The organism is Flavobacteriaceae bacterium HL-DH10 (genome assembly GCA_031826515.1).
Lineage (GTDB): Bacteria > Bacteroidota > Bacteroidia > Flavobacteriales > Flavobacteriaceae > Thalassobellus > Thalassobellus suaedae.
Genome location: CP134536.1, coordinates 433015 through 490685 on the forward strand (window position 1 = coordinate 433015; position 57671 = coordinate 490685).

Sequence of the window (57671 nt, forward strand, 5' to 3'; positions counted from 1 at the left end):
TGTTTCATTTGTGCCATCCCAGTGTGCCGAAACAAAACCTGTTTTTGTTTCTAAAATGGTTTTAAATTCTTCAAAAGTATCCACTTCTGTAATGTGTGTATTTCTAAAATCTAACGCTTTTTTAAATAATGAGTCTTGTATTTCTGTCATTAAACCTTCCACTTTATCAATTAAAGCATCTAATGCTACGACTTCTTTTGTTAAAGTATCTCTTCTTGCTAACTCTACAGTACCGTTTTCTAAATCTCTTGCCCCTATGGCAATTCTTAAAGGCACACCTTGTAACTCATGCTGTGCAAATTTTGCTCCTGGCCTAAACGTATCTCTATTATCAAACTTAACAGATATATTTTTAGCTCTTAAATCTTTCATAATGCCATTTACAACTTCTGTAATAGCATTAAGTTGCTCTTCATTTTTATAAATAGGAATAATCACCACTTGATTTGGCGCTAAATTAGGAGGTAACACCAATCCATGGTCATCACTATGCGTCATAATTAAAGCCCCCATTAAACGTGTTGAAACACCCCATGATGTAGCCCAAACATAATCTTGTTTCCCCTCTTTATTAGCAAACTTAACATCAAATGCTTTTGCAAAATTTTGACCAAGAAAATGCGAAGTTCCCGCTTGTAATGCTTTTCCATCTTGCATTAAAGCTTCAATACAAAATGTTTCATCGGCACCCGCAAAACGTTCACTTTCAGTTTTAACACCTTGTACTACTGGAATTGCCATGAAATTTTCAACAAAAGTAGCATATACATTATTCATTAACTTAGCCTCTGCGATAGCTTCTGCTTTTGTTGCATGTGCCGTATGACCTTCTTGCCATAAAAACTCTGCAGTACGTAAAAACAAACGTGTTCGCATTTCCCAACGCACTACATTTGCCCATTGGTTAATTAATAAAGGTAAGTCTCTATAAGATTGAATCCATCCTCTATATGTGTTCCAAATAATAGCTTCACTTGTTGGACGAACAATTAACTCTTCCTCTAGTTTAGCTTCTGGATCTACTCTTAATTTACCTGGCTTATCTGGATCATTTTGCAATCTATAATGTGTTACAATAGCACATTCCTTAGCAAAACCTTCTGCATTTTTTTCTTCAGCTTCAAATAAGCTTTTAGGTACAAATAATGGAAAATAGGCATTTTCATGTCCTGTTTCTTTAAACATTCTATCTAATTCTGCTTGCATTTTTTCCCAAATTGCATAGCCATATGGCTTAATTACCATACACCCTCTAACGGCTGAATTCTCTGCTAGTCCTGCCTTTACAACCAATTCGTTATACCATTTTGAATAACCTTCTGCCCTACTGGTAAGTTTTTTGCTCATATAAATGTTTTGGCACAAATATTGTGACTATGTTAAATATAAAAATAGTTCAGCAAAACTAACTATTTTTGTTATGTCCAACAATTAAATTCTACAGATATGCAACATATTAACTACATAAAACGAAAAATGCCATTCCTAGCAGCAATTACTTTGCTCCTTGGTTTATCATCATGTGGTTCATACCAATACGTAGGTGTAGATAATGATGGTATTTATGGAGACAATACTGTTAGAGTAATCCAACAAGAGACTGCAGTTGTAGAAGTACCTAACGAAAACAACAATAGCTACTATAAAGACTATTTTAGAAACAAATCCTTAGAAGCGGACTTTATGATTTCTAATAATGAGGTCTTTACAGATATAGATAGCTATGAAGGCAATAATTATATAGAAAATGATTCTTTAGTTGACACCAATGACTACCAAGGTTATGCTGGCTGGGGACAAGACAGCAATAGCGTTACTATAAATTACATAGACAACGGTTGGAATAACTGGGGTTGGAATGGTGGATTTGGCTACGGTTGGAATAATTGGGGCTGGGGATATAACGGCTGGAACAACTGGGGCTATTTTGGTTCTGCTTGGTATCACCCTTATTATGGTAGTTATTATAATAACTGGGCATATAACCCTTACCGATATGGTTATGGTTATGGCTATCCATACAGAACTTATGGATACAACAATTATGGATACTACTATGGAAACAGCAGATACTACAGAGCACGAAACACGTCATACAGTGCTAGTAGAAGAGGCAGTTACTATGCAAATAACTCAAGAAATTCTAATAATTTAAATACAACTACTAGACGAAGTAGCATTGCGAATACTCAGAACAGAACAGCTACTTCAAAATATAATACATCTAGAAGAAGTAGTACATCTAGTATTGCAAGTAGAAATAGAGCACAATCTACAATAAACGGCAATACAGTAAGAAGAAGTAATGGTACGGCCACAAGAAATTATAGTCCAAGAACTCAATCTGGTAATACAACTATGAGAAGAAGCTCTTCGGTAAGAACGCCTTCGTCAAATTCAACCTCAAGATCTACATCTTCTACAACAAGAAGAAGTTCTAACGCAAGGTATACACCATCTAGAAGTAATTCGAGTTACTCTCCTAGTAGAAATAATTCTTCATCTTCTTCAAGAAGTTCTAGCTATACACCAAGCAGAAGCAGTAGTTCATCAAGCTCAAGTTCTGCATCAAGATCTTCAAGTAGCAGCAGTTCTAGTGGAAGCTCAAGAAGTTCAAGTTCATCAAGCGGAGGAAGACGTCGCTAATCTTATATTTAAAAAACACTTGAAACATCCATAAAACTAAATCTTAACACATAAAGAAATGACTAAATGGATGCTACTTTTGACATTAAAAAAATAATAAACACATACACATGAAAAAGTTAAATTTACTATTCATAGGCTTGCTTTCTATGTCCGCAATACACGCTCAAGATATTAGTGATGCACTACGTTATTCGCAAGATGAAATTCAAGGAACTGCTCGTTTTAGAGCCTTAAGCGGGGCATTTGGTGCGTTAGGAGGGGATATGAGTGCTGTTAGCTTAAACCCCGCTGGTTCTGCTGTATTTAGTCAAAGTCATGCGTCTTTTACCCTATCAAATGTAGACACTGAAAATAGTACGCAGTACTTTAATGGATTAAACATATCGAACAATTCTAATTTCGATATCAATCAAGGAGGTGCTTCTTTTGTTTTTGCTAGTAATAATAATTCACCTTGGAGAAAGTTTACTGTTGGAGTTGCTTATGAAAGAACTAATAATCATGATGATAACTGGAGAGCCGTTGGTACAAATACAAACAATCAATCTATCGACTTCTACTTTTTAAATTATGCTAACGGTGTAAGATTAGGAGACATCTCTTTAATTGGTGATGAATATATAGAAGAAGCCTACCAAGATATAGGAAATGTTTTTGGTTTTCAACACCAACAAGCCTTTTTAGGGTATCAAGCATTTATACTTGAACCTGATTTGGATGATGATGATAACACAACTTATTCTTCAAATTTAGGAGATGGCACTTTTCAACATGATTACTCTTATCTGTCTACAGGTTATAATGGCAAAGTATCATTTAACGTAGCAGCTCAATATGAAGATAATTTATATTTAGGATTGAATTTAAATTCACATTTTATAGACTACCAACGTTCAACATTTCTTTCAGAGGATAACAACAACGCTAACTCATTAATTAATTTCATTGACTTTGGAAATACACTATCTACTACAGGGAGCGGATTTTCATTTCAATTAGGTGGTATTATAAAATTGAGTCCAGAGTTTAGAGTGGGAGTAACTTACGATTCACCTACTTGGTATACGATTGAAGAAGAAACGACTCAATCAATAAATTCTAATTTAGCCGATACTGATATTGGATTTATTTCAGATATCGTAAATATTTATCCGCAATACAAATTACAAACACCTGCAAAATTAACGGGAAGCTTAGCGTATATCTTTGGAAAACAAGGCTTATTAAGTTTTGATTATTCTACAAAAGATTATAGTGCCACTAAATTCAAACCAGAAAACGATTATACAGATTTGAATAGCGACATTGCAAATGTATTAACTACAGCATCAACCTACAGATTTGGTGGCGAATATAAAGTGAAACAATTTAGTTTTAGAGGCGGTTATCGCTTTGAAGAAAGTCCGTATAAAGATGGTGTAACTGTTGGCGACTTAACAGGTTACTCTCTGGGTGTAGGCTTTAATTTTGGCAACACAAAACTAGACATTACTTATGATCAGTCTGAACGCTCATTTGCAACTCCCCTATATAATGTTGGGTTAATTGATACTGCAAATATTGATAGAATAAACTCAAACTTAACGCTATCATTAAGTTTCAATATTTAAGAAAGAATAGTGTGCTAATATGTTTTAAAAAAAGCTTGAACTTAAATCGTTCAAGCTTTTTAATTTAAATGTAATTTATTTAGTTTATCACAGACAAACACATTACAATTAATTGTTTGATAAGATAAAACATAAGAAAACGGAATTACTTATCTTTGCAGACTAAAAAACAAGATTTTTTGATAGATGAAATAAGCCTAAACTAAAATTTTATTAAAGAACAATAAAAGGCGAATTACATTAAATATCTAACACCATTAAAAATTGCTGATGAAAATTGACAATAACATAGAAGAATATGACTCTTTAGGAGAAGACCATATTGGAACTTCATCAAATACCCCGCTTCGAATGGATGCTTTTAAGCTTTCTAATGAAGAAAAAATAGACATCATTAAAGACGATGTACGTCATATTATGGAAACCTTAGGACTCGATTTAACTGACGACAGTTTAAATGGTACGCCTAATCGTGTAGCAAAAATGTTTGTTAACGAGATTTTTGGAGGTTTAAATCCTAAGAGAAAACCAAAGGCTTCAACGTTCGACAATAAATATAAATATGGCGAAATGCTTGTTGAAAAAAACATTACGGTTTACTCAACTTGCGAACACCATTTATTACCAATTGTAGGTAAAGCACATGTTGCTTACATATCTAATGGTACTGTAGTTGGTTTATCTAAAATGAATCGTGTTGTTGATTATTTTGCGAAACGTCCACAAGTTCAAGAACGTTTAACTATTCAAATAGTAAAAGAATTACAAGAGGTTTTAAATACACAAGATGTTGCTTGTGTAATTGATGCTAAACATTTGTGTGTGAATTCTAGAGGTATTAGAGATATTGAAAGTAGTACAGTAACTTCAGAATTTGGTGGGAAATTTAAAGAAGAAACCACCCGTAGAGAGTTTTTAGACTACATCAAGTTAGACACTAAGTTTTAAACACTTGCTGGTAAGTCGTTAATTTGTTTTTTTGTTAAGCTGAAAAACCAATCCATATGTATATTTATTCGTTTGAAAAATTAGAAGTATGGAAAGAATCTATTAAGCTTGCCACAATTATTTACAATTGCACAAAAGAATTTCCAAATGAAGAAAAATTTGGCTTGATTTCTCAAATGAGAAGATGTTCTATTTCTATATCTTCTAATATTGCCGAGGGAACAGCTAGACATACGAATAAAGATAAAGCTCATTTTATGGCTATTGCATATGGTTCAACATTGGAGCTTTTAAATCAAACTATTATTTCAAAAGAGTTAGGATTTATTTCCGATGAAAAATATAAAATTATTAGATTTGAAATTGAATCTATAACGAATAAAATTAACGGGTTACGAAATCATTTTATAAAGACCTAATAGCTTAACAAGCTTCGACTTTACAACTATGCAACTTTACAACAACCAAAAGATAAAAATATACAATTCTCTTACAGGAACTAAAGAAACCTTTAAACCTATTAACGAAGGCTATATTGGTATGTACGTTTGTGGACCAACTGTTTATAGCCATGTACATTTAGGAAATGTTAGAACCTTCATGTCTTTTGATATGATTTTCCGTTATTTAAAACATTTAGGGTATAAGGTACGCTATGTTAGAAATATAACAGATGCGGGACATTTAGAAAACGATGCAGATGCTGGTGAAGACAAAATAACAAAAAAAGCTCGTTTAGAACAAATTGAACCTATGGAAGTGGTGCAACGCTACACTGTAGATTTTCATAACATTTTAAATACTTTCAATTTTTTACCACCTAGCATTGAACCTACAGCTACAGGTCATATTATTGAACAAATTGAATTGATAGAAACCATCATTAAAAATGGTTTTGCATACGAAGTAAACGGTTCTGTTTATTTTGATGTACACAAATTTAACGAAACCAACGATTACGGTATTCTTAGCAAGCGTAAGCTTGAGGATTTAATACACAACACCCGTGAATTAGACGGACAGAGTGACAAAAAGAATCCGCAAGATTTTGCCCTTTGGAAAAAAGCCGAACCACAACATATTATGCGTTGGCCTTCACCTTGGAGTGATGGTTTTCCTGGTTGGCATTTAGAATGTACAGCCATGAGCACAAAGTACCTAGGTGAACAATTTGATATTCATGGTGGAGGAATGGACTTAAAATTTCCGCATCACGAATGTGAAATTGCTCAAAATAAAGCTGCCAAAGGAAAAAATCCTGTAAATTACTGGATGCATGCTAATATGCTTGAGCTAAATGGGCAACGCATGTCTAAAACTACAGGAAACACAGTAAATCCTGATGAATTACTATCTGGAAATAACAAATTCTTTAGTAAAGCTTATGCACCAAGTGTCATTCGTTTTTTTATTGCACAATCGTCTTACCGAAGTGTATTAGATTTAACTAATGATGGTTTACTCGCCAGCGAAAAAGGATTTTACAGACTTATGGATGGCGTTAATTTACTAGATAGCTTAAAAGCTTCTGAAACGTCTTCTATTGATATTCCTGCATGGAAACAGAAATGTTATGATGCCATGAACGACGATTTTAATTCGCCTATTTTAATTGCACATTTATTTGAAGCTGTTAAATATATTAACCAAGTAAAAGACGGTAGCGAAACATTATCTGCTGAAGATTTAGTTCTTTTAAAAGATACTGTGAATAGTTTTGTTTTTGACATTCTAGGGTTAGAAAACGTTACTAAAAAAGATTCTGGCAGTGATAAACTTTCTGGAGCAGTTGATATTTTAATTAAATTAAGACAAGAGGCTAGAGCGAATAAAGATTTTGCCTTATCTGATAAAATCCGTGACGAATTAGCAGCTACTGGCATTCAGCTAAAAGATGGTAAAGAAGGTACTACTTTTTCGACTAATTAGTTACTTTATGATTTCTAGGAAGTAGGAATCCATTATAAGTCTGAATTAAAATTAAACAGATTTCCTCCTTCGAAGGAATAAAAAAATGTTAAAAAAACTACTTATAGCACCGTTTTTGTTTTTGATAAAAGTGTATCAAACATTGATATCGCCTTTAACACCTGCATCATGTAGATTTCAACCCACTTGCTCCCATTATAGCAAAGACGCTTTACAAAAACATGGGTTATTCAGAGGTGGTTGGTTAGCTATAAAACGTATTTTTAGTTGTCACCCTTGGGGCGGCTCTGGTTACGATCCAGTTCCTTAAAACAAAATTGACTACAAACCAGCCTCAATCAAACCTAATAGCCTTTACTGGAGATATTTTAGTAATAATATATGATGGCACTAAAAGCATCATTAAACATAAAACAAGCGTTCCTAAATTCAAAGCAAACACATAACCAAAACTTATATAAACAGGAGCTTCGGTAACATAATACACACTAGGGTCTAACGGAAATAACTTAAAGTATTTTTGAGCAAATAGTAAACCTAAGCCTAAAATATTCCCCCATAACAATCCTAAAAAAATAAGGTAAGACGCATTATATAAAAACAGCTTTCTAATACTCCAATTATTACTCCCTAAAGCTTTTAATATGCCTATCATTTGCGTGCGCTCTAGTATTAAAACAAGTAATGCCGTTATCATATTTATTCCTGCAACCAAAATCATAATACCAATAATACCATAAATATTTTTGTCAAATATTTTTATCCATTCAAAAATGGAAGCATATTTATCACTTACTATTTGCGTATTAAAAGTAGATGGTGTGTTTTTGTATATTTCTATGCCTTTTGTTTGCAACGCATCAAAATCATCAATAAACACTTCAAAGTTCCCTATTTGATCTTCTTTCCATTTATTAATACGCTGAATATGACGAATATTTCCAATTAAAAATTGTTTATCTAAATCTTCAAAACCCGAATTATATATACCAACAATATTAAAAGTGATGATATTAGGTAATTTTTCTGTATCCGTTTTTAAAAATACCATTTGGAAGGTATCATCAACTTTAAAACCTAATCGATTAGCTAAATATTGAGATATTAAAACCTCTTCGCTCCATTTTTTCTCAAAAGTTGGCAACCTACCTTCTATTAAAAACTCTTTAAAATATTTCCAATCATAATCGGTTCCTACTCCTTTTAAAATAGCACCTTCAAAATCAGTTTCAGTGCGAATAACACCAAATTTTGCAGCTACAGCCTGAATATGACTTATACCTTCAACCGATTTAAACTCTGGATAAAACTCTTGATTTTTAGATATCGGGAATACACTTTCTTCCGAGTTATTACTATCGTAATTAGAAATAAGAACATCGCCATTAAACGCCACTACTTTTTCACGTATTTTTTGCTGCAAACCAATACCGGTTGCAATAGCAATCATCATAACCACAATACCAATGGCAATTGCTGCAATACCAATTTTTATTATTGGTGCCGATATGCTACTTTTATACGCTTTACTACCAATAATGCGTTTAGCTATAAAAAACTCGTAATTCAATTTATATAATGAGGTTTAATGTTGTCAAAAATACAGTTTTATTATTTGTTTTAGTAATGATTTCTTGTGCAAACTTGTCGAAATCTGAAGCTAAAAATCTGAAGTCTGAAATTATTAAACAGAATGAAGTTCTCAATAAAATTGAAAATGACAGTACAATCATAGTTGGCGCAAATCAAATGGAGTCCTATTTACCTTTACTAAAAGGAAAACGGGTTGGTATTGTAGCGAATCAAACTTCCGTAATATTTAAACATAATCCTACGTCTTCTCTCGAACCTAGCAATGACGCATATTCGCATTTAGTTGATTCACTAGTATTATTAAACATTGATATAAAAACAGTCTTTGCTCCAGAACATGGCTTTAGAGGAACTGCTGATGCTGGCGAACATGTAAAAGATGGTATAGATACTAAAACCAATTTACCTATAGTGTCACTTTACGGAAAAAACAAAAAACCATCACCCGGACAACTTAAAAACATAGACATCATCATTTTTGATATTCAAGATGTAGGCGCTCGATTTTACACTTATATTTCATCATTACATTATGTTATGGAAGCTTCTGCTGAAGCAAGAATTCCTGTAATTATTCTTGATAGACCAAACCCTAACGGACATTATATTGATGGTCCTATTTTAGAAATGGAACATACAAGTTTTGTTGGAATGCATCCTATTCCTGTCGTGCATGGTATGACTATTGGCGAATATGCTAAAATGATTAATGGTGAAAAATGGTTAGCAAACGGCATACAATGTGAATTGAACGTGATTCCTTTAAAAAACTATAATCATAGTGTTAGTTATAGTTTACCAATATATCCGTCTCCTAATTTACCAAACGATAAATCTATTAACCTATATCCTAGCTTATGCTTTTTTGAAGGCACCAATGTGAGTGTGGGAAGAGGTACAAAGTTTCCTTTTCAAATTTTTGGAAGTCCGTTTTTGAATCCTAAATTATATGATTTTGAATTTACTCCTGAACCTAATTTCGGATCAAAATATCCAAAACATCAAGATAAATTATGCCACGGTAAAAATTTAATATTAACAGAAAACCTAAAGATTTTAAATTTAAAATGGCTTATTGAAGCGTATAATAACACAGAAAATAAGGCTGAATTTTTCAATACATTCTTCACTAAATTAGCAGGCACAAAAAAACTACAACAACAAATTGAAGCTGGTTTAAATGAAGAACAAATAAAAGCAACATGGCAAGAAGGATTAAAAAACTTCAAAAAAACAAAAGCTAAATATTTAATTTACAAATAGACTTTTAAACTTTAATACGTTTTTTCATTTCCTCAACTATATTAAAAGCAGCAGGACAAATAGCTACATTTTTTAATGTTAAGTTTGAAATTTGCTGAAACTTTTTTCTATCAGTGTGAGGAAATTCTCTGCAAGCTTTTGGTCGAACATCATAAATAGAACAATAATTATCGGCTCCTAAAAATGTACAAGGCACACTTTGCAATACATAATCGTTTTCTTCATCAATACGCAAATACTGACTAATAAATTGCTGTGTTTTCATTCTGAAATGTTTTGCAATTCTATCTACGTCTTTATCGGTAAATAAAGGCCCTGTAGTTTTGCAACAGTTGGCACATTTTAAACAATCGGTGCGCTCAAACTCTTCTTCATGCAAGTCTTCCATCACATAATCTAAATTTTTAGGCGGTTTCTTTTTTAGCTTCGCGAAGAATTTTTTGTTTTCGTTATGCTTATCTTTGGCGAGCTTTGGAAGATTATTTATAATGTCTTGCATGGTGCAAAAATAGAACTTTTCATGATTCTTTTTATTATTTCACAAAGTTTCACAGAGAATTTCGCAGAGTTCCTCTGAGTATAAATAGTTTTAATTTATTAATACAACATGAATTTTACTGTTATATAAAAATTGACACGTATTATACTCTGTATCTCTCCGTGTAAACTCAGTTTTACTCTGCGTAAAATAAAATTTAAATTTATGAGATTTCCGCCTTTGTGGAAATGAAAAAATAGCATTACTAATGAAAGACCTTTTCGGAAACGCCTTATTAGATTATCAAAACGGACATTATACCGAAGATATTATTACATCTACCAGTATTTCTGATGACGATGCATTACCGCTCCCCTATTTGTTTCGTGATTTTAAAGACATGCCCAAATTGGAACAGCAAGCGTTGAAATTAACAAAAGGCAGTATTTTAGATGTTGGCTGTGGCTCAGGAAGTCACAGTTTGTTTTTGCAAGAAAAAGGATTTCAAATTAATGCCATTGATATTTCGAAAGGCGCTATTGAAGTAGCGAAACAACGTGGTGTTTTAAATGCTGAAGTGAAAAATATTTTAGATGAAACTGAAACTTTTGACACTGTTTTATTACTAATGAATGGCACAGGGATTTTTCAAGAATTAACCCAAGTTTCAAAATACTTAACGCATTTAAAAAGTCTGCTAAACCCTAACGGACAAATTTTAATGGATTCATCTGATATTAAATACATGTATGAAGATGAAGATGGTGGTTATTGGATGGATACCAACGCTTCTTACTACGGTGAACTTGATTACTTCCTTTCATACAAAAACGAAAAAGAAACGCCCATGAAATGGTTGTATTTAGATTTTAATACTTTAAAACTAGCCTGTGAAACGGTTGGTTTACAATGTGAGTTGGTTATGGAAGGTGAGCATTTTGATTATTTGGCTCGATTAAGTTAAACTCTCATTCCTGCGAAAGCAAGAATCTTATAAATTGAAACTTATTTTCTTTAATGCAGATTCCCGCCTACGCAGGAATAACAAATTTAGATTACAAACCTATAATGTCCAATAATCTTAAAACTAAATAAGCAATCTTCTAAAACTTGACCGCCGCCAATATTATGGACAATTAAATATCGCTTGCCGTCATTTGATTTCTTATTAACCACAAAACCAATATGAGTTATGGCGCCACCTAAATTCCAACAAACAACATCCCCTGGTTTATAATCATTCGGATTTTTAGTGATTAGCTTCTCTGCTCCTTGTCGTTTAAAATAAGTCATTAAATTAGGTACACGTCTGTGGTCAATATTCTTATCGGTTGATTTCAATCCCCATATTTTTGGATACAAATTAAAATACGCTTTCATATCTTGATGTACTTCCTTTTGCAAATCAACACCTAATTTTCTAAAAGCTCTAATCACCACATCTGTACAAACACCTTTACTAGAAGGCACATCGCCGTTTGGATAATCAATTGAAAAATAACTGGGATCGTAAGTAACCTTTTGTTTTGTCAATTCTAAAGCAGCATCATAAAGTGTTAATTGTTCAGTAATATTTTGAGCTTCAATAAAACTGAAACAAAAAACAAAGAAAATGAAAAGAAGTTTTTGCATAAAATGATAAACAGATTCCTGCCTTCGCAGGAATTAAAAATCAAACTTAAAAGTAGCACCCGCTAAAAACTGAATACTTTGCACTGGAAAATTTTGCCAGCGTTGGTAACCTTCATTAGCAATATTATTCGCTTTTGCAAATACAGAAATTTGATCGTTAATATGATAACCAACATGTGCATTGGCATCAAAATAACTTTCCAAAGTTACAGTAAAGGGCGTTGTAGCAATAGATGGATCATTTAAAAAGAATTGATCTTTTCGTTCTCCCACATAAAACAAATTAGCACCAGCAAACCAATGTTCATCGATTTGATAATCTAAAAACAGAGACCCTTTTACATCTGGTAAGTTCCAAGCTTCAGCTTCATCATCGGTAGAATAACTAAAATATTCTGCCTTTATACCTAATTTAAAATTTCGATTTACATCTACATTTATTTCTCCTGCGAAACCAAAAGTATCTACATCGTCATATACAATTCCAAATGAATTCCCATAAGTATAATTTTCATCTGTAGTTGTAATATCGTTATTTCTAAATAACGCTTTATTTCTATCAGCAATGTAACGCCCGCTAACATTATAACTCATGTTGCTAGACAACTTTCCTTTTAAACCTACATAAGCATTATATAATTGATCGGTTGGTGTTATACCCATTTCTGGATTACTTTCTGTACTTCCTAAAGTTGGAGACACAAACTGGTTTTCAGCAGCAAAACCATAATAAGAATTCTGAATTAAATCACCTTGAATACCTCCATAAACGATTAACACATCGTTAACCAATCTGTAAGTAGCCGTAACATTTGGATATATATAAAACTTGCTCTCACCAGATTCGTTATCGTTTAAATAATATGTAGAAACCCCAAGATTAATGGTTAAATCATCTTCTTTCATTTGGTAAGTTGGCGATATTCCTATTTGAAAATTACCATAATTTAGTTCCTCATTGGTATAATAATTTCTATCAAAGGTTCCGCCTAAATAATCTAATTTTATATCAGTTGATACCTCTTCGTCATTTATAGGAACATCTACTGTTGCTTTTGCAATAAATCTATTTTCGCCAGAACCTTGGTTATCTCCAAAACGTCTAAAAAAGAAACTTCCGGAGTTAATATATGTATCTTCAAAACTAATATCGCCACCAAAATGTGCATTAAAAAAGGAATGATCGACTTCAATGTTATCTGTTTGGGCTTGCGGAATTATTGATTGCGGTACACCATACCAATTATACATTTGATGCTGAAATCCTGCTTCTACATTCCACGCCAAATCTCTTAATCGCGACGCATAATTCACATTAATTTTTGAATTTGAAAAATTATCATCAAAAGACAAACCTTCAATCCCACCAGCAGATGAATGGTGACTTAAGTATCCACCAACACTTTCGTTTCTGCTAATAGCATGATTTAAGTACACTTCGCCTAAAATAGTAGTATAGCTTCCAACACCTAAAGTAGCGTAATTATCATATAACTTTATCGGCTTTGCTTTTTCAATAACTGCCGCTTTTCCTTTTGCAGGTGTAAATGTGGATGCTACTGGAAACGAAAATATATTATATTTAATTTCTTTTTTAGTTTCTGTTGTTTCATCTTCTAAAGACGGAATTTCTTTTACTTTAAAAGCATCTGAAATTGTTGGAGTATAAGGTTTAACTACATCTATAACACCTGTATTAATGGTGTCGTTTTCTCTGTTTTGTGAAAAACCAGTGGTTACACTTAATGTAATTACTACTAATAATATATTTTTTATGTGCTTTCGCATACTTTTATTTATTTTTTTAATTGATTGACTTCTTTGTCATTCCCGCGAAGGTGGGAATCCACATTATACTAATTTAATTTTCATTTTATGAGATTCCTGCCTTCGCAGGAATGACAATTTAACTCGAACTAACAACCTAATTCCCTTCGGTTTGAATAGATGAATTTGTTTTAGCCTCTTCCGTTTTTATTATGCTTAATTCTTGTTTGGCTTCTTCAACAACATCATCAAATTCTTTGAAATTTTCAATAACACTTTCTAAAATATAAGTGGCTTGAAAAGCATCATTTAAAGCATAAAAATTCTTTGCCATTAACACCAACCCTTTAGCACTATAATACTTATATCCAGAATAATCTTTAGCTAGTTTTTGCACAGATTTATTTGATGCTTCATGCTTACCTTCCTTATTTTTAAAATAGGCATTGTAGTATAGAGCTTCAGCTGCTGTTTCTCCAGTAGCTACTTTTTCAACTTCTGCAAAAGCGACTTTTGCTCTGTCTTCATTTCCTGTTTTTATGGCAGAACGTGCTATAATAATGTGCGCATCGCTTTTAATTTTATTATCAATTTTTGAATTTCTTAATACTTTTTCTGCATAAGAAACTGCTGCATCATAATTTTCTAATTGATAATTTGCTTTCATTAAATTAGATTGTGCAAATACCACATTTTGAGGAAAACTTGCTTCTTCTTCTAACATTTGCAATAAAGGAATAGCCGTATTCCAATTTTTAGATTCCAAATAAAACTGAGATAAACGTGATAATGCTTCCTCAGAATATTCACTTCTTGAAGCATCTACAACATACTTATAATGTGGCGCAGCGTTTTCTAATAAGTCCTTTTTATAATACAATTGTGCTACATAAAAATGAGCCTGTAAAGCATGAATACCTTTAGGAAACTCATTTAAATAACCATTAAATTGCTTAATAGCCTTATCTGTATTATTATCTAAATATTGTTTTTCGGCAGCTTCGTATGTGGCATTATCTAAATCGGCATCGGTAACTTCAACATAATCTAAAGTTCGTACCCAAGTTGCATAATCATCTACACGACCTAAATCGATATAAATTAAACGTGCTGTAGAAACGGCTTGAACCGCCTCTGGAGTTCCTGGATAATCGCTTGCTACTTTTTTGAATTTCGTTAACGCACCCTCGTTTTCGCTTCCGTTATAATAAACCAATCCTTGACGCAATAACGCTTTAGGCACGAAAGAGCTCATTCTGTACTCACTACTTAAACGATTATAAACCTGCATAGCTTTATCTGTTTTGTTAGCTTTTACATAAGAATTCCCTAACTCATACATAGCATCATCTCGCAGTTTAGATTTTGGGTATTTTAAAATAAAGGCTTCTAACTCTTTTATTTTTTTTGAAGATTGTCCAGCATATCCAATGCTTATTGCTTTTTGAAAAAACGCATAATCAGATTCTATTTCGCTTAGCTTAATGGCATTTTCATAAGCTTGAATAGCGCTAGTATATTCACTTGACACAAAATAAGCATCTCCCAATCTTAAATACGCATCATTCAATCTTACCTTATCATCTTTTTTATTGGAAATAAATTGATTAAAATATTGAGTTGCTTGTGGATAGTTTTTTAGTTTAAAATACGTGTAAGCTAAATTATAATCTACATTTTCCATTTCTGGAGTTGATGCCGATTCTGGTTGTTGTTTAAACTGTTTAAAGCCAACTAAAGCATCTTCATAATTAGTTAAATTATAATCGGTTTCAGCTTTCCAAAACGTTGCTCGTGCTGTATATTTTGGATCTCTGGGCTCACTTAAAGACGCATCAAAAAGTGATTCTGCTTCTAAATATTGATTTTCATTATACAATTCAATCCCTCTATAAAATGCTGCTTTTTGATAAGCCACTTTATTTTCGAAACTATTCTTTCCTTTTAATAATTTTAAAGCTTCTTTATAATTTTTTGATGTAATGTAAGAATCAATTAAAAGGGTTTCAATATCTTCTTTATAACTCGTTTTTGGATATTTTTCTAAATAACCAGCTAATACTTGAGGAGCCGATTGATACGGATTGCCTATTTCATAACTAATTTTAGCATAATTTAACCAAGCGTCTTCTTGAATCTTTAAGTCAAAATCCATTTGAGATGCATTTCTAAAGGCATTTAAAGCTTCTTGCTTTTTATCAACATTGATATAACTCTCGCCTAAATGATAATAGGCATTTTGGGCAATAGCATTATTACCACCAATTATTTTATTGAATTCTGAAATCGCATTTTCATAATCGCCTTGTTTGTAATGCGCATAACCTAGTTGATAATAATCTGTATTATTCCACTTTGCCTTTCTGTCTCTTTTACCTTTTATACCTTTATAAGCCGTTAAAAACGGAACAGCTTCAGCATATTGTTTTAAATTGAAATAGCTCTCTCCGATAATTTTAGAGAGCTCAGAGACTTCATCTTCAGCACTAGTTTCCAATCGAGCCTTGGCAAGGGTAATTGCTTTTTCAAAATTCCCTAATTTAAAATTTAAATCGGCTTGATAATACGACAACTTTTCTTTGTAACGCTCTTGGTCACTTACTTGGTCGAAATACTCATTGGCTTTGTCATAATCATCACCTTCATAAGCCATAAAACCAATATAATATTTAGCCTGCGAGCCATACTCAGGAGAGTTTTCAACTTTACTTAAATACTTTTTAGCATCTTTAAATTGCTTTGTTGAAAAGGCTGTATAACCATTATTAAAATAAAACTTTTGCTTTTCTTTTTTACCTAGTGCATTTTCATCGACTTTATCATACCATTTTCTGGCATAAGCATATTTACCATTGGTAAAATAATAATCGGCTACATCAACAAAAGCAGTATTTCTTTTAGTACTTGTAGGATAGTCTTTTACAAAACCCTCTACCAAACCATCTGCATTTTGTTGATTTAATCGTACGGCGCAATTAGCAATATAATATGCGCAGTCTGATTGCAAAACGTCTTCTTTAGCTGTTTTTTGAACACTTCCAAACAGTGATTGAGCCGCTAGATATTGTTGATTATTATAAAGCGATAATGCCTTTTGATAATCAACTAAACTACTAGTATACGTGGCAGATTGTTGTGCTATAATTTGGAAACTAAAACTTATAGCCAGTACTAATAAGACAATATTTTTTTTAGTCATTAATAATTCGTTTTTTAATTTGATGTTCAAAGATAAATATAAGGTTTTAGATTCCTGCCTTTGCGGGAATGACAATTTCAAATGAAATCAAGATAAAACATCTTGAAGAGTTATTTCACCTATAACGCAACAATCGTGCTATAATTATAAACCGAGTTATTAAATGTTAAAATTGACTGAAAACTGAAGTTGGAAAGACAGAAGTTGGAATATGAATTAAACATTGACTATTTAAAAATATTATCTCTATCTAAAACAATAAAAATTATGACTTAAGGTTTGTTATGTTAAACTATAAACTTTAAACTTGTAACTTTAAACTAATCATTTATGTCAAACCCTATTTTACAATTAAAAGACGCTTCTATTTTTCAAGGTGAAAGCTTAGTACTTTCAAATGTTAATGTAGAAATTAACAAAGGAGATTTTGTGTATTTAATTGGGAAAACGGGTACGGGTAAAAGTAGTTTTATGAAAACACTTTATGGCGATCTACCTCTAACTGAAGGTGAAGGGCATATAGTAGATTTCAATTTAAAAACACTTAAAGAAAAAGAGATTCCGTTTTTAAGACGAAAGTTAGGTGTTGTTTTTCAGGACTTTAAATTACTAACCGATAGAACCATAAACGACAATTTACTATTTGTTTTAAAAGCCACGGGTTGGAAAGACAAAACCGAAATGAATACACGTGTAGAAGAGGTTTTAACAAAGGTTGATATGAAAACAAAAGGATTTAAATATCCGCATGAACTTTCTGGTGGAGAACAGCAACGTATTGCTATTGCTAGAGCTTTACTTAATAATCCAGAACTTATCCTTGCCGATGAACCTACTGGAAACCTAGACCCACAAACAAGTGTTGAAGTCATGGAGGTTTTACAAGAAATTAACAAAAATGGCAACACTATTTTAATGGCTACTCATGATTATGCATTGCTTTTAAAATACCCTAGCAAAACTTTGAAGTGTGATGAGAATGCGGTTTATGAGGTGGTGCAGAGGAAGGCTTAAATATGTACAAAACAATAAAAAATAGTGTAAAAGCATTAATTCCGAATTCATTTCTTTTTAAAAATGAGTTGTTTTTCAGAAAATTTCATAGTATTTTTTATATTGGAAAAAACCACCAATGTAATATTTGCAACAAGCAATTGAAAGCTTTTATTTCATTGGGAAACTACGATTTACTTTGTCCATCTTGTGGAAGTCTATCTAGAAACAGAAGACTTTGGAAACTACTTAATGATAATAACTCTATAAATGGTAATATCCTTCACTTTTCACCATCCAGAAGTCTTTACAGGACTTTAAAAAAAGAAAAAAGCATTACTTATTACAGTACAGATTTTGAAGATGAATTCTTAGCAGATTACAAATTTGACATTACAAATGTTGAACAAGAAAATGACAAATTTGATACTATTATCTGTTACCACATCCTAGAACACATTATAGAAGATAGAAAAGCCATGTCTGAACTCCACAGAGTTCTAAAACCTAATGGCACTATATTTATACAAACACCGTTTAAAGAAGGTGTTATTTATGAAGATTATTCTATTATTACTCCTGAAGACAGAAAAATACATTTTGGACAAAACGATCATGTTAGAATATACTCTGTTGCAGGATTAAAAGAAAGATTAGAAAACACGGGTTTTAAAGTAGAAATAAAAAAAAATGACAATCATACAGACGATTCATTCTTAGGACTTAAATCTCCTGAAACAGTATTAATAGCTACAAAATAATGCTCTCAATATTAATACCAACATATAATTATAATGTTTATCCACTTGCTTTTCAACTGGAGCAGCAAGCACTCGATGCTAACATTGTATTTGAGATTATTTGTTTTGATGATGGCTCTACAAACGCTAAAACAATTAAAGAAAATGAGAAAATAAACACTTTAGAAAACAGTTCTTTCATAGCTCTTGATGTTAATATTGGACGAAGTAAAATTAGGAATTCACTAGCATCTAAGGCTAATTTTGAATGGCTCCTTTTTTTGGATGCAGATACAATGCCTGTTAGTAATTTATTTATTAGCAATTATTTAAGCGCCCTCCATAAACAATCAAAAATTATCTATGGAGGAATATTATATAAACAAAAAACACCTCCAAATAATCAGGTGTTACGTTGGATATATGGAAAAAACAGAGAAGCTCTTTCAAAAACACTACGCAATAAAAACCCATATTTACGCTTTTTAACATTAAGTTTTTTAATCCATAAAAATGTTTTTAAAAAAGTCGCCTTTAATGAAGATATTCCAAATTTAAGGCATGAAGACACCTTATTTGCTTTAGACTTAAAACGAGAAATGATAAATATTGCTCATATAGATAATCCTGTATATCATTTAGGACTAGAAACCAACAAACAATTTTTACAAAAATCGTTACAATCTGTAAAAGCCATTTCCATTTTTGTGAATCAAGGATTAATGCCATACAATGCAACACTAATTACAAAAATTCATCATTACACAAATAAGATACATTTAAATCATGTATTAAAACATCTTTATCTAAACAAAAAAATAAGAGAATACTTTGAAAGCCAACTATTATCAAGGGAACCTTCTCTTTTTCTTTTTGATCTTTACCGTTTAAGCTATTTTTGTTCACTTAAAAAACAAGAATAATGCCTTTTTTCTCTATAATAATTCCACTATATAACAAAGAAGATTATATATCAGACACATTAAAAAGTGTTTTTAATCAAAATTTTCAAGATTTTGAAGTAATTATTATTGATGATGGCAGCACGGACAAAAGTTTAGAAATAGCAAAATTAGTTAAAGACTCAAGAATAACTATTATTCAACAAAAAAATAAAGGGGTCTCCTCTGCACGAAACAAAGGTATTCAAAAGGCTAAAGCTAAATACATAGCCTTATTAGACGCTGATGACACATGGCATAACATCCATTTGTTTGAATTAAAAAAACTCATTAAAACATTTCCAAATGCTGGTTTATATTGCAACAATTATGAGATTTTATACTCGAACAATATTTATGCAAAAACAAGTTTTAATTTTTCATTCAAAACTGACTCTCTTATTGTTGAAGACTATTTCAAAGCTAGCATTATAAATGCTATTGCTCTAACTTCGGCTGTTGGATTTTCAAAAGAAACATTTAATAAGATTGGAGGTTTTAATCCTGCTTTAGAAATAGCAGAAGATTTAGATTTATGGGTTCGTTTCGCACTAAATTATTATGTTTGTTTTAATCCGAAAATTACAATGACCTATAATAAAGGCGTATCAGATAGTCTCTCTAAAAAAGAACTTAATGACATTAAATATCGTTTTATAAATAATCATCACAAACAAGAACAAAAAAATTCTTCGTTAAAATTATATTTAGATATTAATCGATACGCTGTTGCATTGAGGTGTAAAATAAATAATGAAATAATATTATATAAAAAAATAAAATCTGAAATTGATTTTGATAATTTAAATTTTAAACAAAAAGCACTTATAAATTGTCCGATATTTGTTTTAAAAGGAATAAAACTATTTCAACATTTTCTAATAAAAAACAATATTTACTTAACTGCCAACAAATAATTTAAAGTCATTGTAGCTTCTAATATAATCATCTTCATCAAAAACATCAGAAGCTAATACTAAACAGACAACCCCTGAAGAGAAATTTTCAAGCTCTCTCCAAACCCCTTTATTAATTAACAATCCCTTGTTTGGCTTATTAAGCATTACTTTCGTTTTTTCAAACCCATTATCTAAAACCACCTCAAAACTTCCACTTAAAGCTATTAAAAGCTCCAATTGTTCTTTATGAGCATGACCGCCTCTATAAGCATCACTAGGCACATCATATAAATAATATACCCGATCAATTTTAAAAGGGATACAATCATTTTCGATGACAGATAAATTACCTCTTCCTTTATCATCACAAATTTTAGGTATATCAATTAATTCAGTCCCATGTATCATAATTCTTCTTCTATAATTTTTTTCCATTGTAATGAAATTTCATTTATCTCTAAATGTTTAACACTTTTTAAGACATTTCTCTTGCAATGTAAATACAACTCTTTGTCTTCTATTAATAAATTCATAGCATTAGCTAAAGCCTCTACATCGTAATTATTAATTAACAATCCATTTTCTCCATTAATTAATAATTCTCTAGGACCTGAATCACAATCGACAGAAATCACTGGTGTACCACACGCTAATGATTCTAATATAGATCGCGGAAAACCCTCAAAATGACTTGTTAACACAGTAAATAATGCTGACTTTACATAAGAAAAAGGGTTAGCTGTAAATGGAATAAATAGTATGTATTTTTCTAAATTCAAACTTTCCACCTTTTTCTTTATCAGTAGTTCATCTGGCCCTGAACCTAACAAAACAAGCTTTATTCCATTTTTTAATAAATTGGATGTTTTATAACCATTTATTAAAAGCGATAAATTCTTAACATTATCTTCTATTCTACCAAAATAAAGTATATAAGATCCTTGAATATCTATTTTATCATTTAACTCATTTGATATTAATAAACTATTAACAGGATTATAAATAGTCTCAACATTTTTTAAATCGTATTTATTCTCAATTTTAAATTTAATGCTTTTGCTTACTGTTATTATTTTATATACATCTTTATATAATAATCTTCCCAAAATTTTATATTTAGGCATGTAATATTTTAAATAAAAACTTCTAACAACAGAAATAATTTTTGTTCCTCTAAAAAGGTATTTATAGATTATAAAATCCTTTAAAAATCTATTTCTTATTCTATTATCAATTATATAATCAAATTTATGACTTGAGAAATATGCCTTTAATACTTTAAACTTGTTATAACTACTTTTATTACCTTTTAGTGCTAATTCTAAATTAAAAAGTGTTCCTGAATAATCATATTCAATAGTATTCTTTGTCGTTGCCAAATGAATATCATGCCCCAAATTAAACAATAGCTGAGACAAAAGTGCACTAGACCTCTCTGCTCCACCATTACCTAGCGATGTGACTACGATACAAATTTTCTTTTTATTCAAAATACACTAAAGGTTTCAAGGACTTATAATTAGTTTCATCCATCTTTTAAAAACCTCATCATTAGAGTATTTATGGATTGAAGACTTACTATTACGTTTACAATTCTCGTACAATTCATTATCTGAATACATCCTATCTATAGCTTTTGTAAACGCATTAAAATCTTGATTTTTTACTAAAAGCCCATTTTGATTATGCTCTATAATCTCTGAAGGACCAGATTTACAATTAAACGAAACTACAGGTGTACCGAGAGCTAAAGATTCCAATATAACCATTGAGAACCCTTCAATTTTACTAGATAATAGTAAAAATTTGCTTGCCTTAATGTATGGGTACGGATTGGATTTAAAGCCCATTATCTTCACCATGTTATCCAGATTATTTTCGTTAATGATGCTTTCTAAATTTTCTTTATCTTTTCCATCACCTAAAATATAAAGCGGAATATTATTTTTTGCAGGTTTAGAAACTTTATAAGCATGTATTAATTTATCGAATTGCTTTACCTCATTATTTAATCGTCCTACAGCTATAACAAAAGGTTTATTTAACGCTTTTATAGGTTTTTCACTTTTTATAATAATATCATTATTATAAAAATTAGGTATATAAAGCAAGTTGCTAAAATTAAACAACTGCTTAGTTGCTTCATAAATACCTTCAGAAACAACAACTACCGCTTTAGCTCTATTATAAAATTTATAAAATATAATATGTTGAGGTAAATAATTATAGACTCTATGTGAATGAATTGTTAATACTGTTTTTTTTATATTTATTACAAAAAGATGCAAAATAAGTTCTTTTAAAAAACTGTTTTTAAATCTAAAATCTAAATATATATCAGCATTTATTTTTTTATAATATTTTTTTAACTTGAATATCTTTATTAAGGATTTAATAAACCCAAACTTGTGATTTATTTCACCTAAATTATAAAGTTGTCCTTTATAATCGTAATCAACGCCATCTCGCATTGAAATAATAGATACCTCAAATTTTGCATCATAAAAAGACTTTGATAATTGAGAAGCTACCTTTTCTGATCCACCTCCAGTTAAACAATCTACAATAATGCAGATGCTTTTTTTATTATTTGAGTTCATTTATGAAATTACAAATTTGCAAACAAATATAATTATAAAACTAAAACTCAGAGTATATTTGTAAGCATATTAAATTAAACTAAGTCCTCGTTTTTGTTTTTTAATTTCAAATCAATACTATGCCAAACACAAATTCTTTAGTAACTGTAATTTGTTCCTGTTACAACCATAGTAAATATGTAGAAAAATCTTTAGATTCCGTTATAAATCAAACTTACAAAAACATTCAGCTAATAATTATTGATGATTGTAGTGATGATAATTCTGTTGAAGTCATAGAGAACTGGATTTCAAAAAACCAAATTGGATTATTAAAAAAAAATGATAAAAACTTAGGTCTTACAAGATCAGTTAACAACTCATTTAAGTATGTTGAAGGTGATTTTTTTACAGATCTAGCTGCAGATGATGAATTATTCCCACATTGTATAGAAACACAAATTTCAGTTTATAAGGCTTACCCAAATAGTTTAATAGGGATTGTTTATGGAAATGCTAGAGTAATTGATAGCAATAATAACACTATATACACTTTTTACAACAAATTTTCGCAAAGCAAAAAAACGATTAAACCAGAAGACGGTTTTATATATAAAGAAATAATTAACCACTCAAACACCATTTGTTCTGTCAGCTCTCTAATTAATAAAAAGGTTTTTGAGGAACTAGGAGGTTACGATGAAAATTTAATTTACGAAGATTATGATTTATGGCTAAGAATTGCACGAAAATACAGTATACTTTATGTTGATAATATTTTGGTTAATAGATTAAAACTTAATAACTCTCTTGGAAGTACTAATTATTTCAGATTTAATAAAAAGGCTTTAAAATTTAAATATTCTACATATTGTATCGTAAAAAAAACCTTTAAAATGAATTTAAGCAAAGAAGAAGATCAGGCTTCTATTGAAAAAATTTATTTAGAGACAAAAGGAAACTTAAAAAATCTGAATGTTTTATTAATTATAAAATATTTTATTTTGTTGCTCAAATTTAAGTTTAGGATACTCCAATTTAATAAGGTCTAAGTTCAAGTTATAAGTGCAACACAAATATTTAAAGCGAATTAATTTCCCACTTAGCTATCAAACTTACCTTTTATAAAAGATTTAATATCTAATCTTTTATTTAAATTATGTAACGTAAAAACACTAGATACCAAGACTAAAACACCTAATAAAATATATTTTAACTGGGTGTTTTCTATGTAAGTTATAAAAAAGGTCGTAAATGCAAATAAAACACAAATAAGGTAAACTTTTAAAAAATCTGAAACAAAAATAAACTTATACCTGAATTTCATTGTAAGAAAAATAATTATAAGATATAAAAAATAATGCACAACAAAACTAACTCCTAAACCCAATAAACCATAACTAAAATAGCCCAGTCCATTCATTACAAGCAATAAAATATTAGAACCTATTTCTGTTTTTATAAATGTTTTAGAATCCCCCTTAGCAATAATAACGAAAGCTAAAGACCAGGACACAGCTTTAAAAAGAATACCCATAATTGCAAAATTGACAAACACTAAAATTGGCAAAAATGCCTTTGAATAAAGAATCACTATAATAGACTCTGCAAAAGTTAAAAAGAAAATAATCATAGGAGTAATCAACAATACTGCTATTGTAGCCTGTTGAGTAACCGCTTTTTGAACACTTTTAGTATCATCAATAATCTCAGATAATCTAGGGTAGTAATCTTTACTCATGGCTTCAAAAATGAGACCTACATAAGAATTTATAATTATTATACCAGCATTATAATAACCAACCTCTGTTAACCCTCCTGTATTTGTAATGTAAACCTGAATTAAATACGCTACAAGTAAAGTAATTAAACTACCTATACTTAATGTAACTCCAAGTTTAATCATTGGTTTCCCTTCAAAAAACAACCTTTTTAAAGATTTGTGATCTGATTCTATTTCAATAGAAAACGTAAAGTACTTTGAAATTAAATATCCCAAAAGAGTAGTTAAAATAATTGTTGGTACAATACCATCAAGACCAAAAAAATAATATAGAGGTACCACGATAAATACAGAGCATATACTGCTATATAAATTGACCTTTGCTAGTTTTTTTAGTTTTCGTAAGCCTTGTAATATAGCCATATTACCAAATGTTAATTGCTTAAACAACACAGCTATAGAAATCCATATAAATGAAAATGTAAATTCTTTGTTTTGAAACGCTATTTGACTTAAAAAAGGAGATAGAATTAAAGTTACAACAGTTCCTAAAAGCCCCGTAATCCATAACAAACGTTTTAAAACATAAATTACGTTAGATACTTCTCTTTTATCTTCTAATTTATTTGCAAATGCTATTTCCTTTATTGAACTAGTATCTAAACCAAATTTAGACACATTTGTAATTAAGTGTATTGTTGAGTTTAAAACCCCCAATATGCCAACACCTGCAGGACCTATAAATAATGCTGCAAATTTTGATCTTAGCATAGCTGCCAAAATACTTATGACTTGAACACCTCCAAACAACGACGTTACTTTAAATACTTGTCTGTATGCTTTTTGGTTTTCGGTCATAAAAATGTGGTGATTTTGAATTAATACGTATTTACAACTTCTACTATTTTTTTAATCTCTTTGCTTTTTAAAACAGGATTTAAAGGTAAACTTAAAACCTCTTCATGAAGTTGCTCTGTAACAGAGAATTTAAAGTCCCCCAATTCTTTATAAGCTAATTGTTTATGGGTTGCTAAAGGATAATGAATAAGTGTTTCTACACCATTTTTATATAAATAATCTTTAAGTTCATCTCTTTTTTTACTTCGAATCACAAAAAGATGAAATACGTGCTGGTTAATATCTTTATTTAATGGCAATATTATATTTTTAGTTTTTATATGCTCTATATAATATTTAGCTATTGCTCTTCTTTTGTGATTATCAACATCTAAATGCTTTAATTTAATTCGTAAAAAAGCTGCCTGCAATTCATCCAATCTACAATTATAACCTTTTATTCCATTTTCATAGGACGATGTTCTCCCGTAGTTTCTTAACTTATAGATAGTCTCAGCTAATTCTTTATTATCTGTAGTTACTGCTCCTGCATCCCCTAAAGCACCTAAATTTTTTGTTGGATAAAAACTAAAAGCTGCAGCATTTGATACATTCCCTGCCTTTCGTCCATCTTTATAAATAGCTCCATGTGCTTGTGCAGCATCTTCTATTAACAATAAATTATGTTGCTTTGCTATACGCTCTAACCCATCAACATCATATAATTGTCCGTATAAATGTACACCTAAAATCGCTTTTGTTTTTTTTGTAATAGCTAATTCTATTTTATTTATATCTAAATTAAAGGTATCAATATTAGGCTCTATTAAAATTGGTACTAATTTAGTATTACTAATTGCTAAAATAGATGCTATATATGTATTTGCTGGCACTATAACTTCATCGCCTTCATTTAACAATCCGAGTACTTTATAGGCTTCAAAAATTAATTGTAGAGCATCAAGACCAGAACTTACTCCAATACAAAAATGAGTATCGCAATAGTTTGCAAATTCCTTTTCAAAACATTCTACTTGAGATCCCAATATATACTGACCTGCACCTAAGAAATTATCAAATTCATTTTTAAGTTCATTTTCAAAACGTTTATTAATCAATTTTAGGTCTAAGAACTTAATCATACAAATACATTATTAAGTAACTGATAATTATCTATTTTAACTTGATAAAAATCCTGAGTTAATGTTCTAGCTCCGAAACCTTCTTTCCAAAACTGCAACCCTCTGTTTATTTGTAAACCATTGGATTCATTTGAAGTACCAAAATCAAAATACTTTTTATTTTTAAACACGTCGTTTATTAAATGCACATGTAAAAAGTCTAAGCTACCTAACACGTTTTTATTTTCATCTCCTGAAATATACTGAGAATGTGCTACAGACTTTGATTCAAATACGGTAGTACCAGCAACAATTCTATCATCTTTATAAACATTAAATTGCCTAATATTTCTAGGGAAGTTTTTTTTCAATAATATTATCTCATTTAAACTATGTACAGGTTTAGCTTGATGTTTTTCTTTAAGATTTTTAATCAAAATATTATTCCAAAACAATTCAAAACTATCTTCTTCTTTAATAACCAAACGGTGTTTTTTTCCTCTTTTAAAACCTTCCATTCTATTATTTGAAATCTTTATTTTATTATTTAAATCAATAACAGATAATGTGTCTCTTCTTATTAATTCTGTTTTAAGAATAAACATTAAATATTGTATTTCTTCTGAAATTACACTATTATAAATTGAAGGAATTTGTTTTAAAATAAGGCTTTCAAATCCAGAGCTGCTTAAATACATCAAAAGCTCCTTAAAAACTTCGAGTACTACTTCGAATTTAATTACTTCATTTAAAACGAGTCCGCCATAATTCAACCCTTGATGTGAATAAACCTTATTCTCATGTTCATTCGCTGGTAAAATAGCTACTAATTTGTCTTTTTGATAAACAAGTAATGAAAAATCTTCAAATCGATCTTGATGATAGTCCATAAAGTCTCTATGAAATAAAAATGTAGCGTTTTTTGCTTTTGAAACAAATGCATTCCATTCAACATAATTTAAAGAAGAATACCTAACTACCTTATAATCCTCCATAATAAATTTAAATTCTCAAATTAATCAAATGTGATTATTTATAATACGTTAAGCAATTTATAAAATGTACAAAGAATCCCCAATAAAATAACTACATAGTTTAAAAAACTAAAAAGATTAAGAATCCTTCTCACTCACTACACCAAAAAGTGAACTTCCAAATATAAGTAGGATAATACCATAATACATAACATAACTCACAAAATGAGCAATTACAGCACCTTTGGCACTATCAAACAAATCAATAAAATAAATACTTGTGGTATATAAAATTATTATTAAAAAGGCTTCGGTTAAAATATAATGCCAAAACATTTTTTTTGCTAAAAACTGATAAGCTATAACCGTTGATAACACTTTAATAAAATCGCCCAACAATTGCCATAGAAACAAATCTTCAACAGGTTTGAATTCATCAGTAAAAATAAAACTTACAATTAATGATCTTGACAAATATATTAGCAATAAACCGATAAGTAAAACTGGAATTATAGTTTTATAAAAACTAAACACCTCTTTCCTAAACTCTTTAACAGTTTCAATTTCTGAAAATCTTGGTAAAATATACAAAGCCATTAATGAGCTAACCAGCATAAGATAATATTTAGACACTCTTGTTATTGCTTCCCAAAAACCAGCATCTTTATAACTAACGCTTTCAATTATATGCATCCTTATGGCAATAGCTATAATTGGTAGTAAAACAGCTGTAAAAAGTGCCATAAGAGAATAAGAACTCATTTTTTTCAAAAAGCTTAAACTCACATTATTGACTTTTATTAAAGGAACCAAAGAGCGCCTATTAATAATTCCAACTAAGGTTATTAAAAATATTAAGGACTCGGCAATAACAACAGATATTAACGCTCCTTCAATTGCATTTTGATAAATTAAAAGTAGCGCAACAGAAACACTTAGTATTTGCCCTATTATATTAATAATGATTAGTATTTTATACTTTGAAAACCCATTCATTATGGAAAATGAAAACATGTTTAAAGCATAAAAAGGCAAAACAATAGCAAATATTTCAATAACATATTCGTAATTGTTAAAAGAAGAAAATATTAAATCATTTATTAAATCGGCATTAAAATAACAGAAAAAAGACACAATAATAGTTGATATAAAACCAACATAAAACACTGTAGATACAGCCTTACTTAAGTCTAAAACATTATCCTTAAAGTCTGAAACATATTTTACAAAACCATTATAAAAACCAAGTATTGCAATAGTTTGAAAAGAGCTTACAAAATTTTGCAAGTTACCTATTAATGCCAATCCTACAGGACCTATAAAAACAGCAATCGCTTTTGAAGTTAACAACCCTGCAATTAGTCTAGTTAGTACAGAAGCCGTTTGTAACGAAGTAACTTTAATTAAAACGTTATTATTTATATAATCTATTAATTTTTTCAATTAATATCTATTTTACGTGTTGTTAGAGAGACCTGAAAGAATAAATATTTAATGATAACGATACTTTAAATAATTTATTCTTTTAAAAGATTTCAAATATACAAAATCATTTTACGCTTCTGTATTAATTTTATTAAAAGGTAAGAAATTATGTACTAAAAAATAAAATTATTTTTTTAACAAGTAAAAAATATTAATGCTAAGTATAGCAAAATTTGTAATAATGATAGGTTTTGATATAGGTGTTAATAAAAAGCCATAAAACACGAATAGTAAACACCCTAGGGAGTTTACTATTCGTAATTTTATAACAGACTTCATTAAGAATGAAATTAAAACAACTGCCGTAGCAATATACCCAATCCATTCTACCCAGGAAATCCCTAAGAATTCCATATTAAAATTTATTCCTCTTTCTATCTACTTCAGATAAATAGATTTTACGTAAACGTAAAAAGTTTGGTGTTACTTCAACATATTCATCTTTTTGAATATATTCTAAAGCTTCTTCTAAAGAAAACTTAATTGCAGGTACAATTTTCGCTTTATCATCTGCTCCTGATGAACGTACATTACTTTGCTTTTTAGCTTTTGTAATGTTTATATTCATATCATCTTGACGAGAGTTTTCACCAATAACTTGACCTTCGTAAATATTCTCACCTGGTTCTACGAAAAATTTACCACGATCTTGTAATTTATCAATAGAGTATGGTATAGCTGTTCCATTTTCCATAGATACTAAAGATCCTGAAATACGTCCAGGAATATCCCCTTTTAAAGGTTGGTATTCTTTAAAACGGTGTGCCATAATTGCCTCTCCAGCAGTTGCTGTTAATAATTGGTTACGCAAACCAATAATACCACGAGAAGGAATCAAAAACTCACAAACCATACGGTCTCCCTTAGCTTCCATACTTAGCATTTCACCTTTACGCAATGTTACAAATTCTACTGCTCTACCAGATACATTCTCTGGAAGATCAATAGTTAATTCTTCAATAGGTTCACATTTAACACCATCAATTTCTTTAATAATTACTTGTGGTTGTCCTATTTGAAGTTCGTAACCTTCACGACGCATGGTTTCTATTAAAACGGATAAGTGTAATACACCACGACCAAAAACCATAAATTTATCTGCACTACCCGTTTCTCCTAAACGAAGTGCTAAGTTTTTTTCTAATTCTTTTTCTAAACGATCTTTAATGTGTCTAGATGTAACATACTTTCCATCTTTTCCAAAGAAAGGCGAATCGTTAATTGTAAACAACATACTCATTGTAGGTTCATCTATAGCAATAGATTTTAAACCTTCAGGGTTTTCTAAATCAGAAACTGTATCTCCAATTTCAAAACCTTCAACACCAACTAGAGCACAAATATCTCCAGTTTGAACGCTTTCAACTTTCTTACGTCCTAAACCTTCAAATATAAAGACTTCTTTAATTCTACTTTTAGTGACTGTTCCATCTCTCTTTACTAAAGAAATTTGTTGTCCTTCTACAATGTTTCCTCTTTGAACTCTACCAATTGCAATACGACCAGTAAAAGAAGAGAAATCTAAAGATGTAATTAGCATTTGTGTTGTTCCTTCTTTAAAAACAGGTGTTGGAACATGCTCAATCACCATATCTAATAATGGCTCAATGTTATCAGTTTCATTTTTCCAATCATCACTCATCCAGTTATTCTTAGCTGAACCATAAACCGTTGGAAAATCTAATTGCCATTCTTCTGCACCTAATTCGAACATTAAATCGAATACTTTTTCATGTACTTCATCAGGTGTACAGTTTTCTTTATCAACTTTATTTATAACCACACAAGGTTTTAAACCTAAGTCAATCGCTTTTTGTAACACAAAACGTGTTTGTGGCATTGGCCCTTCAAAAGCATCAACTAATAATACAACACCATCAGCCATATTTAGTACACGCTCTACTTCGCCACCAAAATCGGCGTGACCAGGGGTATCAATAATATTAATTTTAGTGTCTTTATAAATAACAGAAACATTTTTAGAAGTAATTGTAATACCTCTTTCACGTTCTAAATCGTTATTATCAAGAATTAAATCTCCTGTATTTTCATTCTCACGGAATAATTGACAGTGATACATAATCTTATCAACCAAAGTAGTTTTACCGTGATCTACGTGTGCAATAATTGCAATGTTTATAATTTTAGCCATAATGGTGCCTTATTTTAAGCGTGCAAAGGTAACTATAAATAATGAATTTATTATATAATTAATTTTATTTACACTTCACTCTATACTACTATTAAAACCCCTAGCAACAACAAGCCTAAGAATCTCATATACAAAGGGTAACACTTTACTCATTCATCACTATTAAGTTAAAGATTCATGCTTTTAAAAATTTCTCAACTAGCTCACTTTTAGAAGCAAAAAGAAACCGCTTAATTACTAATGTAGGAGTAACAATAATTTTAACGAATTCAATCAGCTTTGAAACAGAAAATAATTCGGCATAAGTCGTATCTTTACAACTTAATTTTTTTGAAACAAAACCTTATGACTCTTCAAGACATTCCTAAAATAAAACACACCAAATCTAATAATTTTTTCTTGCTTTGTGGACCATGTGCTATTGAAGGTGAAGATATGGCTTTACGAATTGCAGAAAAAGTAGTTTCTATTACTAATAAATTAGAAATTCCATACATTTTTAAAGGCAGTTTTAAAAAAGCAAACCGTAGTAGAATAGATAGTTTTACAGGAATAGGAGATGAAAAAGCTTTAAAAATCCTAAAAAAGGTCTCTGATACTTTTGACATCCCTACAGTTACCGATATTCATGAAATATCTGATGCACATTTAGCAGCACAATACGTTGATGTTTTACAAATTCCGGCATTTCTAGTACGTCAAACCGATTTGGTGGTTGCCGCTGCTAAAACAGGTAAAGTAGTAAACTTAAAAAAAGGACAATTTATGAGTCCGGAAGCTATGAAGCATGCCGTACAAAAAGTTAAAGATGCTGGTAGTAACAAAGCTTGGATAACCGACAGAGGGACTATGTTTGGTTACCAAGATATGATTGTAGATTTTCGTGGCATCCCTACCATGCGTCAATATGCCCCAACGGTTTTAGATGTTACACATTCTTTACAACAACCTAACCAAAGTGCAGGTGTTACAGGTGGCAGACCCGATATGATTGAAACCATTGCCAGAGCTGGTATTGTAAATCATGTAGATGGTTTATTTATTGAAACGCATTTCGATCCAGCTAATGCAAAAAGCGATGGTGCTAATATGTTACACTTAGATAATTTAGAACAACTACTTTCTAATTTAGTCGCCATTAGAAAAACTATAAACTCACTTTAATTAATACTAACAAAATTATTTCGCCCCCTTTTTAAGGAATGATTATTTGCATCGTCAAATAGCATTTCAAATAAACACTATTACATGAAAGTAACCTTTTTAAAACCTACAATACTTCTATTACTAATCATTTCAAACCTAAATACTTCTGCTCAAAAACTCGAAGACATAAAATACACGGCTTCAAACAAAGGAAAATTCTTTGTGAGTTGGGGAGGAAATAGAGAATCTTTCTCGAGATCTGATATTCATTTTAAAGGTGAAGATTACAATTTCACCATTAAAGATGCTTCTGCTCAAGATAAGCCTAAAGGTTGGCATATAGATTATTTCAATCCTACTAGAATAACTATTCCGCAAACTAATATGAAGATTGGTTATTTCATTTCTGATAAGTATACTGTTTCAATTGGTGTAGACCACATGAAATATGTTATGAATAGAAATTTAACTAAAACCGTTGATGGTTATATTAATTTACCTTTAACAGATGCTGGATCAGTTTATAATGGCACGTATAATAATGAAGCCTTTTTAGTTTCTGAAGACTTTTTAATGTTTGAACATACCAATGGTTTAAATTATGTTTACACAGAATTTTCTAGATATGATGATGTTTCAAAGCTGTTTAATTTACCTAACATCGATAAATTTCAAATAAATATTACTGAAGGTATTGCAGGTGGTGTTTTATACCCACAAACAAATACAACGTTGTTACAAAAAGACCGGTATGATGAATTTCATATATCTGGCTATGGCGTGTCACTACATGCAGGTTTAAACTTGACATTCTTTAAACATTTTTTCATTCAATTAGACATGAAAGGAGGCTACATTAACATGCCAGATATTAGAACTACAAGTAATACAGCAGAAAGTGCTTCGCAACATTTTATGTATTTGCAACGTGTGATTTCATTTGGAGGCATATTTAGAATTTAAATAAACCAAGCTTTCTTGCTTTTATTAAGCACAGTTGAAGCCTTATGTAATAATTGCACAAAGTTTTCTTGATCTAAATCTTCTAAAGTTTTTAATTGAATAGAACGGACTTGTTTGCGCTTATTATCATTTTTTAAAATAGGGAAATCGTTTTCAAGAAGAATACCTTGCACAAATGCTACATCAACATAATTCTTACCTTTTAAAATATTAAGGTAAATCATTGGCTTTTTTCCAATATTATAAAACGGAATTTTATAACTGTACCGCTCCTCGACTTCTGGTAAGGTATTTAAAATAACACTTCTAACATAAAGCATGATAGATTGATATGGTTCTTTTTGATTTATAAAATATTCGTCTACTGGTTTCACTGATTTATTTTTTCAAACTTAACAAAAATTTATGATGTGTATTTGGAAAAAATAAGCGTCCAAAAAACAATAATTTTATATTATAAATATTGTTATAAAACTTCTTGCGAACAAAGAATCTTGTTTGTTTACTATCTTATTTGGTGATTTTTTTTAATATAGGATTTTGGATATTTATACAACTTAAAAAAACAGAACAATAAGTATTAATCCGCTCTATTTTTTGCTTGAATTCTTCTAACAATATTTGTGGCTGCATTTCTTGTAATAAACCTTGGTAAGGTTGCCAAAAATTTATTAAAACTTCCAGGAATAGCATATACTTTTCCTTTTTTCATGGCCTTATATCCATAAAAAGCAACTTCTTGAGCACCAGCCATATTAAAGGTTATTTTATTCTTACAGGTGTTTTCTGAAACAGTTTCCTGAAAAGACGTTTTTGTTGGTCCTGGGCACAAAGCGGTAACTGTAACACCTGTTCCTTTTAATTCATTAGCAATCGCCTCTGAAAACGATAGCATATAACCTTTTGAAGCATAATAAATTGCCATTAAAGGCCCTGGTTGAAATGCTGCTAAAGACGACATATTTAAAATCTTTCCTGAACCTCGTTTTATCATACCTTTCAACACCAATTTAGTTAAATGGGTTGTAGTTAAAATATGTACATGCAACATTTCAGATTCGCGTTCCCAATCGGTATCAGTAAAAGAACCAAATAAACCAAAACCTGCATTATTTATTAATACATCTACTGGAGCATTATTAATATCGGCTATAATTTCTTGAGCAATATTAGGTAAGCTTAAGTCTTTAACCAAAGCGACAACCTCAACATTAAACTCTTGTTCTATCTGAGTTTTTGCCTTTGATAAATTTTCTTCATCAACATCTACCAATATTAACTTATAAGCATCTTTTGCTAATAAAAGTGCTAACTCATAACCTAATCCTGATGCTGCTCCTGTTACTAAGGCTGTTTTAATAATTAATTAATTTTAAATTTTTACAAAAATATTAATTTTCATTTATAAAACCCCTGTATATAAAAACCTTTATGAGTTTAATAGTATAAGATTTTATTTGTCTAAACAACTATTTAGAATAAAAAACCACCCAAGCTTATTTAAGCTATAGGTGGTTTTAAATACAAACATATTACTTAAATAACCTAGTTATTTAAATACATCATTAAACCTGAATAATCTCCATAACCTTGCTGAAGTACAATTTTACCATTTTCATCAAAATCATAAGATTCATATAATTTAATAATACCAGATTTTGCTTCTGTAGAATCTGTTGCCGGTAAAGTAACTTCCCATGCTCCATAATAACGAACTGAACCATCTGGTAATTTAGTATCTGGATTTACACCTGGTAAAAAAACTGGAGGATTAGTCACTAATTTAAAATCATATTTTGCTAAAAACGCTTTATCACTATCCTTTGTTTCCTCACTCTGGATCATTACAGAATCTTTTTCAGCTCCAAAATAAGTATTATATGCCACCGCATTATCTGCAAAAACAGAATAATCTAGTGTTTCATTTTCCCAATCTAACAAAGATTTTAAGACTGTTTCAGAATTTTTAGCAAATAACTCGTTTGTTGAATTGTCTGGTGCTTCTTTACAGCCTACAATTAATAAGACTACGCACAACATTGAATACATAATTTTCATAATAGTTATAATTTTGATTAGTTATTAATACTGAAAGGTAATATATTTAATTGAATATGAAATACTTATAAAATAACTTTATTCAATACCATCTATATATTCTTGTAAATAACTAAAACGATCAGTCAATTTTCCATTTTCAGTTATTTTAGCGCGCAGTAAAACACCATCGGCATCATTATTAAAAAATGCAGGAATTACGTGTTTTAAAAACTGCTCACCAAATCCTTCACTTGCATCTTGAGGAAGTTCACATGGTAAATTATCGACTGCCATAATAGTTATAGCTTTGTCATCCTTATAATCTATTTCGGTTTCGGTTTGCGGATTGTAACCATAAACAGGATCTGCTATGGTTGACGCACGTAATGTTGTAGCCACGGGACCATCTACATCACAACTAATATCGGCTACTACTTTTATGTTGAAATCGGGCGACTTCACATCATCTCTTGTGTATAAATATGGCGCTCCATCTCCATAAAAATGACCAGCAATATAATAATCAGTTACTTTAGCGAAGCGCATGAAATTTGATTCATAATCTTTCGGATTATTGAAAAAATCAAAAACATCATCAATCACTTTTCCATCTTTACGTTTATTATAATCTAATACATCTATTTTACAATACACAGGTTCGTTAAACGTATTGGTTAAATAATCGTTAACTGAAACACTTTTAATACCCATAGCATCGAGCATTTCTTGAACGCCGTTTGACACTTTTCCACTTCCAGTTAGTAATATTTTTATGTTTGGTATTTCTAATGTATTTAACTCGTTTATTAATGCTTCTTGATTTAACAAAGATCCTGCTTTGGGCAAATTCCATGTATCGTATTTCAATCCCCATGCCCGGAATCCGTTGAAAGTACCTACGATACCTGCATAGCGTCCGAAACCTATTAAGCGAAATCCTTTTTCGTTAACAATGGTTTCATGGTCATACAACTCGATATTTTTCTCTAAAACGGCTTTTAGTAGTTTTCTATTATAAGGTTGTTTTTTTATAGTATGAGAAAAGAAAAAGTATTTTTTATTAGGAATAAGTGCATCAATAGGCACTTCTTTTACACCTATCATCACATCGCAATCTGAAACATTCTCTACAACTTCAAATCCTTCTGCTTTGTATTGCTCGTCTGAAAACACACGTATGTCTGATGATTCTACTTTAAAAATAGCTTCTGGAAATTGTTTTCTTGCTTCCGCTAATTTTGATGGTGAAAATACCACACGACGATCTGGTGGACTTTTACGCTCTTTTATAATGGCAAATTTAATGTTCATTTGAGAATTATTTACTGACACAATCTGTTTTTGGTATAAATTTTGAACTAAATGTAATAGTTTTGAAGTGGCATACAAAGTTTTTTGATAACTTTGCTGCCCGCGTTAAGGATGGAGGCATTGTTGAAGCTCTCCCGATTTTTTTATCGGGAAGCGACTGCCGAGAGCCTGACCCGATAGGGTAACGCCCTAATAAACTTAATTGATGAGTTCCCGAAATCGAAGATTCATGAATTCATAAATTTAAAATAAAAATTTATGAATAAACAAGTTCGGGATTAATTCAATGACGTAAATTAAAATTTACTATTTCATTAAAATTGGGGTCGACTGGTTTTGACAGCGAGATTAATTGAACGGTAAGCACGTCGTGTAATGACATTGAAACACGTTAAAGGCTAGATCAAATTTTAAACGGCGAGAATAACTACGCTTTAGCTGCATAATCCGAATTACAGTAGGATTGGCCTAGGTACACAAGGTGTACAAGCTTTATGTCTCCAGAAAGCCTTGGTTAACGGCGTTCTATTTTGAGGCATCGTAAATGTTAACATAGATTGGGCAGTGCTTCGATGCCCTTTTGAAACTAAAGAAGCTAAGTTATAAGTAGGTTGTCTTTAACCAGCTTATAATCGAAAACACAAGAAAAGAATAAACGTGTAGAAAGCCCTTTGGTTACTTGTTTGGACGAGAGTTCGATTCTCTCCGACTCCACAAAAAACCTCCGTATACATAATATTTACGGAGGTTTGTTTTTATAGGTGACAAAATAGGTGACTTTTTTATTTTAATTCCTCATAAAAAACTTCTGCAATAATTGTTTCAACATTACTATCCAACTTCGGATTAAATAAGTCTTTGCATATAGTAAAAGCATCCAATTAAGATTCTCGACAATGAGTATTTATAAGTTCTTTTATGTTTTCTTCGGTTAATTCAGGCGGTAACCAATTATTTAATGTGGCAGTCTTGAAAACTGTTGAAGGTTACACTGTACTATGTACAATAAAAAAGCCTCTACATCTCTGTAAAGGCTTAATTTTTCTAGTAGCGGGAACTGGACTCAAACCAGTGACCTTCGAGTTATGAACTCTAATCTGTGCCATATCTTAACCCAAATACTGGGCTTTCCCGATGTTATTTTTGAAAATCGTGTTCTAAAACGTGTTCCGTTTTATGTTCACTTTTGTTAGTAATAATTTTGTTAAATTTAACTAATTTAAATCGAGAACAAAACTATTTTTCCATATAATCCTGCCATTGTATTAAAACATATTTTTCACTGTTATTCTCTGTCCTTTTTATAAATCCATATTCATAAACAAATAAATAAACATCTCCTTTAGTGTTTTTCCAGTAGTGTGTAAAAAAATTAGAATTAAAACCCAGTTCCTTTAAAACTTCTGCTCTTACCGTAACCTTACCTCCTTTGTTAAATTCCTTCAATAGCTTCCGATTAAGCCTCAACTGGTTATCTACCCTATTATAAAAACGCTCTGGTTGTTCCTGTGCTTGCTGGTATTGGAATGCGCTTTTACAGTGCAGATTGCAGTATTTTTTATCTGTCCTACCCTGTAGCTCTTTGTTACAATGTTTACAATATTGTTGTATTCTCATTTCAAAAAAAATATTAAGTGAATGTCTATGCGAACATTATTCGATTAAGGTACGACTAATTTATTCACATAAATTAACTTGCATAAAAAAAACAATGGACAAAGGTAGGAGCGTTACATTAAAACATCTTTTAATCAAAGAAAAAAGATATATAGGTCTACAATTTAATACTGATAAAGTTATCCATGCCCTTGTCAAGCAATTGCCAGATGTAAAATGGAGTAACAGTTTTAACATGGCCTACATTTTAAACAATAAAGAAAACCTTAATACAATTTTCGAAATATTTAATGGCGTTGTTTGGGTTAATTGCAATCATTTTTTTGATAAAAGTATTACGAAACAAAATAACGAAGATATAGATATTACATGGTTCAGAAAAAGGGAACTTCCAGATAATTATAGAGTTTGTCCCACTAATTACTTAGACAAATTAGAATTAAAGCGATATGCAAATAATACAGTAAAATCATATGTATCTGCTTTTGAAACATTTATCAATTATTACCAAACTAAGGAATTAATAGCAATTAACGAAAGTGATGTGAGAAGTTACATATTGAAGCTCGTTCAAGAAGACAAATCAAATTCATACATAAATACTGCCATTAACAGCATTAAATTTTATTACGAATCTGTTCTGGGAATGCCTAACAGGTTTTACCAAGTAGAAAGACCTAGAAAAGAAAAAAAATTACCAAAAATACTATCAAAAGAAGACGTGCTAAACATTATAGCCAATACAAATAATTTAAAGCACAAGTGTATTGTTAGTCTTCTTTATTCATCAGGAATGCGTAGAAATGAACTAGTGAATTTAAAAATTACAGATATTGATAGCAAAAGAATGTTAATACGTGTGGAAGCAGCCAAAGGCAATAAAGATCGATACACATTACTATCGCATGCATTGTTAAAAGATTTACGAGACTATTATAAACAATACAAACCAGAAAAATATATTATTGAAGGTATGTACGGGAAGCAGTATTCAGGTCAAAGTATTGGAAAGATAGTGCTAAATGCAGCTAAGAAGGCAGGAATAATGACACCCGTAACTCCACATATACTTAGACATAGTTTTGCAACACATTTATTAGAAGCTGGGGTCGATTTAAGGCAAATTCAAGTTTTATTAGGGCATAGTTCTAGCAAGACAACAGAAATTTACACCCATGTGGCAACTACTACTTTTAAAAAAATAATAAATCCACTAGACCTTTAAAAAATATAAAAGATATATTGAACATATGTTATATATATCTTAAATTGGCAGTATAACAAACATAATGTTTGTTATACCATTGTTGTGTTTCATTGCGGAACGCACTCAAAACGGAAAAAAATCTAGTTTGTTTTCCGAATTTTTTTTTGAGTTTTAAGAAAGTGAAACGAAAAATTATATTGCGCAATTTCAAATCCTACGTTGAATTCTCACTCAAATGTGGAATAAAAATCTCGTCCGACTTTTAGCTTGTTTGCGTATTAAAAACTCAAAAAACTTCTGACTGTCCAAAGCAGTTCGTAACTGTTGCGGCGGAATGATTAGTGAAACGCAAAAAAAAGAATTTCTAGACTGACCAAAAATTGTAAGAAAATAAACAACGAAAACACAACACCGTATATAAAAAATTGCTAGTTTTACCCTAAACCAATGTTAGTTGCTTTGTTTGCTAGCTTCTGATTTTCCTTCGGAAAATCCTCGCACGCAAACACGCAACTTTCCATATACATCAACGTTAGCGCACATTCTCACAAAGCGCACTAAAGTCAAAAAATTACAAAAAAGTGGTAAAAAAATAGTTCTTAAAACCATACTCAACTGACTTCACTCCTACTCTAAACTTCTGACTTTTGCCAATCAAAACGCAATTGTTGCGAACGAATGACCTTCTGCACGGCAAATCTAAATCTGGATAAAAGAAAAAGAAGCTACGCTAAATATCGCAAACGCAACTGTTGCGGTAAAAAAGAAAATTAGTCACGGCATATTTTTGCGATTAAAAAATACAAATTGTAAGAAAAAAGAAAACGTGCGCTAACAATATGTATAAAAAATGCTTACTTTAGTCCTTAATCGAATGGTCTTTGCTCGTTTGTTAGCTTCTGATTTTCCTTCGGAAAATCCTCGCACACAAACTCGCACTTTCCATACATTTACCGTTGTAACACATTTGAGAAACTGATGAACTTAAAAAAAATACTATCTGATTTTGGGAGTTGGATTTTTACTGGACTTACATTTTTAGGATGCATAATTATTTATGCAGGAATTGGCGGAAGAGGAAGATATAATTCTACAGGAGAAACTAATTTTTATTTTGTAGCAGTCGGAATAGTTCTGATTTTACCTTTTCTGATTTATATGCTCAAAGCTAAAATTCTGATAGATAAAGCGGAGAATGAGGAAAGCAAAAGAATTTCTGACCTAATTAAAAGCGGAGATAAAGTTATTGTCAATTTAGATGATTTAGAAATACAGAGTAATAGCTACAAACAAGAAATAGAAGTCGGGAGCGGATACAACACTCGGAATGAATATATTGATGTTAATCATAACGTGATACTGATAGATTTTCCATACAAAAATGACTCAATTAAATACAAATTGAATATTGATATGGACACAACGAAATTAAAAATGCACTTTGCGATTAAACAAGAAACTGAATTATATGTTGACCTTACAAATCCGAATAACAACTATTTGGATTTGCGATTTTTAGAAAGTTAAAAAACGTGTTACAACACCGTATAAAATTAATTGCTATTGCAAGTATACTTACGAAAATCCTTTCGGATTTTCTATCCGGTTTGTATTTGCTAAATTAGGTGCTTAAAACACGCAACTAATCTTATACATCAACGTTAGCTGCAAGACGAAAAAAAATCGCAATAAAAACATAATGAAGAACTTATTTTTAATCATATTCGGACTATTAACATTTAGCGGATTTTCTCAAGATTATTTGCTTGCCGACGAAAATTCCGATAAAACTATGATAGCCGATTTTATTGAAAAATCTATTGCAGAAAAAAAACTGAAAAAAAATCCAGTTATTGTAGTAAACGAAAGAGTTTTAAAAGACGACGAATTGGATAAATTAAATTTCTATAAGTCTGATATTTTAGAATTTAGTTTAGTAGCAATGGATAATACTCAAATGGTTGAAATTTACGGAGAACAAAGCTTAAACGGAGTTTTATTGATTGAAACAAAACCGTTTCAAGAGAAAGCTGCGAAAAGTATTTCGGACAGTAAAGTATTATTCTTAATAAATGATAAACAAATAACTCAAGCAGAACTCAAAAAAATAAATCCTGACACAATTGAATCTCTGAATGTGATAAAAGACAAAAAAGAAATAGCAAAATATACGACTGACGAATATGATGGAGTTGTAATAATTAAACTAAAGAAAACGGAATAAAGTCCAGCAGCTAACAATGTATAAAAATAATTGCTCAATTTCGAGCTTAACCAAAGGTCGTTGCAAGTTTACTACATCTGATTTTCCTGCGGAAAATCCTCGCACGTAAACCCGCAACTCTTTTTATACTAAACGTTAGCAAACATTAAAACAAAATAAGAAATGAATATTTATAATATACCTAAAAAGTTACTTCTATCTATTTTAACACTTAGCGTCTCATCAATTTTTGTTCATGCTCAAGTTAACTCAATAAAAGTTATTAAGGCTGGAAGATTGATAGACACTGAAATAGGAGTTGTTTTGAATAATAAAATGATTTTGATAGAGAATGATACTATCAAAAAAATAGCTGACAATATTGAAATACCTAAAAATGCATTAGTTATCGACTTATCTAACGCTACTGTACTACCAGGTTTAATAGATTGCCATACCCACCTCACATTCCAATCAGGCGATAACTATTACGAGATGTTCAGAAAATCAATAGTTGATTATGCAGTACTTGCCCCTTCTTATGCTAAAAACACTTTAGGGGCTGGTTTCACATCTGTAAGAGATGTTGGTGCTGAATCATTTTTAGATGTTGCCTTAAAAAAAGCTATAGATGATGGAAAAATATCAGGTCCAAGAATGCAGACAGCTACTTATTACATAAGCTCAACAGGTGGGCATGGTGATTTAGTAGGATTTTCCCCAAGGCTAAGTTTTAATAATGGCCCAAAAGAAATGACTGGAATAGCAGATGGTGTGGATGATGTTAGACAAAAAGTCAGATATTTAATAAAACATGGTGCGGGAGTTATTAAGTTTGGAGCAAGTGCTGGTGTTTTATCGGAAGAAGAAAGTGTTGGAGCTCCTCAATATAGTCAGGAAGAAATGAATGCAATCGTATCTGAAGCCAAAATGTGGGGAAGAAAAACCTGTGCTCATGCACATGGAGCTAAAGCCATTAATATGGCCATTAAATCGGGAGTGGCCTCTGTAGAGCATGGTAGTTTTGTTGATGATGAAGGTATAGCCTTAATGAGAAAAAATGGAACTTATTTGGTCGCAGATATTTACGTTGATGATTATATTCTAGCAGAATATGGCAAACTTGGTTTTCCTGAGGATATAATTAATAAGGAAAAAATAGTTGGTTTAATTCAACGTCAAAATTTTCAAAAAGCCCATAAAGCAGGAGTAAAAATAGCCTTTGGCTCAGATGCTGGTGTTTATCCACATGGTTGGAATGGAAAGCAATTTTACCATATGGTTAAATGGGGAATGACCCCTATGCAAGCTATTCAATCTGCAACAATTAATGCCTCAGACCTTATGGGTTGGGAAGATAAAGTAGGGTCCATTGCAGTTGGTAAGTATGCCGATATCATTGCTGTTGTTGGAAATCCAATTGATGATATAAAGCTATTGGAAAACGTTCAATTTGTTATGAAAGGTGGTGAGGTTTTCAAAAATCTAATTGAGAAATAAATATATACAAAACGTTTGCTAACAATGTATAACCGCAATTACGGCGGATTCGACTACGTCCGAATCCACTCGGAATTGCTAACGTCTGTGCCAAACCGAAAATTAACGCATATTAACCCGTAACTGACGGTTATACGAGACCGTTGTAGCCAATTTGAGAAAAACCAAGTAAACGAATGAATATTGTAGAAAAAGAAGCAGTAGAATACGCAGAATATGAATTCTTTAATGGAGATTCTCATAATACTGTTGATAATTTATCAAGTGATTTATCGTCAAAACTTTACAGTCTAAAACGGAAAAAAGACAAATTGTTTTTTCTAAATATCTTAAGAAAAGAAGTTTTAAATCAAAAATTAGAACACGAAAAAACTTGTAAAACAGTTAATTGTGGAACTTCTCAAGAAAAGGAAACAGGATTATTTGTAATTGACCAAGAAATCGAGGAAATATCTCAATCTTACGAATATCAACCAAAGCATTCGGATGAATTTAGTTCGGAACAGAAATCTGAATTACATAACTCACTCAATGAAATCAAAGACAAATTAACCAAACTTGGATTTGGACAACAAATAATTTTTGACGAATTGGACGAATTAAAAGAGCATCTGAACCTTGGAAAGAAAAACTGGTTTCAATTGCTAAAAGGTAAATTGTTTGACTTGACTGTGAGTAAAACTTTGGAAGAAACAGTTATTAAAGAAGTATATGAAACACTTTCTGATGGTTTTAAGGATTTGCCAAACTTAATAGAGAATATATAAATTATGAGTTGTACAGCCCAACCAATTTTCAAAGTCAGCGTAGATAATAAAGTAACATTTTTATGTTCCAAATGTATGTCCGAACACGTCAACGGACAAGTACTATTATTGGAAAGTAACATCGTGGGAATGACTTGTCAATGTCAAGAATGTTAAATAAAAAACTGGCTACAACAAAGTATATAAAAAATTGCTAGTTTTAGCTAAACCAAAGTTTGTTGCTCCTTTGCTAGCTTCTGATTTTCCTTCGGAAAATCCTCGCACACAAACACGCAACTTTCCATATACATAAACGTTGGCAGCAACCTAAAAAAACAAGCTTAATGAAATGGAATATTGGATTAAATGAAAGAAAGGACATTCTTACATATGCCTTGCTACTTGAAAATTTCAGTTCAATTTTCTTATCAAATTTACTCGGATTAAAAGATTATAGAAATTCAATATCATTTGGAAACACGAGTGGCAGTTTATCATTTAACCAAAAAATTAATCTATTAATAGATATCGGAGCATTGTCAAAAACTGAAAAAAGTAAATTCCAGACTTTTATGGAGATTAGAAATCAATTTATGCACAATATTTCAGCTGATTCATATGAATCTTGTTACGCTTTCTTACCAGGAAAGGATAAGTTTATTCTAAAGCTCTATCCTCAAGACCCTGGACTCACAAAAGAAGAGCAATTAAAAAAAGCTACGGTCGAATTAGCGGAATCTCAGCTTAAAATCACCATCGGGATTTTTGATAAAGTCAAAGAAAAAGTTGAAAAAGAAGTTAGATCTGAATTGTTGGAAAAAATGCAACCGGTGTTATTTAAAAAAATAGAAGAACTATCAAAAAAATAAAAGGCAGCTGCCAACACCGTATATAAAAAATTGCTAGTTTTAGCTAAACCAATGTTAGTTGCTTTGTTTGCTAGCTTCTGATTTTCCTTCGGAAAATCCTCGCACACAAACACGCAACTTTCCATATACATAAACGTTGGCGGTCATTGTAAAAAGACAGCGGAGCATCCAAATAATTATGACAAAAAAAATGAAAGGAACTTTTTTAACACTTAATCCAAAAGCGAAAATCTTTGAAGAATTAAAAACTCAACAACTCAAATGGTGGACAGTTTTGCGTGAAGATAATGAGCTGTATATAGAAATTCGCAAAGACAACTATATCAATGTTTATTATTACGGAGGTTCAGTTGCTAAAATTGATTATGCTAATGGTTTTGTGGCTGAAACTCATCAGAAATATTTGGGTGATGATAAACCTCGTGGCAAAACAAAAAAGGGAACGGATATATTTAAATATGACCAAATTGATTTAGCAAATCTAAACGAAACAAACATTGCAGATATTAAAAATCACATCAAGAGTGATTATTTACGACATATCAATGATGAGAATCCGGCTGAAAAATGGATTCAAGGGAAAATGATAAAGGGAAACTCAAATTATATCGACTCAGAGTTCCAGTTCAATCAAGACCCGGAAATTGGCAAATTAAGAATAGATTTGATTGAATTGTCAGGAAGTGTTTTGTCTTTTGTTGAATTAAAAGGAATTTCAGACAGCCGTTTAAGGAATGATTCAATAAGGAATCCTAATACGCCTGAGATTATTGAGCAAATGCGAAAATATCATTTGTTTATCAATAAGTATGAGATGGAATTATTGGATTATTACAAAAAACTCATTGAGATTAAAAATAATTTAGGGTTGACGAAAATCGTTTGCCCAAAACTTACTCTGAATAAAACTCCTAAACTAATAATTGCAAACACATATACCAAAGACACTCTTGGCAGAAGAGAAAGGATTCAAGACATAGAGAAACTTTTAAAAAATCATAATATTGATTACAAAATTCTAAAATGAAAATAATCATTCATCGAGGCATAGACCAAATAGGAGGTTGCATAACTGAAATTGCAACTGACAACGCAAAAATCCTAATAGATTTGGGTCAAAATCTTCCTGATGGTGAAGGTATTGTTAATGATGATTTTGCCAATTTCGATGCAATTGAACAGATAACAAAGGGTATTGATGTGATATTTTACACACATTATCACGGAGACCATTTAGGACTTTTTCATCTTGTTCCTGATTCTATTTCTCAAAATATTGGCAAGGTTGCAAAAAGAGTTGCATTATGTAAGCATCAACGACTTGCATTTATAAAAGACCGCAAAGAACAGTCGGAAAAAGAAATTGCAAAAATTGAAGCAATGCAATCTTTTGAATCCCAACAAATATTAAAAGTTGGAGATATTAAAATAATACCATATTTCGTAAGCCATTCGGCTTACGATTCTTTTATGTTTTTAATTGAAGCAAATGGAAAACGAATTTTGCATACTGGTGATTTTCGTGGACACGGTTATCTTAGCAAAGGTCTTCTACCAACGATTGAAAAATTAATTTTAAAGCAAGGTAAGATTGATTTTTTGATTACTGAAGGAACAATGCTTTCACGTTTAGATGAAAGAGTAAGACACGAAAATGAATTGAAAAGTGAAGTTATTGAATTAATGAAAGAATACAAAAATGTATTTGTAATGTGTTCATCTACCGATATGGAGCGATTGGCTACATTTCATGCGGCTAACAAAGAAATGAAAGCCAGACCTTTTGTTTGTGATGATTTTCAAAAGAATGTTTTAGAAATTTTTTCAGATTCAGCTGGTAAAAAAAGTGCCTTATTTGATTTTGGAGAACCTTATGCTTTCTGGAAAGAAAACGATAAGTTAATACAATGGATGCAAGACAAAGGTTTTTGTATGTTAGTCCGTGCAACTGACAAATTCAATGATTACATTGAGTTTTTATTGCCATTACTAGAGAAAGACAAGACCATTCTAATTTATTCTATGTGGAAAGAATATGTCAATCCAAAAAGTAAACATGCAAATAAAAAGTACTTGGATTTTATAGATAATTTCCCAAAATTGAGTAAAATTCATACAAGCGGACACGCTTCAGCTGACTGTCTTGCTGATGTTTGCAATCTTGTAAATCCGAAAAAAGGAATTATACCAATACATTCTGAAAATTCTGCTGACTATAAAAAACTGCCGATTAAAGAAAAATTAAAAGATAAAATAATTACGGAAACAAAGACAATTGACGATATGATTATTGAGATTAAAAGAACAACGAACCGCCAACAAAGAACTGAGTTAAAAAACAAGCAATATTAGGCTAATTTAGAAACAAAGTTTTCATCATAAGGTCTTCCAGATTTTGCAATAGCAAATGCCTGCTTTAATAACTTATTTGCTACAGCAATTAATGCTAATTTTTTGCTTTTTCCTTTATTAACTAATCTTTCATAAATTTCTCTACAAGCCTTGTTATGCTTACAGGCTGAAAAAGCGCATAGAAACAGTAGATTTCTCAGCTTCTTGTTACCAACCTTGCTTATTCTACTTCGACCTCTTACGCTACTACCGGATAATCTTATAGTTGGAGTAATCCCAACATAACTGCATAGCTGCGATGCTGTCTCAAACTTCTTAAAGCCATCAGTTACTACTATTAAAAACAAGGCAGTCTTTACTCCCATACCTGGGATACTGTTTAATAATGTTAATTGATATTGTTGGTCTTGTTTCACTAAAGCTAATAGGCGTTCCTCGATCGCGGCAATCTCCTTTTTTAAATGCTTTACATGACGCTTTAATGAACGATATACAAACTTTGAAGGTATTCCTAAAGTTTCTTCCCCATGAAGTTTATTCTTTGATGCCGTACTCTGTTTTATGTAACTATCTAGTAATCTAAAGAGCTGCAAGCATTCGCTCTGGACTTCATTTAAAGCTGTGTAAAGAGGAACACCATTCATTTGTCCATACTCACAAATAGCTTTAGCATCACTCTTATCTGTCTTTACTTTGGCCAACTTCATCTGGATAAAGCGTTTTACTGACAGCGGATTCACAACAGATACACAAACTCCTGACTTGAATAAAAACTGAGCTAAACGGTAATGATAATAGCCTGTTGCTTCCATGACTACTAATGCGCCTTTTGACACATAATTTAAAAAGCTTTTAAATCCTCTCTCATCATTTTTAAACTGGGTGTGACCTGTTTGGGAACCATAAACATCAAAGACATCTTTACTAATGTCTAATCCATAAATTTCACTATATTTATTCATAAGAACTGTATTTGGAAAGAACGAGCTACTGACGTTTCAACAACTTGAAATCGAGATCTAAGGTCTCACAGAACTGAACGAAATCTTAGTAGTAAAAGAGAGAGGGTTATCAATGTTGTCGAAGTCTAGGCTTCACCGTATATACTAATCTTATTTCTCTCTTTTGTTCTTTCTATTAGTTATCTAATTTAATGAAAGACAAACTTAAGTCGTGTATAAAACATTGGGGTTTAAGTGGTTATTCGAGCGTTCTGCCCCGCATCAAGTTCTGTGTAACTTGACAGGAAAGTCGCCCGCAATCCCCAACGTTTCATACACGTAACCGTTATATGACATTTAAGCCATAAGTTGACAAAAATGTCATAAGATTGACATAGAAACGACGTAACAACTAGAACAGCATCACAATATCTTTGCTGAGTAATATAAAATACCCAAAATGAATAATCAAAACTTAGCAATTAAAATCAAAGACTTAAGAAACCGAAAAGGATTTTCCCAAGAACAATTGGCAGAAGAATCAAAGTTAAGCCTCAGAACTATTCAACGAATAGAAAAAGGAGAGTCGATTCCAAGAGGAGATACGCTCGTAAAATTAACTCAGTCGCTTGATGTAACACCAGATGATCTTATAGAATGGCAAATTACTGAGGATAAAGGCTATATACAGCTACTTAATTGGAGTTCCATTAGTTTTATAATAAACCCTTTGTTAGGAATAATAATTCCTAGTGTAATGTGGATTTTGAAACGTGAAAAAATAAAACTTGCAGACGATTCCGGTAAAAAAATAATTAATTTTCAAATTACCTGGGCTTTAATGATAAATTCCATTCTTATAATTATACCATTAATATTAAGAGAAGAAGTTTTCATTTATTGGGATATCAATATAAAAGTTTCCATTAGTGCTCTAATAAACAATTTTTCACTACCAACCGTCATTTTATTTTCACTATATGCATTTAACTTAGTCTCCATACTTTTTAATGTAAGAAAAGCCCAAAAGGGAATAAAAAATAAATATTTACCTGCAATCCCTTTTTTGAAATAAAAAACGCCATATAACACTATATAAAGTTTATTGCTTCGGATTTTCCTTCGGAAAATACTCGCAATTTTGCTATCTTGGTTTCTTAATCTGAAAATCCTCACGGATTTTCACGCAACAAACCTTATACAAACGTTGTAAGCAATCACTCGACTTGAGTAAAGCCTCTATAATTCGGATGTTTTTGCGCTAAATAAGGACCACTAAAACCCGCTGAGATCTAAGTGGATTATAGGAGATAATTCGCTGCCCAAGTTTTCGGCGATAAAAGCCGTGAAAATGCATTTTCAAACGAGCGTTGTCGTATAAAACTTGATAGCTAAGATGTAAGAAAAAAATTACAAAGTCAAGACCTCCCTGATTTTAATCTGATATCTTAGGAGATCTCAGCGGGTTTTAATGGTACGGTATTATATAAGAGCGCCTAAATTCAACGACGCATACCACAATGTATATGTCATAAAATTTATAAAAACATCTCGAATTCCTTAAATAGGACTCAAGCCGAGTGACTGACATTTATATCATGTCATTCTTCTAAAATGTAATGACATGAGTCTTTTTAGACTCCTAAAACCCTAAACCTAGGATCACTAATACCTATTGGAGTCTAAAAATATAAAGCTTACAACATTATATATAAAAAATAAGGGATATCGTGCTTTCAATAAAGATTCAGGTATAAAGCACAATCGCCAATTTAGAAAATTAATATTTATCCTACATTTTAAACATTTATTTACTAAATTGGCTAAAGTAAAATCAGAAGGTATTTGATTTTTAAATCCCTTACTTTCCATATATTTTACATTAGCAACAAGCAAAACCAACATCTATGAGAAAAATAATATTTGGAATAATAACACTATTGACTTTTTCCTGTAACGAAAAACCTAAATCTGAATTTTCCTTGAGTGGAATGACAAATGGAATTGAAAATGGAGCTATTATATACCTTGACTATAATAATAAAGTATTAGATTCAACTATTGTTCAAGACAACACTTTCGAGTTTAAAACTAAATTACCCAACACACCGATGAACCTTTGGATTCATAACAAAGACTTTTCTAACTATAGGTCATTTTGGGCTGAAAATAAACCAATGACCTTCAATGCAAATAAAACTGATTTTAGAAATGCCATAATAACAGGTTCTGAATCAGAAAATTTAAGTTTCAGTCTTTATCAAAAAATAGACACATTACCAAGAACTGAAAGACAAAAAGCGGAAATGGAATTTGTAAAAAACAATCCAAATAGTATTGTAAGTGCCTCAATGCTTTCGCTATATTCAACAACTTGGGGGAAAGAAAAAACCAAAGAGCTTTATGAACAATTTTCAACAGAAAATAAAAACTCAAAGTTTGGAAAAGAAATCACAAGATATATTGAACTAAATAAAGAACCTAAAATCGGAGAACAGTTTGCGGACTTTGAATCGGAAAACCTAAATGGAAAATTAAAAAAATTATCCGATGTTAAAGGAAAAGCTATACTTCTTGAATTTTGGGCTTCTTGGTGTGGTCCTTGTCGTCAAGAGAATCCTAACCTTGTAAAAACTTATGAAAAATTCAATCCAAAGGGTTTTGAGATATTTGCTGTTTCTTTAGACCAAGACAAAGAAAGTTGGTTAAAAGCAATTAAAAAAGACAGTTTGAATTGGGAACACGTAAGCGATTTAAAAGGTCAAAAAAATGAAGCTTCATTGATTTATGGAATTAACGGAATACCAGACAACTTTTTAATTGCCGAAAATGGAGAAATAATCGGACGCAATTTACGAGGAGAAAAATTAAATCAAAAATTAAAAGAAATACTGGAATAATGCCAGTTGCCAACACCGTATAAAAAAAATTGCTAGTTTTAGCTAAACCAAAGTTAGTTGCTCGTTTGCTAGCTTCTGATTTTCCTTCGGAAAATCCTCGCCGCAAACACGCAACTTTCCTTATACATAAACGTTGTGCATAATGCGAAAAAACCGATAATAATATGGCAAAAGTCCACCTACAATTTTATAAAACGGAATATCATTATAAAGGTGATACACCAGCATTTTATCACGAATTGAATATTGAAGTCTTACCCAAAGTTGGAGAAAAATTCAATTATCAAGAATGGATGTTTAAACTTATGGATGAAGAGGCTCAAAAAGAATTTACCGAAAATTTGGATTTCCAACCTGGAGAGTTTTACGTTATTGGAAAAATGGACTATCCTGGAAAAGAATATCAAATTGACCACGCATTCTATCTAATCGAGCAAATGGATGACGGAAAATCTGGATTTATTGACCTAAAAGACAATCCAGAAGATTATTAAAATAAACTAAACAAAAATAAATGGAAATAGGAATTGAAAGAGACAACGGAAAGTATGTTGGATATAAAATCGACGGAGAAATAATCAATGGATTGTATCAAACTGTGGAATTAGATAAAATTGCAGACAATTGTAAAAATTTTGACATTAAAGTAGAAAAACCAAAAAATGGAATGGTTGCTTCAAAAATGTCAAAAAGAGATAATCTCTGCATTTTGACAATGAAATTTGACAAAGAAAACCAGGTGCAATTTTTAGTTGGGAATGACTTAAACTTAATTGAATTGAACTGTATTCCGACTGAACAAATGCCGACTGACTTAAGGAAAATGATTATTCAAGCATACGAACTGACTCAAAAGAATACACTAAAAGATTTTATGAATTAAAAGCACTATGCACAACAATGGCTATAAGTAATTGCTTGTTCTCGCTTACTTCTGAAAATCCTCACGGATTTTCAGTTTGGTGCGTACTTGCAAAGTTAAGTGCTAACCCACACAACTACTCATAGCCGATACCGTTAGCCTTTATTTAAAAAAACATAACTAATCAAAACAGAAAATATGAAAACAGTTGGAATTATTGGAGGTTCAGGCTTCATTGGAAGTCATACCACAAAGAAATTTTTGCAGGAAGGATTTAAGGTAAGAGTATCAGCTACCGATATTTCCAAAACTGAAAAATATGAACATTTAAAAAATTTACCGAATGCGGAAAACCTTGAAATTCTTCCTCTAAAAGTTGAAAATAAAAGTCAATTAAAGGAATTCACAAAAGGCTGTGACATAGTTGTTCACGGTGGAACACCTTTTCAGCTAGATGTACAAGACCCAAAAACTGAATTGTTTGACCCAACTATTAAAGGAACGGAAAATTTCCTTGAAGTAATTAACGAAACGCAAGGAATTCAAAAAGTTATTTTTATTGCTTCGGTTGCTTCATATAATACAAATTTCCCTTTGCTTCCTAACGGAAAGGGTGCTGACGACACAATTGATGAATCTGACCAACCATTTATGAGTGAAGAAAGTCATCCTTATGCACAGGCAAAATATATTGCTAACCAAACTGTAGAGAAATTTATAGAAGAACATCCAAATGCTGATTTTGAAATAACAAGTGTTTCACCTGTCGCTGTTATGGGTAAATCATTATCACAAAGAGAGGATTCAACTTCTTCAGGTCTACAATTTCTTTTCAAAAACAAAATTGCACCAAATCCATTTGTTCAAATGTTATTTGATACTGATACAGAATTTGCGATTGTCGATGTAAAAGATGTTGCAGACGGAATTTATAGTTCAGCTACTAAAAAAGGATTAAACGGAAAAAACTATTTATTAAGCAGTGAGAGCTGGAAAGTTTCGGACATTACGAAAATGCTGAATAACGAAAAACCTAATGGAAATGCTAAAATTGTTTACAGAAACGATAAAGCTAAACAAGAATTAGGAATTGAATTCAACAAGGCAGAAGTTCCTTTAAGTGAATTCGGAAAATAAAAACAAAGGCTAACAATGGCTATAAGTAATTGCTAGTTCTCACCTTCTTCTGAAAATCCTCACGGATTTTCAGTTTGGTGTGTACTTGCAAAGTTAAGTGCTAACCCACGCAACTACTCATAGCCTAACCGTTAGGTGCAATTTGAAAAAAACTCAATAGAATGTCAGAAAATCATAGTGATAATATTTTTTGTGAATACACAATTAAGTCTTGGACAGATTTGAGAACACTATTTTCAAAAATTGATGATTGGGTCTTTAGAGGACACGCAGATAGTCAATGGACATTACAAACTACTTTAGAAAGAGGTGCTGAAATGAACAAATCAGGCATAAGAGATATACCTGCAATCGAAAAAAATATAATAGATAAATTTAAACGTAGAGCCAGTAATTATTTAGATGAATTTCCTGATGACGATAACCTACTTGAGTGGCTTTCACTTATACAACATCACGGCGGACCAACTAGATTACTAGACTTTTCAAAATCATATTATGTTGGCCTTTTCTTTTCAGTAAATCACACCACGACCGAATCTGCTGTTTATTGCTTAAATCGAAAATTAATATATAACAAAGGGCTTGAAACAGAAGAAAAAAGATATAGAGAAGATTTTTTAGAATTTGGTAGTAGAGCTCATTGCAATTTTGCTCTAAAAGAACAGACCTTAAGCCCTTTAGTAACGACAGTCGAACCATATAATATTCACGAAAGATTATCAAGACAACAAGGACTCTTTGCTATTCCATTTGAAGGACGACAAAGTTTCGAATATAATCTTTCTCTAACGGTAAATTCATATCAAAAGGAATTACCAAAAAGCAAAAAAATTGAAAATTTCGAAACAAAAGTAAAGTTGCTCAACGAGGAATGTGGTTTATTAAAAATTATAATACCAACTGAATTTCATAATGAAATTAAGAAAGATTTGAAACTAATGAATATTACCAACGAAACATTATTTCCAGGAATAGACGGATTTTCAAAATCATTATTTAACGAATTCGATATTTCGTGATAAAAACTGCACCTAACACCGTATCCTATGAAAAGCACTAGCCTAGTTCTCCAAAGTTATTATTTATTTTTTAATTATCTCATAATGATGACTCTGTGGTGTTGAAATGTTGATAATTCCGATAGGATTATCAACATTTCAATGGCATTTAAATAACTTGCTCCGCATCCTATATGTGATCCATTCTAAAACATGATGGTCACCAGCATCTGTATGATTATAAGTTATAATAAACCTGTCCACTTGCTAAAAATGTGTGATACCTAATAATTTGGTTCACCTACGGTGTTTTGTGATACAGGTTTTGCTACTTCTTTGTGAGCTCTGTTATTGGTTTATATTATTCTATCACTCCAATGGTATATGGTATTTCTGTTTTTATAACGGCTAAGGTTCTACTCAATAATTTACGAGCTATCTTTACAATGATGCTCTTAACATTTTTTCCTACGTGTTTACGATAATAAGCTTGCATCACAGGGTCGGTTCGTATGGCTTGCCATGAGGCTTCTATAAAATAACTCCGCATTAAGCGGTGAGCGCGCATAGTAATACCTGTATGCCTTTGGTTATCGCCACTTTGGTGTATCCCTGGTGCCAGACCAACATAGCCAGCCAAATGTTTTATATTGTTAAAGCGGCGCAAATCTCCCAATTCACAAATAATCCCACAAGCGACGATACCTCCTATTCCTGGAATACTCCGTAAAAGATAATAGTCCTTTTTGTAATGCTTACGGCAATAAGCCCGTAGCTTTGAAGAAACATCTCTTAGCTCTTTATCTATAAATCTAAAACTGCGCATTCTACTATCAAGTGTCTCGCGGGCTGTCGGATGACTGAAAATAATAGCGTCTATCCAAGCTCTAAAGTCATGACTCCAATGGTCATTATCAAAGGATTCGGGAACCCTTACTCCAAAATAGAGCAGCTGCATTTTTATATAACTCTTTACCCGCCTAAAATCCTTAACCAAATCATTACGTCTTCTAAAAAGACTTCGCAGTTGCTCACGCTCTACTTCTGGAATATGGATGCTCTCCAACCTTCCGTCTTTGAGTTCTCGTGCTATCAGTTGAGCATCAATCTTATCGGTCTTTGTGAAGCGTTCTTTTCCTTTTCGGTGAATGTCTGCTGGATTGACAACTAACGAGCTCCAACCAAAACCCTCAAAGCTACGATGGGCATAATAACCACAACAACCCGCTTCGTAAGCGATAGAGACTTCATAGCTAGGAAAATGGGTGTGAACATATACCTCTAAAACCTTTGGTTCTGGGGGCATGGTAAAAGATTTTCCGGAAAATAGATCCGTGGCACAATGAACTTTCCAGCTTCTCTTGTGTATGTCAATTCCTATGTATAACTTTGGTTGAGCAGTTTGTTCAGGTTTCATATCTTAATTGTTTTGGTGAACTTTAAAGATACTGGACTTTCTGCTTTTTCATGGATGCTATAATTTATTGCTAGTTCTAGCTTACTTACGAAAATCCTCGCGGATTTTCTATTCGGTTTTTATTTGCTAAATTTAGTGCTTAAACCACGCAACAAACCATATACAAACACGTTGGCAATAATTAAGAGAATGGAGCAAATATTATCAGTAATTTCAATACTTATTTTTCTTGGTCTAATCTATGGTGTTGTTGAATTTGATAAAAAGAAATATTCTTATAAATTTCTTTTAATAATTCTAAGTATTTGGAGCTTTTTGGTATTCTTTATTTTGTTTTTTACAAAAGAATTATCACTTTACAAAAATTTATTTTCAGAAATATTTGCTATAATGAACATAATTCTTCCTCTGTTTTTGTTACTAAAACCAAGGACATTTTATATCACAGAGTCAAGAAAAATCTTGTTTTCACTTATTTTGATTTGGACTTTCACTATTTTATCAGGTTTATTACTAATAACAACCTATGGTGGTATATATTTATTATTAACCCAACCGTTAATTTACTTGCTGTGTGTTTATGAAATGCGGAGAAATGATCAAAAAATTATGGTGCCAATATTTTTAAATTTTTTTATGACTTTTATAATTGTCTTTTATTCGGCATCATGGATTTTCACTCATTAGTATATTACTATCCGATAAAGAATTAGAAATTTAAATATCTGAATGCATAAAAAAAATAAAAAAACTATTGCCAACATTGTATAAAAATAATGCGTAAGTTTATTTCTAAACCAAAAGTTAGTGCTTGTTTGCTTATACATCAACGTTGGGCACAATATTGACCCGTCCTGAAATAGGGCTACAGGTTAAAATTGAATTTAGGCTGATAATTTATAGTGCTTTTTGCATTTCTTTAGCCTGAATTAGCACTTGCATTCTTCTGTGTTTTTTTAAATTTTATAGATACTCTAAATTACACTTTTGTTAATTTATTTTCTACCATATAATTTATAAATTTCTGAACCAGCACTTAAAAAAGCACCTGTACCATAAACTTCCGTTTTATCTGGCCATGCACTACCTGGTGCTGCACCAATTGGCTGAACATATCCCAGCATTCCTTCATCTGTAACACATTTTACAACGGCATTCCAACCCTTTTTTACTGCAGAAGCATAGATCGATTTATTCAATATGCCTTTATTTATTCCCCATGCCAATCCATAAACATAAAATGAAGACCCACTTGTTTCTGGTGTAGGATAAAAAGTTTGTCCTAAAAGGCTCATTGACCAATACCCATCTGGGGTTTGAATTTCCACTAATTTTTTTGCCATTTTTAAGTAAATATCTAAAAAGTAATTATATTCTTTACTTTTGGGGTCTAACTCATTCATTACGTTCACTAAGCCTGCAAACACCCATCCATTTCCTCTTGACCAAAATATTTTAGTATTATTATCAAGTTTTCCCATATAGGATTCATCTCTATAATAAAGATTCTCTTCTTCATCAAACAAAAAATCTGTTGTGGCCTTGTATTCAGACATCAAAAAATCCAAATACTTTTTTTCTCCTGTAATATTGTATAATTTTGCCCATACTGGAGGTGCCATAAAAAGAGCATCACACCAATTCCAACGATCTTGTGCATAAGGAGATTTCCACTCCAATGAGGTTTTTGCAGGATGAAATAATATATAGTCAAATTGTTTTTTTGTTGGCCCAATCATAGCTTCGTCTTTATATTTTCGATATAAATCGATATACATTTGACTTACGGTATGATCATCCGCATAGTAGATACGATCGTTTAATTGCCATTTATGTTCTTCTCCAATTTTTTTTAACCAATTATAGTAGGTGTCGGTATTTGAAATGGCTGCCAGTTTTATCATGCCAACATACAAAGCTCCATTAGTCCAATTTAGAGGCGGATGC

The 57671-nt window shown here is 31.2% G+C and carries 51 protein-coding genes and 1 other RNA gene (2 of these 52 only partly in view); 30 read left to right on the plus strand and 22 right to left on the minus strand.

Going from position 1 to position 57671, the window contains the following annotated elements; genetic code table 11:
* On the minus strand, positions 1–1347 hold the 5' portion of the coding sequence (proS, locus tag RHP49_01830; GenBank protein WNH13003.1) for a proline--tRNA ligase. 132 nt of this gene lie to the left of the window's left edge; only the first 1347 of its 1479 coding nucleotides appear in the window; the start codon lies at positions 1345–1347; its stop codon lies off the left edge, out of view.
* Positions 1348–1446: 99 nt separating this feature from the next.
* Between proS and RHP49_01835 the strand changes: the two genes are divergently transcribed.
* From RHP49_01835 to yidD, 6 genes are all read left to right on the plus strand, one after another.
* Positions 1447–2646: a hypothetical protein gene (locus tag RHP49_01835; GenBank protein WNH13004.1), complete on the plus strand. Its 1200-nt coding sequence runs from the start codon at positions 1447–1449 to the stop codon at positions 2644–2646.
* A 110-nt stretch (positions 2647–2756) separates the two neighbouring features.
* Entirely contained in the window at positions 2757–4259 is a 1503-nt protein-coding gene (locus RHP49_01840) for a transporter (protein WNH13005.1), read from the plus strand.
* Between the two features lie 270 nt (positions 4260–4529).
* Positions 4530–5207, plus strand: coding sequence for a GTP cyclohydrolase I FolE (gene folE, locus RHP49_01845; GenBank protein WNH13006.1), 678 nt, complete (start codon positions 4530–4532; stop codon positions 5205–5207).
* Positions 5208–5263: 56 nt separating this feature from the next.
* The gene (locus RHP49_01850) at positions 5264–5626 is read left to right on the plus strand and encodes a four helix bundle protein (protein ID WNH13007.1); all 363 of its coding nucleotides are present in this window, start codon (positions 5264–5266) and stop codon (positions 5624–5626) included.
* 28 nt (positions 5627–5654) lie between these two features.
* The gene (cysS, locus tag RHP49_01855; GenBank protein ID WNH13008.1) at positions 5655–7136 is read left to right on the plus strand and encodes a cysteine--tRNA ligase; all 1482 of its coding nucleotides are present in this window, start codon (positions 5655–5657) and stop codon (positions 7134–7136) included.
* Between the two features lie 85 nt (positions 7137–7221).
* Complete coding sequence (yidD, locus tag RHP49_01860) at positions 7222–7446, plus strand: membrane protein insertion efficiency factor YidD (GenBank protein WNH13009.1); 225 nt, start codon at positions 7222–7224, stop codon at positions 7444–7446.
* Between the two features lie 24 nt (positions 7447–7470).
* On the opposite strand, the gene RHP49_01865 is transcribed toward yidD, so the two are convergent.
* On the minus strand, positions 7471–8706 hold the full coding sequence (locus RHP49_01865; GenBank protein ID WNH13010.1) for an FtsX-like permease family protein: 1236 nt from the start codon (positions 8704–8706) through the stop codon (positions 7471–7473).
* An 8-nt stretch (positions 8707–8714) separates the two neighbouring features.
* On the opposite strand from RHP49_01865, the gene RHP49_01870 reads away from it, so the two are divergent.
* Positions 8715–9992 carry a DUF1343 domain-containing protein gene (locus tag RHP49_01870; protein WNH13011.1) on the plus strand — a complete coding sequence of 426 codons (1278 nt, stop codon included), beginning with the start codon at positions 8715–8717 and terminating at the stop codon, positions 9990–9992.
* Between the two features lie 4 nt (positions 9993–9996).
* On the opposite strand, the gene RHP49_01875 is transcribed toward RHP49_01870, so the two are convergent.
* Positions 9997–10491 carry a YkgJ family cysteine cluster protein gene (locus RHP49_01875; protein ID WNH13012.1) on the minus strand — a complete coding sequence of 165 codons (495 nt, stop codon included), beginning with the start codon at positions 10489–10491 and terminating at the stop codon, positions 9997–9999.
* Positions 10492–10738: 247 nt separating this feature from the next.
* Between RHP49_01875 and RHP49_01880 the strand changes: the two genes are divergently transcribed.
* Entirely contained in the window at positions 10739–11434 is a 696-nt protein-coding gene (locus RHP49_01880) for a class I SAM-dependent methyltransferase (GenBank protein ID WNH13013.1), read from the plus strand.
* Positions 11435–11520: 86 nt separating this feature from the next.
* On the opposite strand, the gene RHP49_01885 is transcribed toward RHP49_01880, so the two are convergent.
* The 3 genes from RHP49_01885 to RHP49_01895 all read right to left on the minus strand — a co-directional run bounded on the left by RHP49_01885 (position 11521) and on the right by RHP49_01895 (position 17068).
* Positions 11521–12102, minus strand: a complete 582-nt coding sequence (locus RHP49_01885) for a DUF1287 domain-containing protein (protein ID WNH13014.1) — start codon at positions 12100–12102, stop codon at positions 11521–11523.
* A gap of 33 nt (positions 12103–12135) precedes the next feature.
* Positions 12136–13890, minus strand: coding sequence for a TonB-dependent receptor (locus RHP49_01890; protein ID WNH13015.1), 1755 nt, complete (start codon positions 13888–13890; stop codon positions 12136–12138).
* A 136-nt stretch (positions 13891–14026) separates the two neighbouring features.
* Entirely contained in the window at positions 14027–17068 is a 3042-nt protein-coding gene (locus RHP49_01895; protein ID WNH13016.1) for a tetratricopeptide repeat protein, read from the minus strand.
* Between the two features lie 330 nt (positions 17069–17398).
* Between RHP49_01895 and RHP49_01900 the strand changes: the two genes are divergently transcribed.
* Genes RHP49_01900 through RHP49_01915 form a run of 4 tightly spaced genes read left to right on the plus strand, consistent with a single transcriptional unit; the run spans position 17399 to position 20659 of the window.
* Positions 17399–18082 carry an ATP-binding cassette domain-containing protein gene (locus RHP49_01900; GenBank protein WNH13017.1) on the plus strand — a complete coding sequence of 228 codons (684 nt, stop codon included), beginning with the start codon at positions 17399–17401 and terminating at the stop codon, positions 18080–18082.
* Positions 18083–18084: 2 nt separating this feature from the next.
* Positions 18085–18822, plus strand: a complete 738-nt coding sequence (locus tag RHP49_01905; protein ID WNH13018.1) for a methyltransferase domain-containing protein — start codon at positions 18085–18087, stop codon at positions 18820–18822.
* Complete coding sequence (locus RHP49_01910; GenBank protein WNH13019.1) at positions 18822–19724, plus strand: glycosyltransferase family 2 protein; 903 nt, start codon at positions 18822–18824, stop codon at positions 19722–19724. Before RHP49_01905 ends, RHP49_01910 begins: the two co-directional genes overlap by 1 nt.
* A complete protein-coding gene (locus tag RHP49_01915; protein ID WNH13020.1) occupies positions 19724–20659 on the plus strand; it encodes a glycosyltransferase in 936 nt (311 codons plus the stop codon). Before RHP49_01910 ends, RHP49_01915 begins: the two co-directional genes overlap by 1 nt.
* On the opposite strand, the gene RHP49_01920 is transcribed toward RHP49_01915, so the two are convergent.
* From RHP49_01920 to RHP49_01930, 3 genes are read right to left on the minus strand one after another with little or no spacing between them, the layout of a single operon-like run.
* Positions 20642–21076 carry an FdtA/QdtA family cupin domain-containing protein gene (locus RHP49_01920; protein ID WNH13021.1) on the minus strand — a complete coding sequence of 145 codons (435 nt, stop codon included), beginning with the start codon at positions 21074–21076 and terminating at the stop codon, positions 20642–20644. The genes RHP49_01915 and RHP49_01920 overlap by 18 nt on opposite strands.
* Positions 21046–22131, minus strand: a complete 1086-nt coding sequence (locus RHP49_01925; protein WNH13022.1) for a glycosyltransferase — start codon at positions 22129–22131, stop codon at positions 21046–21048. The genes RHP49_01920 and RHP49_01925 overlap by 31 nt, the downstream gene beginning before the upstream one ends.
* Positions 22132–22146: 15 nt before the next feature.
* Positions 22147–23241 (minus strand): glycosyltransferase, encoded by a 1095-nt coding sequence (locus RHP49_01930; protein ID WNH13023.1) that lies wholly within the window; start codon positions 23239–23241, stop codon positions 22147–22149.
* A gap of 119 nt (positions 23242–23360) precedes the next feature.
* Between RHP49_01930 and RHP49_01935 the strand changes: the two genes are divergently transcribed.
* Complete coding sequence (locus tag RHP49_01935; GenBank protein WNH13024.1) at positions 23361–24272, plus strand: glycosyltransferase; 912 nt, start codon at positions 23361–23363, stop codon at positions 24270–24272.
* A 50-nt stretch (positions 24273–24322) separates the two neighbouring features.
* Here the strand turns inward: RHP49_01935 and RHP49_01940 are convergent, their stop codons facing one another.
* From RHP49_01940 to typA, 5 genes are all read right to left on the minus strand, one after another.
* Positions 24323–25801 carry an oligosaccharide flippase family protein gene (locus RHP49_01940; protein WNH13025.1) on the minus strand — a complete coding sequence of 493 codons (1479 nt, stop codon included), beginning with the start codon at positions 25799–25801 and terminating at the stop codon, positions 24323–24325.
* Positions 25802–25821: 20 nt separating this feature from the next.
* On the minus strand, positions 25822–26922 hold the full coding sequence (locus RHP49_01945) for a DegT/DnrJ/EryC1/StrS family aminotransferase (protein ID WNH13026.1): 1101 nt from the start codon (positions 26920–26922) through the stop codon (positions 25822–25824).
* Positions 26919–27896: a GNAT family N-acetyltransferase gene (locus tag RHP49_01950; GenBank protein WNH13027.1), complete on the minus strand. Its 978-nt coding sequence runs from the start codon at positions 27894–27896 to the stop codon at positions 26919–26921. The genes RHP49_01945 and RHP49_01950 overlap by 4 nt, the downstream gene beginning before the upstream one ends.
* A 117-nt stretch (positions 27897–28013) precedes the next feature.
* Positions 28014–29318: an O-antigen translocase gene (locus RHP49_01955; GenBank protein WNH13028.1), complete on the minus strand. Its 1305-nt coding sequence runs from the start codon at positions 29316–29318 to the stop codon at positions 28014–28016.
* Between the two features lie 397 nt (positions 29319–29715).
* The gene (gene typA, locus RHP49_01960) at positions 29716–31512 is read right to left on the minus strand and encodes a translational GTPase TypA (GenBank protein ID WNH13029.1); all 1797 of its coding nucleotides are present in this window, start codon (positions 31510–31512) and stop codon (positions 29716–29718) included.
* 345 nt (positions 31513–31857) lie between these two features.
* Here typA and kdsA point away from each other — a divergent pair, with 345 nt between their 5' ends.
* Together kdsA and RHP49_01970 are read left to right on the plus strand one after the other, a co-directional pair.
* A complete protein-coding gene (kdsA, locus tag RHP49_01965) occupies positions 31858–32676 on the plus strand; it encodes a 3-deoxy-8-phosphooctulonate synthase (protein WNH13030.1) in 819 nt (272 codons plus the stop codon).
* Positions 32677–32760: 84 nt separating this feature from the next.
* The gene (locus RHP49_01970; GenBank protein ID WNH13031.1) at positions 32761–33621 is read left to right on the plus strand and encodes a hypothetical protein; all 861 of its coding nucleotides are present in this window, start codon (positions 32761–32763) and stop codon (positions 33619–33621) included.
* Here RHP49_01970 and RHP49_01975 read toward each other — a convergent pair.
* The 4 genes from RHP49_01975 to RHP49_01990 form a co-directional block, all read right to left on the minus strand.
* Positions 33618–33995, minus strand: a complete 378-nt coding sequence (locus tag RHP49_01975; GenBank protein ID WNH13032.1) for a DUF1801 domain-containing protein — start codon at positions 33993–33995, stop codon at positions 33618–33620. The two genes, RHP49_01970 and RHP49_01975, sit on opposite strands and share 4 nt — an antisense overlap.
* A gap of 206 nt (positions 33996–34201) precedes the next feature.
* Positions 34202–34984: an SDR family oxidoreductase gene (locus RHP49_01980; GenBank protein WNH14364.1), complete on the minus strand. Its 783-nt coding sequence runs from the start codon at positions 34982–34984 to the stop codon at positions 34202–34204.
* A 182-nt stretch (positions 34985–35166) separates the two neighbouring features.
* A complete protein-coding gene (locus RHP49_01985; protein WNH13033.1) occupies positions 35167–35679 on the minus strand; it encodes a hypothetical protein in 513 nt (170 codons plus the stop codon).
* A gap of 78 nt (positions 35680–35757) precedes the next feature.
* The gene (locus RHP49_01990) at positions 35758–36966 is read right to left on the minus strand and encodes an NAD(P)-dependent oxidoreductase (protein ID WNH14365.1); all 1209 of its coding nucleotides are present in this window, start codon (positions 36964–36966) and stop codon (positions 35758–35760) included.
* Between the two features lie 328 nt (positions 36967–37294).
* On the opposite strand from RHP49_01990, the gene ssrA reads away from it, so the two are divergent.
* Positions 37295–37689, plus strand: a transfer-messenger RNA (tmRNA) gene (gene ssrA / locus RHP49_01995).
* Between the two features lie 519 nt (positions 37690–38208).
* Here ssrA and RHP49_02000 read toward each other — a convergent pair.
* The gene (locus tag RHP49_02000) at positions 38209–38589 is read right to left on the minus strand and encodes a hypothetical protein (protein ID WNH13034.1); all 381 of its coding nucleotides are present in this window, start codon (positions 38587–38589) and stop codon (positions 38209–38211) included.
* Between the two features lie 94 nt (positions 38590–38683).
* Between RHP49_02000 and RHP49_02005 the strand changes: the two genes are divergently transcribed.
* From RHP49_02005 to RHP49_02040, 8 genes are all read left to right on the plus strand, one after another.
* A complete protein-coding gene (locus tag RHP49_02005) occupies positions 38684–39814 on the plus strand; it encodes a site-specific integrase (protein WNH13035.1) in 1131 nt (376 codons plus the stop codon).
* Positions 39815–40774: 960 nt separating this feature from the next.
* Entirely contained in the window at positions 40775–41323 is a 549-nt protein-coding gene (locus RHP49_02010) for a hypothetical protein (protein ID WNH13036.1), read from the plus strand.
* 172 nt (positions 41324–41495) lie between these two features.
* Positions 41496–42020, plus strand: coding sequence for a hypothetical protein (locus tag RHP49_02015; GenBank protein WNH13037.1), 525 nt, complete (start codon positions 41496–41498; stop codon positions 42018–42020).
* 276 nt (positions 42021–42296) lie between these two features.
* Positions 42297–43499: an amidohydrolase family protein gene (locus tag RHP49_02020; GenBank protein WNH13038.1), complete on the plus strand. Its 1203-nt coding sequence runs from the start codon at positions 42297–42299 to the stop codon at positions 43497–43499.
* Positions 43500–43675: 176 nt separating this feature from the next.
* A complete protein-coding gene (locus RHP49_02025; GenBank protein WNH13039.1) occupies positions 43676–44266 on the plus strand; it encodes a hypothetical protein in 591 nt (196 codons plus the stop codon).
* A gap of 323 nt (positions 44267–44589) precedes the next feature.
* A complete protein-coding gene (locus RHP49_02030; protein ID WNH13040.1) occupies positions 44590–45114 on the plus strand; it encodes a hypothetical protein in 525 nt (174 codons plus the stop codon).
* A 190-nt stretch (positions 45115–45304) separates the two neighbouring features.
* Positions 45305–46141, plus strand: coding sequence for a hypothetical protein (locus RHP49_02035; GenBank protein ID WNH13041.1), 837 nt, complete (start codon positions 45305–45307; stop codon positions 46139–46141).
* On the plus strand, positions 46138–47466 hold the full coding sequence (locus RHP49_02040) for an MBL fold metallo-hydrolase (protein ID WNH13042.1): 1329 nt from the start codon (positions 46138–46140) through the stop codon (positions 47464–47466). The genes RHP49_02035 and RHP49_02040 overlap by 4 nt, the downstream gene beginning before the upstream one ends.
* Here the strand turns inward: RHP49_02040 and RHP49_02045 are convergent.
* Positions 47463–48428 (minus strand): IS110 family transposase, encoded by a 966-nt coding sequence (locus RHP49_02045; protein WNH13043.1) that lies wholly within the window; start codon positions 48426–48428, stop codon positions 47463–47465. The genes RHP49_02040 and RHP49_02045 overlap by 4 nt on opposite strands.
* A gap of 439 nt (positions 48429–48867) precedes the next feature.
* On the opposite strand from RHP49_02045, the gene RHP49_02050 reads away from it, so the two are divergent.
* The 6 genes from RHP49_02050 to RHP49_02075 all read left to right on the plus strand — a co-directional run bounded on the left by RHP49_02050 (position 48868) and on the right by RHP49_02075 (position 54328).
* Positions 48868–49482 (plus strand): helix-turn-helix domain-containing protein, encoded by a 615-nt coding sequence (locus tag RHP49_02050; protein ID WNH13044.1) that lies wholly within the window; start codon positions 48868–48870, stop codon positions 49480–49482.
* An 832-nt stretch (positions 49483–50314) separates the two neighbouring features.
* Complete coding sequence (locus tag RHP49_02055) at positions 50315–51307, plus strand: TlpA disulfide reductase family protein (GenBank protein ID WNH13045.1); 993 nt, start codon at positions 50315–50317, stop codon at positions 51305–51307.
* Positions 51308–51471: 164 nt separating this feature from the next.
* Positions 51472–51801, plus strand: coding sequence for a hypothetical protein (locus RHP49_02060; protein WNH13046.1), 330 nt, complete (start codon positions 51472–51474; stop codon positions 51799–51801).
* 20 nt (positions 51802–51821) lie between these two features.
* Entirely contained in the window at positions 51822–52190 is a 369-nt protein-coding gene (locus tag RHP49_02065; GenBank protein ID WNH13047.1) for a hypothetical protein, read from the plus strand.
* Between the two features lie 177 nt (positions 52191–52367).
* A complete protein-coding gene (locus RHP49_02070) occupies positions 52368–53306 on the plus strand; it encodes an NAD-dependent epimerase/dehydratase family protein (GenBank protein ID WNH13048.1) in 939 nt (312 codons plus the stop codon).
* Positions 53307–53467: 161 nt separating this feature from the next.
* Positions 53468–54328 carry an FRG domain-containing protein gene (locus RHP49_02075; protein ID WNH13049.1) on the plus strand — a complete coding sequence of 287 codons (861 nt, stop codon included), beginning with the start codon at positions 53468–53470 and terminating at the stop codon, positions 54326–54328.
* Between the two features lie 340 nt (positions 54329–54668).
* Here RHP49_02075 and RHP49_02080 read toward each other — a convergent pair whose 3' ends face one another.
* Both RHP49_02080 and RHP49_02085 read right to left on the minus strand, forming a co-directional pair.
* On the minus strand, positions 54669–55724 hold the full coding sequence (locus RHP49_02080; protein ID WNH13050.1) for an IS110 family transposase: 1056 nt from the start codon (positions 55722–55724) through the stop codon (positions 54669–54671).
* 995 nt (positions 55725–56719) lie between these two features.
* Positions 56720–57671, minus strand: the 3' portion of a protein-coding gene (locus tag RHP49_02085) for a glycoside hydrolase family 88 protein (GenBank protein ID WNH13051.1). The gene runs 155 nt beyond the window's last position; the window shows 952 of its 1107 coding nt (coding positions 156–1107); its start codon lies beyond the right edge, outside the window; it ends in the stop codon at positions 56720–56722.

What these genes read in the sequence shown, in the direction of transcription:
- RHP49_02030 (WNH13040.1), top strand. Translation starts at nt 44,590, where the DNA reads ATGAAATGGAATATTGGATTAAATGAAAGAAAGGACATTCTTACATAT.
- folE (WNH13006.1), top strand. Translation starts at nt 4,530, where the DNA reads ATGAAAATTGACAATAACATAGAAGAATATGACTCTTTAGGAGAAGAC.
- RHP49_01895 (WNH13016.1), bottom strand. Translation starts at nt 17,068, where the DNA reads ATGACTAAAAAAAATATTGTCTTATTAGTACTGGCTATAAGTTTTAGT.
- RHP49_02015 (WNH13037.1), top strand. Translation starts at nt 41,496, where the DNA reads ATGAAGAACTTATTTTTAATCATATTCGGACTATTAACATTTAGCGGA.
- RHP49_01935 (WNH13024.1), top strand. Translation starts at nt 23,361, where the DNA reads ATGCCAAACACAAATTCTTTAGTAACTGTAATTTGTTCCTGTTACAAC.
- RHP49_01870 (WNH13011.1), top strand. Translation starts at nt 8,715, where the DNA reads ATGAGGTTTAATGTTGTCAAAAATACAGTTTTATTATTTGTTTTAGTA.
- yidD (WNH13009.1), top strand. Translation starts at nt 7,222, where the DNA reads ATGTTAAAAAAACTACTTATAGCACCGTTTTTGTTTTTGATAAAAGTG.
- RHP49_02075 (WNH13049.1), top strand. Translation starts at nt 53,468, where the DNA reads ATGTCAGAAAATCATAGTGATAATATTTTTTGTGAATACACAATTAAG.
- RHP49_02010 (WNH13036.1), top strand. Translation starts at nt 40,775, where the DNA reads ATGAACTTAAAAAAAATACTATCTGATTTTGGGAGTTGGATTTTTACT.
- RHP49_02035 (WNH13041.1), top strand. Translation starts at nt 45,305, where the DNA reads ATGAAAGGAACTTTTTTAACACTTAATCCAAAAGCGAAAATCTTTGAA.
- kdsA (WNH13030.1), top strand. Translation starts at nt 31,858, where the DNA reads ATGACTCTTCAAGACATTCCTAAAATAAAACACACCAAATCTAATAAT.
- RHP49_01885 (WNH13014.1), bottom strand. Translation starts at nt 12,102, where the DNA reads ATGCAAAAACTTCTTTTCATTTTCTTTGTTTTTTGTTTCAGTTTTATT.
- cysS (WNH13008.1), top strand. Translation starts at nt 5,655, where the DNA reads ATGCAACTTTACAACAACCAAAAGATAAAAATATACAATTCTCTTACA.
- RHP49_01890 (WNH13015.1), bottom strand. Translation starts at nt 13,890, where the DNA reads ATGCGAAAGCACATAAAAAATATATTATTAGTAGTAATTACATTAAGT.
- RHP49_01950 (WNH13027.1), bottom strand. Translation starts at nt 27,896, where the DNA reads ATGGAGGATTATAAGGTAGTTAGGTATTCTTCTTTAAATTATGTTGAA.
- RHP49_01850 (WNH13007.1), top strand. Translation starts at nt 5,264, where the DNA reads ATGTATATTTATTCGTTTGAAAAATTAGAAGTATGGAAAGAATCTATT.
- RHP49_01940 (WNH13025.1), bottom strand. Translation starts at nt 25,801, where the DNA reads ATGACCGAAAACCAAAAAGCATACAGACAAGTATTTAAAGTAACGTCG.
- RHP49_01910 (WNH13019.1), top strand. Translation starts at nt 18,822, where the DNA reads ATGCTCTCAATATTAATACCAACATATAATTATAATGTTTATCCACTT.
- RHP49_02040 (WNH13042.1), top strand. Translation starts at nt 46,138, where the DNA reads ATGAAAATAATCATTCATCGAGGCATAGACCAAATAGGAGGTTGCATA.
- RHP49_02000 (WNH13034.1), bottom strand. Translation starts at nt 38,589, where the DNA reads ATGAGAATACAACAATATTGTAAACATTGTAACAAAGAGCTACAGGGT.
- typA (WNH13029.1), bottom strand. Translation starts at nt 31,512, where the DNA reads ATGGCTAAAATTATAAACATTGCAATTATTGCACACGTAGATCACGGT.
- RHP49_02045 (WNH13043.1), bottom strand. Translation starts at nt 48,428, where the DNA reads ATGAATAAATATAGTGAAATTTATGGATTAGACATTAGTAAAGATGTC.
- RHP49_01985 (WNH13033.1), bottom strand. Translation starts at nt 35,679, where the DNA reads ATGAAAATTATGTATTCAATGTTGTGCGTAGTCTTATTAATTGTAGGC.
- RHP49_02005 (WNH13035.1), top strand. Translation starts at nt 38,684, where the DNA reads ATGGACAAAGGTAGGAGCGTTACATTAAAACATCTTTTAATCAAAGAA.
- RHP49_01920 (WNH13021.1), bottom strand. Translation starts at nt 21,076, where the DNA reads ATGGAAAAAAATTATAGAAGAAGAATTATGATACATGGGACTGAATTA.
- RHP49_02025 (WNH13039.1), top strand. Translation starts at nt 43,676, where the DNA reads ATGAATATTGTAGAAAAAGAAGCAGTAGAATACGCAGAATATGAATTC.
- RHP49_02070 (WNH13048.1), top strand. Translation starts at nt 52,368, where the DNA reads ATGAAAACAGTTGGAATTATTGGAGGTTCAGGCTTCATTGGAAGTCAT.
- RHP49_01930 (WNH13023.1), bottom strand. Translation starts at nt 23,241, where the DNA reads ATGAACTCAAATAATAAAAAAAGCATCTGCATTATTGTAGATTGTTTA.
- RHP49_01915 (WNH13020.1), top strand. Translation starts at nt 19,724, where the DNA reads ATGCCTTTTTTCTCTATAATAATTCCACTATATAACAAAGAAGATTAT.
- RHP49_01945 (WNH13026.1), bottom strand. Translation starts at nt 26,922, where the DNA reads ATGATTAAGTTCTTAGACCTAAAATTGATTAATAAACGTTTTGAAAAT.
- RHP49_02065 (WNH13047.1), top strand. Translation starts at nt 51,822, where the DNA reads ATGGAAATAGGAATTGAAAGAGACAACGGAAAGTATGTTGGATATAAA.
- RHP49_01875 (WNH13012.1), bottom strand. Translation starts at nt 10,491, where the DNA reads ATGCAAGACATTATAAATAATCTTCCAAAGCTCGCCAAAGATAAGCAT.
- RHP49_02055 (WNH13045.1), top strand. Translation starts at nt 50,315, where the DNA reads ATGAGAAAAATAATATTTGGAATAATAACACTATTGACTTTTTCCTGT.
- RHP49_02050 (WNH13044.1), top strand. Translation starts at nt 48,868, where the DNA reads ATGAATAATCAAAACTTAGCAATTAAAATCAAAGACTTAAGAAACCGA.
- RHP49_02060 (WNH13046.1), top strand. Translation starts at nt 51,472, where the DNA reads ATGGCAAAAGTCCACCTACAATTTTATAAAACGGAATATCATTATAAA.
- RHP49_01970 (WNH13031.1), top strand. Translation starts at nt 32,761, where the DNA reads ATGAAAGTAACCTTTTTAAAACCTACAATACTTCTATTACTAATCATT.
- RHP49_01905 (WNH13018.1), top strand. Translation starts at nt 18,085, where the DNA reads ATGTACAAAACAATAAAAAATAGTGTAAAAGCATTAATTCCGAATTCA.
- RHP49_01900 (WNH13017.1), top strand. Translation starts at nt 17,399, where the DNA reads ATGTCAAACCCTATTTTACAATTAAAAGACGCTTCTATTTTTCAAGGT.
- RHP49_01880 (WNH13013.1), top strand. Translation starts at nt 10,739, where the DNA reads ATGAAAGACCTTTTCGGAAACGCCTTATTAGATTATCAAAACGGACAT.
- RHP49_01840 (WNH13005.1), top strand. Translation starts at nt 2,757, where the DNA reads ATGAAAAAGTTAAATTTACTATTCATAGGCTTGCTTTCTATGTCCGCA.
- RHP49_01835 (WNH13004.1), top strand. Translation starts at nt 1,447, where the DNA reads ATGCAACATATTAACTACATAAAACGAAAAATGCCATTCCTAGCAGCA.
- RHP49_02080 (WNH13050.1), bottom strand. Translation starts at nt 55,724, where the DNA reads ATGAAACCTGAACAAACTGCTCAACCAAAGTTATACATAGGAATTGAC.